At 54.2% G+C, this 57,671-nt stretch carries 52 protein-coding genes, 1 tRNA gene and 1 other annotated feature (2 of these 54 only partly in view); of the genes, 29 read left to right on the top strand and 24 right to left on the bottom strand.

Features of this window, described 5'->3' with window-relative positions; genetic code table 11:
- The 6 genes from ABVR31_RS07570 to ABVR31_RS07545 form a co-directional block, all read right to left on the bottom strand.
- Positions 1-219 carry the 5' portion of a GNAT family N-acetyltransferase gene (locus tag ABVR31_RS07570; protein WP_372772299.1) on the bottom strand. It extends 621 nt beyond the left edge of the window, so 219 of the gene's 840 nt are visible here — the first part of the coding sequence; its start codon is at positions 217-219; its stop codon lies beyond the left edge, outside the window.
- Between the two features lie 93 nt (positions 220-312).
- A complete protein-coding gene (gene cbl / locus ABVR31_RS07565; RefSeq protein WP_021509789.1) occupies positions 313-1,272 on the bottom strand; it encodes an HTH-type transcriptional regulator Cbl in 960 nt (319 codons plus the stop codon).
- A gap of 272 nt (positions 1,273-1,544) precedes the next feature.
- A complete protein-coding gene (nac, locus tag ABVR31_RS07560) occupies positions 1,545-2,462 on the bottom strand; it encodes a nitrogen assimilation transcriptional regulator NAC (protein ID WP_058757341.1) in 918 nt (305 codons plus the stop codon).
- A gap of 457 nt (positions 2,463-2,919) precedes the next feature.
- Positions 2,920-3,951: an ABC transporter permease gene (locus ABVR31_RS07555; RefSeq protein WP_141495258.1), complete on the bottom strand. Its 1,032-nt coding sequence runs from the start codon at positions 3,949-3,951 to the stop codon at positions 2,920-2,922.
- Positions 3,952-3,965: 14 nt separating this feature from the next.
- Positions 3,966-5,450, bottom strand: a complete 1,485-nt coding sequence (locus ABVR31_RS07550) for a sugar ABC transporter ATP-binding protein (RefSeq protein ID WP_021509786.1) — start codon at positions 5,448-5,450, stop codon at positions 3,966-3,968.
- Between the two features lie 32 nt (positions 5,451-5,482).
- Entirely contained in the window at positions 5,483-6,406 is a 924-nt protein-coding gene (locus ABVR31_RS07545) for a sugar ABC transporter substrate-binding protein (RefSeq protein WP_058757339.1), read from the bottom strand.
- A 507-nt stretch (positions 6,407-6,913) separates the two neighbouring features.
- Between ABVR31_RS07545 and ABVR31_RS07540 the strand changes: the two genes are divergently transcribed.
- Positions 6,914-6,989 (top strand) — tRNA-Asn (locus tag ABVR31_RS07540).
- A gap of 148 nt (positions 6,990-7,137) precedes the next feature.
- On the opposite strand, the gene ABVR31_RS07535 is transcribed toward ABVR31_RS07540, so the two are convergent.
- Positions 7,138-8,028: an SDR family oxidoreductase gene (locus tag ABVR31_RS07535; RefSeq protein ID WP_372772296.1), complete on the bottom strand. Its 891-nt coding sequence runs from the start codon at positions 8,026-8,028 to the stop codon at positions 7,138-7,140.
- A gap of 99 nt (positions 8,029-8,127) precedes the next feature.
- On the opposite strand from ABVR31_RS07535, the gene ABVR31_RS07530 reads away from it, so the two are divergent.
- Positions 8,128-9,063, top strand: coding sequence for an AraC family transcriptional regulator (locus tag ABVR31_RS07530; protein ID WP_288445238.1), 936 nt, complete (start codon positions 8,128-8,130; stop codon positions 9,061-9,063).
- 21 nt (positions 9,064-9,084) lie between these two features.
- On the opposite strand, the gene ABVR31_RS07525 is transcribed toward ABVR31_RS07530, so the two are convergent.
- The 4 genes from ABVR31_RS07525 to ABVR31_RS07510 all read right to left on the bottom strand — a co-directional run bounded on the left by ABVR31_RS07525 (position 9,085) and on the right by ABVR31_RS07510 (position 12,614).
- Positions 9,085-9,846 carry an SDR family oxidoreductase gene (locus ABVR31_RS07525; protein ID WP_159378481.1) on the bottom strand — a complete coding sequence of 254 codons (762 nt, stop codon included), beginning with the start codon at positions 9,844-9,846 and terminating at the stop codon, positions 9,085-9,087.
- A gap of 170 nt (positions 9,847-10,016) precedes the next feature.
- The gene (locus ABVR31_RS07520; RefSeq protein ID WP_058771108.1) at positions 10,017-10,670 is read right to left on the bottom strand and encodes a methionine ABC transporter permease; all 654 of its coding nucleotides are present in this window, start codon (positions 10,668-10,670) and stop codon (positions 10,017-10,019) included.
- Positions 10,651-11,775 (bottom strand): methionine ABC transporter ATP-binding protein, encoded by a 1,125-nt coding sequence (locus ABVR31_RS07515; protein ID WP_288421894.1) that lies wholly within the window; start codon positions 11,773-11,775, stop codon positions 10,651-10,653. The genes ABVR31_RS07520 and ABVR31_RS07515 overlap by 20 nt, the downstream gene beginning before the upstream one ends.
- A gap of 11 nt (positions 11,776-11,786) precedes the next feature.
- A complete protein-coding gene (locus ABVR31_RS07510; protein WP_088518052.1) occupies positions 11,787-12,614 on the bottom strand; it encodes a MetQ/NlpA family ABC transporter substrate-binding protein in 828 nt (275 codons plus the stop codon).
- 212 nt (positions 12,615-12,826) lie between these two features.
- Between ABVR31_RS07510 and ABVR31_RS07505 the strand changes: the two genes are divergently transcribed.
- From ABVR31_RS07505 to ABVR31_RS07495, 3 genes are all read left to right on the top strand, one after another.
- Positions 12,827-13,468, top strand: a complete 642-nt coding sequence (locus tag ABVR31_RS07505; protein WP_021509768.1) for a TetR family transcriptional regulator — start codon at positions 12,827-12,829, stop codon at positions 13,466-13,468.
- Between the two features lie 78 nt (positions 13,469-13,546).
- Entirely contained in the window at positions 13,547-14,929 is a 1,383-nt protein-coding gene (locus ABVR31_RS07500; protein ID WP_141495247.1) for a D-arabinono-1,4-lactone oxidase, read from the top strand.
- Positions 14,930-14,951: 22 nt separating this feature from the next.
- Positions 14,952-15,779 carry a glycosyltransferase family 8 protein gene (locus tag ABVR31_RS07495; RefSeq protein WP_372772292.1) on the top strand — a complete coding sequence of 276 codons (828 nt, stop codon included), beginning with the start codon at positions 14,952-14,954 and terminating at the stop codon, positions 15,777-15,779.
- A 554-nt stretch (positions 15,780-16,333) separates the two neighbouring features.
- Here ABVR31_RS07495 and ABVR31_RS07490 read toward each other — a convergent pair.
- A complete protein-coding gene (locus tag ABVR31_RS07490) occupies positions 16,334-17,356 on the bottom strand; it encodes an LLM class flavin-dependent oxidoreductase (RefSeq protein WP_021509376.1) in 1,023 nt (340 codons plus the stop codon).
- Between the two features lie 217 nt (positions 17,357-17,573).
- On the opposite strand from ABVR31_RS07490, the gene ABVR31_RS07485 reads away from it, so the two are divergent.
- On the top strand, positions 17,574-18,641 hold the full coding sequence (locus ABVR31_RS07485; protein ID WP_141495594.1) for a fatty acid desaturase: 1,068 nt from the start codon (positions 17,574-17,576) through the stop codon (positions 18,639-18,641).
- On the top strand, positions 18,538-19,323 hold the full coding sequence (locus ABVR31_RS07480; RefSeq protein WP_058757328.1) for a phosphate/phosphite/phosphonate ABC transporter substrate-binding protein: 786 nt from the start codon (positions 18,538-18,540) through the stop codon (positions 19,321-19,323). The genes ABVR31_RS07485 and ABVR31_RS07480 overlap by 104 nt, the downstream gene beginning before the upstream one ends.
- Before the next feature lie 39 nt (positions 19,324-19,362).
- Here the strand turns inward: ABVR31_RS07480 and fusA are convergent, their stop codons facing one another.
- On the bottom strand, positions 19,363-21,462 hold the full coding sequence (fusA, locus tag ABVR31_RS07475) for an elongation factor G (protein ID WP_058771101.1): 2,100 nt from the start codon (positions 21,460-21,462) through the stop codon (positions 19,363-19,365).
- Between the two features lie 211 nt (positions 21,463-21,673).
- Here fusA and ABVR31_RS07470 point away from each other — a divergent pair, with 211 nt between their 5' ends.
- Entirely contained in the window at positions 21,674-22,585 is a 912-nt protein-coding gene (locus ABVR31_RS07470) for a ketopantoate reductase family protein (RefSeq protein WP_215800855.1), read from the top strand.
- Positions 22,586-22,800: 215 nt separating this feature from the next.
- On the opposite strand, the gene ABVR31_RS07465 is transcribed toward ABVR31_RS07470, so the two are convergent.
- Positions 22,801-23,571, bottom strand: a complete 771-nt coding sequence (locus ABVR31_RS07465; RefSeq protein ID WP_058757325.1) for a YdcF family protein — start codon at positions 23,569-23,571, stop codon at positions 22,801-22,803.
- 99 nt (positions 23,572-23,670) lie between these two features.
- On the opposite strand from ABVR31_RS07465, the gene ABVR31_RS07460 reads away from it, so the two are divergent.
- Positions 23,671-24,738, top strand: coding sequence for a LacI family DNA-binding transcriptional regulator (locus tag ABVR31_RS07460; RefSeq protein ID WP_372772289.1), 1,068 nt, complete (start codon positions 23,671-23,673; stop codon positions 24,736-24,738).
- A 43-nt stretch (positions 24,739-24,781) separates the two neighbouring features.
- Here ABVR31_RS07460 and tmaR read toward each other — a convergent pair whose 3' ends face one another.
- The 3 genes from tmaR to dacD form a co-directional block, all read right to left on the bottom strand.
- On the bottom strand, positions 24,782-25,102 hold the full coding sequence (gene tmaR / locus ABVR31_RS07455; RefSeq protein ID WP_021509369.1) for a PTS system regulator TmaR: 321 nt from the start codon (positions 25,100-25,102) through the stop codon (positions 24,782-24,784).
- A 171-nt stretch (positions 25,103-25,273) separates the two neighbouring features.
- Entirely contained in the window at positions 25,274-26,332 is a 1,059-nt protein-coding gene (locus tag ABVR31_RS07450; protein WP_021509368.1) for an FUSC family protein, read from the bottom strand.
- A 162-nt stretch (positions 26,333-26,494) separates the two neighbouring features.
- The gene (gene dacD / locus ABVR31_RS07445) at positions 26,495-27,661 is read right to left on the bottom strand and encodes a serine-type D-Ala-D-Ala carboxypeptidase DacD (protein ID WP_031280074.1); all 1,167 of its coding nucleotides are present in this window, start codon (positions 27,659-27,661) and stop codon (positions 26,495-26,497) included.
- 202 nt (positions 27,662-27,863) lie between these two features.
- Between dacD and sbcB the strand changes: the two genes are divergently transcribed.
- Entirely contained in the window at positions 27,864-29,285 is a 1,422-nt protein-coding gene (gene sbcB / locus ABVR31_RS07440; protein ID WP_058757323.1) for an exodeoxyribonuclease I, read from the top strand.
- 206 nt (positions 29,286-29,491) lie between these two features.
- On the opposite strand, the gene ABVR31_RS07435 is transcribed toward sbcB, so the two are convergent.
- Both ABVR31_RS07435 and ABVR31_RS07430 read right to left on the bottom strand, forming a co-directional pair.
- The gene (locus ABVR31_RS07435; RefSeq protein WP_058757322.1) at positions 29,492-30,850 is read right to left on the bottom strand and encodes an APC family permease; all 1,359 of its coding nucleotides are present in this window, start codon (positions 30,848-30,850) and stop codon (positions 29,492-29,494) included.
- 366 nt (positions 30,851-31,216) lie between these two features.
- Positions 31,217-32,632 (bottom strand): glutamine synthetase family protein, encoded by a 1,416-nt coding sequence (locus ABVR31_RS07430; RefSeq protein WP_021509364.1) that lies wholly within the window; start codon positions 32,630-32,632, stop codon positions 31,217-31,219.
- Between the two features lie 211 nt (positions 32,633-32,843).
- Here ABVR31_RS07430 and puuD point away from each other — a divergent pair, with 211 nt between their 5' ends.
- Genes puuD through ABVR31_RS07415 form a run of 3 tightly spaced genes read left to right on the top strand, consistent with a single transcriptional unit; the run spans position 32,844 to position 35,464 of the window.
- Positions 32,844-33,608, top strand: coding sequence for a gamma-glutamyl-gamma-aminobutyrate hydrolase (puuD, locus tag ABVR31_RS07425; RefSeq protein ID WP_372772285.1), 765 nt, complete (start codon positions 32,844-32,846; stop codon positions 33,606-33,608).
- Positions 33,605-34,162: an HTH-type transcriptional regulator PuuR gene (gene puuR, locus ABVR31_RS07420; RefSeq protein WP_031280073.1), complete on the top strand. Its 558-nt coding sequence runs from the start codon at positions 33,605-33,607 to the stop codon at positions 34,160-34,162. The genes puuD and puuR overlap by 4 nt, the downstream gene beginning before the upstream one ends.
- Before the next feature lie 21 nt (positions 34,163-34,183).
- Complete coding sequence (locus ABVR31_RS07415) at positions 34,184-35,464, top strand: NAD(P)/FAD-dependent oxidoreductase (RefSeq protein WP_372772283.1); 1,281 nt, start codon at positions 34,184-34,186, stop codon at positions 35,462-35,464.
- Between the two features lie 253 nt (positions 35,465-35,717).
- Here ABVR31_RS07415 and ABVR31_RS07410 read toward each other — a convergent pair whose 3' ends face one another.
- The gene (locus tag ABVR31_RS07410) at positions 35,718-36,545 is read right to left on the bottom strand and encodes an SDR family oxidoreductase (protein WP_372772281.1); all 828 of its coding nucleotides are present in this window, start codon (positions 36,543-36,545) and stop codon (positions 35,718-35,720) included.
- A 181-nt stretch (positions 36,546-36,726) separates the two neighbouring features.
- On the opposite strand from ABVR31_RS07410, the gene hisL reads away from it, so the two are divergent.
- From hisL to ABVR31_RS07330, 16 genes are all read left to right on the top strand, one after another.
- Positions 36,727-36,774 carry a his operon leader peptide gene (gene hisL, locus ABVR31_RS07405; RefSeq protein WP_100396937.1) on the top strand — a complete coding sequence of 16 codons (48 nt, stop codon included), beginning with the start codon at positions 36,727-36,729 and terminating at the stop codon, positions 36,772-36,774.
- Positions 36,750-36,871: a sequence feature (His leader region), on the top strand. Its footprint overlaps the gene before it by 25 nt.
- Positions 36,872-36,925: 54 nt before the next feature.
- Entirely contained in the window at positions 36,926-37,825 is a 900-nt protein-coding gene (gene hisG / locus ABVR31_RS07400) for an ATP phosphoribosyltransferase (RefSeq protein WP_031280070.1), read from the top strand.
- 3 nt (positions 37,826-37,828) lie between these two features.
- A complete protein-coding gene (gene hisD / locus ABVR31_RS07395; RefSeq protein ID WP_058757315.1) occupies positions 37,829-39,136 on the top strand; it encodes a histidinol dehydrogenase in 1,308 nt (435 codons plus the stop codon).
- Positions 39,133-40,209: a histidinol-phosphate transaminase gene (gene hisC, locus ABVR31_RS07390; protein WP_336698256.1), complete on the top strand. Its 1,077-nt coding sequence runs from the start codon at positions 39,133-39,135 to the stop codon at positions 40,207-40,209. The genes hisD and hisC overlap by 4 nt, the downstream gene beginning before the upstream one ends.
- Positions 40,206-41,273, top strand: coding sequence for a bifunctional histidinol-phosphatase/imidazoleglycerol-phosphate dehydratase HisB (gene hisB, locus ABVR31_RS07385; RefSeq protein WP_372772279.1), 1,068 nt, complete (start codon positions 40,206-40,208; stop codon positions 41,271-41,273). Before hisC ends, hisB begins: the two co-directional genes overlap by 4 nt.
- Positions 41,273-41,863, top strand: coding sequence for an imidazole glycerol phosphate synthase subunit HisH (hisH, locus tag ABVR31_RS07380; RefSeq protein WP_010617671.1), 591 nt, complete (start codon positions 41,273-41,275; stop codon positions 41,861-41,863). The genes hisB and hisH overlap by 1 nt, the downstream gene beginning before the upstream one ends.
- Positions 41,863-42,600 carry a 1-(5-phosphoribosyl)-5-[(5-phosphoribosylamino)methylideneamino]imidazole-4-carboxamide isomerase gene (gene hisA, locus ABVR31_RS07375; protein WP_372772276.1) on the top strand — a complete coding sequence of 246 codons (738 nt, stop codon included), beginning with the start codon at positions 41,863-41,865 and terminating at the stop codon, positions 42,598-42,600. The genes hisH and hisA overlap by 1 nt, the downstream gene beginning before the upstream one ends.
- Positions 42,582-43,358, top strand: coding sequence for an imidazole glycerol phosphate synthase subunit HisF (hisF, locus tag ABVR31_RS07370; protein WP_021509351.1), 777 nt, complete (start codon positions 42,582-42,584; stop codon positions 43,356-43,358). The genes hisA and hisF overlap by 19 nt, the downstream gene beginning before the upstream one ends.
- Positions 43,352-43,963: a bifunctional phosphoribosyl-AMP cyclohydrolase/phosphoribosyl-ATP diphosphatase HisIE gene (gene hisIE, locus ABVR31_RS07365; RefSeq protein ID WP_021509350.1), complete on the top strand. Its 612-nt coding sequence runs from the start codon at positions 43,352-43,354 to the stop codon at positions 43,961-43,963. Before hisF ends, hisIE begins: the two co-directional genes overlap by 7 nt.
- 105 nt (positions 43,964-44,068) lie before the next feature.
- A complete protein-coding gene (locus ABVR31_RS07360) occupies positions 44,069-44,545 on the top strand; it encodes a YbaK/prolyl-tRNA synthetase associated domain-containing protein (protein WP_072209928.1) in 477 nt (158 codons plus the stop codon).
- A 66-nt stretch (positions 44,546-44,611) separates the two neighbouring features.
- Complete coding sequence (locus tag ABVR31_RS07355; protein ID WP_150058648.1) at positions 44,612-45,409, top strand: ABC transporter substrate-binding protein; 798 nt, start codon at positions 44,612-44,614, stop codon at positions 45,407-45,409.
- 112 nt (positions 45,410-45,521) lie between these two features.
- Entirely contained in the window at positions 45,522-46,637 is a 1,116-nt protein-coding gene (locus ABVR31_RS07350; protein ID WP_372772273.1) for a succinylglutamate desuccinylase/aspartoacylase family protein, read from the top strand.
- 193 nt (positions 46,638-46,830) lie between these two features.
- On the top strand, positions 46,831-47,793 hold the full coding sequence (locus tag ABVR31_RS07345) for a glycosyltransferase family 2 protein (RefSeq protein WP_058782017.1): 963 nt from the start codon (positions 46,831-46,833) through the stop codon (positions 47,791-47,793).
- Positions 47,790-48,668 (top strand): hypothetical protein, encoded by an 879-nt coding sequence (locus ABVR31_RS07340; protein ID WP_372772271.1) that lies wholly within the window; start codon positions 47,790-47,792, stop codon positions 48,666-48,668. The genes ABVR31_RS07345 and ABVR31_RS07340 overlap by 4 nt, the downstream gene beginning before the upstream one ends.
- Positions 48,661-51,459, top strand: a complete 2,799-nt coding sequence (locus ABVR31_RS07335) for a hypothetical protein (protein ID WP_372772269.1) — start codon at positions 48,661-48,663, stop codon at positions 51,457-51,459. The genes ABVR31_RS07340 and ABVR31_RS07335 overlap by 8 nt, the downstream gene beginning before the upstream one ends.
- A 178-nt stretch (positions 51,460-51,637) precedes the next feature.
- Positions 51,638-52,708 carry an acyltransferase family protein gene (locus ABVR31_RS07330; RefSeq protein ID WP_372772267.1) on the top strand — a complete coding sequence of 357 codons (1,071 nt, stop codon included), beginning with the start codon at positions 51,638-51,640 and terminating at the stop codon, positions 52,706-52,708.
- An 81-nt stretch (positions 52,709-52,789) separates the two neighbouring features.
- On the opposite strand, the gene gndA is transcribed toward ABVR31_RS07330, so the two are convergent.
- From gndA to ABVR31_RS07310, 4 genes are all read right to left on the bottom strand, one after another.
- Positions 52,790-54,199, bottom strand: a complete 1,410-nt coding sequence (gndA, locus tag ABVR31_RS07325) for an NADP-dependent phosphogluconate dehydrogenase (RefSeq protein WP_372772265.1) — start codon at positions 54,197-54,199, stop codon at positions 52,790-52,792.
- Between the two features lie 138 nt (positions 54,200-54,337).
- Complete coding sequence (locus ABVR31_RS07320) at positions 54,338-55,450, bottom strand: glycosyltransferase (RefSeq protein ID WP_058782011.1); 1,113 nt, start codon at positions 55,448-55,450, stop codon at positions 54,338-54,340.
- Positions 55,447-56,589, bottom strand: a complete 1,143-nt coding sequence (locus ABVR31_RS07315; protein WP_372772263.1) for a glycosyltransferase family 4 protein — start codon at positions 56,587-56,589, stop codon at positions 55,447-55,449. The genes ABVR31_RS07320 and ABVR31_RS07315 overlap by 4 nt, the downstream gene beginning before the upstream one ends.
- Before the next feature lie 42 nt (positions 56,590-56,631).
- Positions 56,632-57,671, bottom strand: the 3' portion of a protein-coding gene (locus ABVR31_RS07310) for a glycosyltransferase (RefSeq protein WP_372772261.1). It continues 676 nt past the right edge of the window; only the last 1,040 of its 1,716 coding nucleotides appear in the window; the start codon falls outside the window, past its right edge; it ends in the stop codon at positions 56,632-56,634.

The following is a 57,671-nucleotide window of genomic DNA, read 5'->3' as shown; positions in this document are numbered from 1 at the left end:
TTCGCTCACAATCACCAGACCAATAGTGGCGGCATCCGGTCCCCAGCGCCAGCCAATCGCCCCGCCGAGATAGTCGCCCTGCGCCTCAACCACCACGCCTTCACCCAGGGCAATCAGCTGCTGCCAGTCTTCACGGCGGTGCGCCCAGCCCAGTTGCTGAGTCAGGCGATAACCCGCTTCGGCGTCCGCGAGGGTCATGGCGCGCAATATCGAATTCATTCTGTTCTCCCTGAGAAACATTCTGCCCGCCAGCTTGCCACGTCCGTTTGGGGAAGCAAATAAAAAAGGCCCGCACCGGGCCAGAGAGGAAACTCAGATTTGGAAATCGATGGCGGGTTCGTCGTCGGTTTCGTAAGAGAGCGCCTGCCGTTTGATCTCTTCCAGTGACAGGTTAGCGTTACACAGTTCAAGGAACTGCCAGACGTAGTTGCGCTGGAGCTGGCCGCGCTTCAGTCCGAGCCACACGGTGTTGGCATCAAACAGATGGTGAGCATCGATCTTCACCAGGTCTTCGCCATCGTAAATATCGCACGCCTGATCGGCGAGGATACCGACGCCCAGCCCGAGTTCGACATAGGTTTTCACCACGTCAGAATCCTGCGCGCTGAGCACGATATCCGGGCGGAGGCCAGCAGCCTGGAAGGCGCGGTCCACGCGCGAGCGACCGGTAATCCCCTGACGATAGGTGATCAGCGGATGGCGGCTGAGGCTGGCGAGCGTGACCGGCTGATTCGCCAGCAGCTCGTGATCGTGCGGCACCAGCAGCGAGTGGTGCCAGCTGAACCACGGGAATGCCGCCAGGCTGGTGTTATTCACCAGCTGCTCCGAGGCGATGCCGACATCGGCCTCACCGGCCAGCAGCATGGCGACGATCTCCTGCGGTGAACCCTGATTGAGTTCCAGCCGCACGTTGGGATAGAGCTGGCGAAACGCTTTGATGACGCGCGGCAGGCTATAGCGCGCCTGGGTGTGCGTGGTGGCGATGGTCAGCACGCCGCTGGTTTCATTGGTAAACACATCCGCCAGCCGGCGCACTTTGCCGGCCTCATCGAGGATGCGTTCAGCAATGGTCAGCAGCGCTTTGCCCGGTTCGGTCATGCCTAACAGCCGCTTGCCACGACGAATGAAGATTTCCACGCCCAGTTCATCTTCCAGATCGCGAATATGCCGGCTCACCCCCGATTGTGAGGTAAACAACGTATTGGCGACTTCTGTCAGGTTGAATTCGCAACGGGCCGCTTCGCGTATAATTTTAAGTTGCTGGAAATTCACACCCTTTTCTCCTGTTTCCTGCCCCTGTTTCGTCCATGTTATGAAGTTGGTGAGATTGCAACAAATAATAAAAAACGGTGTGTTATGCGCAATAGTAATAAGCGTGAGGTTGGGGATGGGTGCGCTTTGCCGCCCTCACCCCGGCCCTCTCCCATAGGGAGAGGGAGCGGATCGCGCGAGATTGAGATGGCGTACCGGGATGGATGGCTGCGCCAGACGGTTCCCTCTCCCGCGGGCGGGAGAGGGTTAGGGTGAGGGAAAAAACCTCTCTATCAACCCACTAACATCAGCTCGCGCTCTTCCACCATCGGCTTATTCAGCAGCGACAGCAGGATATTTTTGACCGCCTGCGCCGATGGCGACAGCGGCAGGCGCGCTGAGACGTTCAGCGACAGCGGCAGATTAAGCGACGGACTGTTAATGCGTGCCATCCACGCATGCGTTGAACTCACCAGCGCGCGTGCCGCCGATTCCGGCAGTACGGTAACGCCCATGCCGCTCGACACCGCCGCGGTTAAGGTTGAGATCGACTCAATTTCACCGATGATTTTCGCGCTCAGACGACGCAGCGAGAACGCTTCGTCCACGCGTTTGCGCACGGCGCTGTAGTCACGCGGCAGGAACAGGTTCATCTGCGCCACGTCAGCCAGATCCACCGTAGCACCCGGACAGGCCGTCGCCCCTACCAGATACAGCTCCTCTTTCATCAGCGGAATGCTGTTGATACCGGCAGTCGGCGCGCGATCGTACAGCACGGCCATATCCAGCTGGCCATTCATCACTTTCTCATTGAGTGAAGTGCCGCTGTTCTCATGCAGATAGACCAGCACATCAGGATATTGCTCGCGCACCGTTTGCAGCAGCGGCATGGTGAGCGAAGAGGCCGCCGTGCCCGGCGCGAGGCCAATCGATACCTGACCATTGAGCGCCTGGCCAGCGTTGATCACCGCTGTCTGCGCCTGTTCGCACTGGCGCAGGATGGTGCGTGCGTGAGCATAAAGAATTTTACCGGCTTCGGTTGGCGTTACGCCGCGCTTGGTGCGGATCAGCAACTGCTGGTCGAGTTCGTTCTCCAGCGTCGCCACCTGTTGGCTGAGTGCAGGTTGTGCGATATGCAGGACTTCTGCTGCCTGCGTCAGGCTGCCGATATCGACGATTTTTACAAAGTATTTCAGTCGTCTTAAGTTCATATTGCCTCCGTCACGGATCCCCGAATGCCCAAATGATGAGTTCTCAGCCTGCTGGCTTGTGACAAAGAAATTGCAATATGCAGGCCAGGTTTGATCTTTACCCGGCGGGCACTGACCAGAATTTTCCTAACGAACGGGAAAATAAGCGTTTCTGATTACCCCGAATGGGTTAATAAGTGCCGCACATGACCCATAACGTTTATCCGCTGGCGATGACGCACCCTGATGGTGCAACATTTGCGAGGCAGATGTGCAAAAAAGTGATGACTCCGCGTGCTGCAGTGGTGCAAAACGGGCAGAAAATGTACGGATTGCGGGGGCAGAAAGGAGAATAAAGAGAAATTGCGCGGTGGCTATCAGTGGGAAAACTTATTGTGTCTGACGATGCCGGCAGCCCGGCAGCGTGCAATTACCGCCTTAACCCTGCTCCTCTCCCGGAAGAGAGGAGCAGAACGGGTTAGCGTTTTTTGCGGTTGCGGTGCATATCAATTGAAACCGCCGCGACGATGATCATCCCTTTGATGATGTCCTGCACGTAAGCATCGACGCCAACAAAGGTAAAGCCACTTTTGATTAAACCGAGGATCACTGCGCCGATCAGCGTGCCGGTAATCCGCCCGACGCCGCCCATCAGGCTGCTGCCACCGATAACTGCGGCGGCGATGGCGTCGAGTTCATACGCCATGCCCATGCTCGACTGGCCGCTGCTGACGCGCGCCGCCAGCACCACTCCCGCCAGACCCGAGAGCGCCCCGGCGATGGTATACACGATGATCAGGTATTTATTAACGTTGATGCCCGACACTTTGGCGGAGGTCATGTTGCCGCCAATCGCATAGACATATTTGCCGTAGCGGGTGTGTTTGAGTGCGATGTGGAACAGGAAGGCGACCACCAGGAAGATAATCACCGGCATCGCGCCCTGACCGATGGAGGTGAAACCGTCCGACAGGAAGCTGATCGGGTTGCCCTGGGTATAATATTGTGCCAGACCGCGCGCCGACACCATCATACCGAGCGTGGCGATAAATGGCGGAATGCCGGTTTTGGTGATGAGCACGCCGTTGACCACGCCGCACAGCAGGCCGACGCCGATGCCGGCGACGATTGGGATGGCGGCAGGCAGATTGACCAGCGACGGATACATCGGCGACAGGCTGTCAGACGTCTGCGCCAGGCTGGCGGCAACCACCGCCGTCAGGGCGATAACCGAACCGGACGACAGGTCGATACCGGTAGTAATAATGACCTGGGTGACGCCGACGGCGATGATACCGATGATCGCCACCTGCAGCACAATCAGCACTAAACGGTTGGTGTTGAGCAGAAATGACTGGTCACGCACGTACCAGCCGGCTATTTCAAAGATCAGCGCAATGCCTAACATCACGACAAAGATGCCGGTGTCTTTCGGCATTTTATGGCGCAGATTGCCGAAGAAAGAACTCTGTTCGGTGGCCTGCGGGGCCGTTATTTTTACGTTACTCATAGGGGTCTCGTGCCTCACTCGGATGCCAACGACAAAATGGTTTCCTGGTCGGCCTCTTCTTTATCGAGGATGCCGGTTATACGTCCGCCGTGCATCACCATCACCCGGTCGCTCATGCCGAGAATCTCCGGCAGCTCAGAGGACACCATGATGATGGCCACGCCACGGTTAGCCAGTTCACTGATCAGGCGGTAGATTTCGGCTTTGGCGCCAACATCAATGCCGCGGGTTGGTTCATCGAGGATCAGAATCTTCGGTTGCGCCAGCAGCCAGCGCGCAATCAGCACCTTCTGCTGGTTACCGCCGCTGAGGTTATTGATGATCTGATCCATGGTCGGCGTTTTAATATTGAGTTTGCGGATCTGCTCCATGCAGTCCTGCGCCATCTTCATGTGGCTAACGAAACCGCTTTTGCCGATGTAATCGGGCATGTTGACGATGCTCATGTTCTCCAGCACCGACAACACCAGAAACAGCCCGGACTTTTTGCGGTCTTCGGTGAGAAACGCCATGCCCTTCTCAATCGCCGTTGACGGCGAATCGATTTTCACCGGCACACCATCAATCAGCACTTCACCGCTGTCGAAGCTTTCCATGCCGAACAGGCTCTCCATCACCTCGCTGCGTCCGGCACCCACCAGCCCGGCCACGCCGAGGATCTCGCCTTTGCGCACGCTGAAGCTGACATCGGTAAAGCGGTCTTTGCAGGTCAGATTGCGCACCGTCAGCACTTCTTCCCCGATGGCACTGTTGAATTTAGGGAACAGCTGCGTCAGTTCGCGTCCCACCATCTGGGTGATCAGCGACTGACGGGTAAAGGCGGTGGTGCTGTTGCTGCCGACCCAGGTGCCGTCGCGGAAGATGCTGATCTCATCGGTGATGGCAAAAATTTCATCCATTTTATGGCTGATATAGATGATGGCTTTGCCCTGGGCACGCAGGTCGCGGATGATGGTGAACAGATGCGCCACTTCAGTTTCCGTCAGCGCCGAGGTCGGTTCATCCATAATCACGATGTCGGAGTTCCACGACACCGCTTTGGCAATTTCCACCATCTGCTGGGACGCAATGCTGAGCTCGCCGACCAGCCGATCGGCTTTCAGACGGATATTAAGTTTGTTAAGCAGTTCCTGCGTCTGCTGGTTGAGCTTGCCGTGATCGACAAAGCCGTATTTCATCGGTTCACGACCGAGCCAGATATTCTCCGCCACGGTCATGTAAGGCACCAGATTCAGCTCCTGGTGAATCATGGAAATGCCGGAACGCAGCGCGTCCATGGTGTCCTGAAACTGCACCGGCTCCCCTTTAATGCGGATGGTGCCCTTATCGGGACGATACATCCCGATAAGGCATTTCATTAAAGTGGATTTGCCCGCGCCATTTTCACCCATCAGGGCATGTACCGACCCCGGCTTAATACGCAGTGAGACATTGTCGAGTGCCTTCACTCCGGGGAAGAACTTGCTGATGCCTTCGGCTTCAAGCGCAAAAGCGGTCATACATCACCTCCGTACGGCTTAAGGGGGAGCGATTATTTCTGGTTACGGTTTTCGAACTGCGCCATGTTGTCTTTGGTGATCAGCTGGTAAGGGATGTTGATGATTTTTTCCACTTTTTCGCCGTTCGCCAGTTTCACCGCAGTCTGTACGGCACCTTCGCCCTGACCTTTCGCATCCTGGAATACGGTGGCAACCATTTTGCCATTCTTCAGCATTTGCAGCGCATCAGGCGTACCGTCCACGCCGGCAATCAGGATGTGGTTCGGGTTTTTACCCAGCGCCTGCAGCGCACCAATCGCCATTTCATCGTTGTTTGAGGCAATGGCCTGGATATCGTCACCGGCGGTCATCCAGTTGCTCACCACGTCTACCGCATCGTTACGCGTAAACTTGGCGGTTTGCTTCTGTACTACCTTAATGCCCGGATATTTGGCGACCACCGCTTCGACGCCTTTAGTACGGTCACGGGTTGATTCGTTCGCCAGGTCGCCCATCAGGATCGCCACGTTGCCTTTGCCGTTCATCGCTTTGGCCAGTGCTTCCATCTGCAGACGGCCCGCCAGTTCAGAGTCGGAGCCGACGTACGCCATCTTGTCGGTCAGCTGACCCGCCGGTTTGCGGTTGACGAATACCAGTGGAATACCGGCTTTGGTCGCGGCATCCATGATCGGCTTCACCGCGTTAGTATCGACCGGGTTAACGACGATGGCGTCGACGCCCTGGCCGATGAAGTTTTGTACCTGCTGCAGCTGCTGAGAGACGTCGCCTTTGGCATCTTCCACCTGGCCTTTCACGTTGTCTTTTTGCATCTCTTTTTGCATGGCTGTGCGAAGGATGGTGAGGAAGTTGTCATCAAACAGCGCCATAGAAACGCCCACCTGGATATCTTTTGCCATCACAGCGGCAGGTAACATGCAAGCTAACAGGGAAGTCACTAACGCTTTTTTGAATTTCATAGGTAACCCTTCTTATTTGTTAACGTGCTCAGGTTGGCTGAGTCCGCGAATGAAAAATATCTTTTACATTCACTCAACGTCGCTGGCGTTTTTTTTCTGTTCGTAGAGGTAAGGCTTCTGGTCTGACGCTATCGGTACCGTGCTGCTCCTTTTTTCAACATCTTCCTTATCAATATGTTACTTTCGAAAGAAGCGTTGAGCGGACAAAACTCGTTTCGGGCGTGATGATAAGCAGTTCATTTGTTTCATCATCTCTTCTTTTGAAATTTTCATCATAAAAGCACTGAAACGATTGTTTTAAAATCGGCAAATAACAAAACTTTGACACGCATCTAACATCTCAAAGGAAATGCGTTTAAAGTGAGATCTTGCTGGCAGTTTGAAATCTGCCCATTCAAGGCAGAAAAGCAGCAATCCGCTGCTTTTACGCGCACTTAAACCAGAAGTGTGCGATCGGGCTTTGACAACGGGGATCGGCATCGCTAATATTCGCCTCGTTCCAACGATTCCTCTGTAGTTCAGTCGGTAGAACGGCGGACTGTTAATCCGTATGTCACTGGTTCGAGTCCAGTCAGAGGAGCCAGATTCAAAGAAGCCCGCTCAGGGAAACCTGAGCGGGCTTCTTGTTGTGGTGAGTTTGCTGGGCGATGGAGGGTGTCACGCGCCGTAACGCGCCGCAGCGACGGCCGTGCCCTGCGCATAACTAAGGAGGCTGCTGTGCCGCTATGGTGTTACGCTAATCTGAAGTAGCGTTCCAGATCCTGCAGTAAACCCGGATGCGAAGGTTGCCAGCCGGTACGCTGCCGGGTTGATTCTGCTGATGCACGCATATCCATGGTAACGAACAGCGCCAGCCAGCCAAAGTGGGCACTGGCTTCTTCGCGGGTCAGTTGCACGACAGGAACACCCAGGCCCGCTCCGATGTCTTCGGCTATGTTGCGCAATGAAATACCCTGTTCCGCAACGGCATGGTAACGCTGGCCAGGCAGCGCTTTCTCAAGCACTATCCGATAAAGTGAGGCAACATCAGCAACATGCGCCGCAGCCCATTGATTGTTTCCCTCTTCCACATAGGCTGAAACGCCTTTTTCTCGCGCCAGCTGGATTAACGCTGAGACGAACCCCTGTTTTACCTCGTTGTGCACTTGAGGCAACCGGATGATGGAAACATTGACGCCACTGTCTGCGACCTGGGCTGCCGCTATTTCGGTCGATTTGCGCGGATTTTGCGTCGACGGGTCGTAAAAATCCTCGCTGGCAAGCTGACCCGGTGCGGAACTGCCCATGGCCGCAACTGAAGTGATAAGTAATGGTCGCGTCGAATCCAGTAACCCCTTACCTAAGGCTGCAATTGCCTGCATTTCCTGCATTGCCGTGTCCTGCGGGTGAGCAAAAGCGTGGTCATAAGCGCAGTGGATCACCGCGTCAGCGGCGCGGGCACCCACGGTCAGACTCAGAAGATTCTTCAGTTCGCCCCGGTGCGCGTCCGCGCCAATACGATTGAGACGCTGGACAGTCTGCTCCGAACGAGCCAGTCCGGTGACATGATGACCCGCCTGAATCAGCTCAGCGGCGATCGCCATACCGATAAACCCGCTTGCACCTGTTATGAACACATTCATTACAATCCCCTTATCGATGGTCTGGGACAAAAACGTCCCGGTGATAAGCAGATTAAAATATGAATAATGGTACGGTCTCTGCTATAACGAGGTAATTTTATGCAGATCGTACGGAATTTTATGGATCCCCTTTCCGAAGTGCTTACTCTGCTCAGATTGCAGGGGGCTATCTCAGGCGGTTTTCCAGTGGAAGCACAGACCGCGCTGGTGTTTGCGCCTCATCAGGGCATCAAATGCTACTGTGTTGTGGAAGGTTGCTGCTGGGTAGCGGTTGATGGAAACCAGCAGCCTCTGTTACTGGAAACCGGCGACTGTGTATTTCTCACCTCTGGCAAATCCTTTAGTCTGGCCACCCATCCCACAGCGAAAAGACAGCCTTTTGTACCGCCCGACAGCGAAACGGGCGCGCTGACGCAGGTCACGCCCGATCAGGGTGCTTTTATTCTCGGCGGTCGATATACCTTCGATAGCGCACTGGCAGATATCCTGCTGCAGGCTCTGCCCGCGATCATTCCCGTCAGGCAGGGCACGGGAACCAACATTATGCGCAGTGCGATGGAATGCCTGAGAGAGGAGATACAAACTTCGCAGCCAGGCGGCGTTTTACTCTCGCAGCAACTGGTGCAGATTATGCTGGTGCAGGCGCTCAGGGTATTTCTTCAGCAGGAAGGTGAAGAGCGTATTGGCTGGCTATTTGCCCTTTGCGATCCTCAACTCAAAGCCGCACTTAATTTAATGCATGCCGATCCCGCGTTCCCGTGGACGTTGCAGGAACTGGCCCATCGGACGGGGATGTCGCGTACGGTATTCGCGAAAAAATTTAAATCCCGGGTGGGGATGACGCCGATGCGATACCTGTCGAGATGGCGAATGCTGCTGGCAGGGGAGCGCCTGAGAAGCTCGCGCGAACCTATTTCGCAGATTTCATTTTCTGCCGGATATGATACAGAAAGCGCATTTGGACGCGCGTTTAAAAAAGAGTGGGGATGCTCTCCGCGAGAGCATCGTCAACAGCAACAAAACGCCACGTTGTGAGTAAATATTGCACTATCAGGCTTAATTATTTTGCCCCGCGAGGCGATCGTTAAACGCCTGATAAAAGGCAGTATAATCTCCGCGAGCGGCAAAGCGCTGAGGCTTAACCCTTTCTACCAGCACCTCGGCAGTGTCCGGCTGTTCCTGCAATATTTGCAGCGTTTCCTGCATATACTCAGCCAGTGGCATCGCTGCCGGATTCGTTGCGTGCTGCCTGCCCATCAATTCAGTTTGTACCAGCGGTGGAACCAGTTCCGTTACCTGAATAGCGGTATCACGCAATTGATAGCGCAGACTCTGCGTCCAGGAGTGAATTGCCGCTTTGGTGGCACAATACGCAGGGGTAAGCGACAGGGGCACAAAAGCGAGACCGGAAGAAACGGTCAGAATAGCGGCGCGGGGTTGCGCCAGAAAATGTTCAATTAGCGCAGCCGTTAAGCGAATCGGCCCTAATAAATTGGTGGTGATTTCTGCTTCAGCCACAGTGACGTCACCCCTTTTCAGATCTTCCCTGCGCATAATGCCGGCGTTATGGATCACCACGTTCAGTGCCGGCCAGCGCTGAATGACAGTTTGCGCACCGCTGAGAATTGAATCATGACTATCCATATCCATTACGATGGCGTGCATGCCAGGATTGGCTGCGATAGTTTCATCCAGTACCTCTTTTCGCCTGCCAGCAATAATAACCTGATTACCTGCAGCCAAAAGCGCTTCAGCCATAGCACGTCCTATGCCTGAACCGCCGCCGGTGATCAAAATGGTGTTACCGGTTAATTCCATAAAACTCTCCTTAACGTGCAATTAACGATCCGAATGGATATTTGCGATGCGATAAGGAGAGTATATTCAGGTTGCCGATCGGCTACTCTTCAGAAGGTACGTAATACTATGCTGAGAATACCTGTCTGACATGGAAATGTGTCCCGCGCAGAGGAACGGAAAGATTCCGTTTACCGCCTGTCAATGCGCTGCACCAGCCGATCGCCGAGCCACTGGATACCGCACACCAGCACGATCAGTACGGCGATCACTGCCACCATCACCGCCGTGTCAAAACGCTGATAACCGTAGCGAATTGCCAGGTCGCCCAGACCGCCCGCCCCGATGGCACCCGCCATTGCCGAGGCGCCGATCAGCGCCACCAGCGTGACGACAAAACCGGAAAGAATGCCCGGCAGCGCTTCAGGAATCAGCACCTCCCAGACAATACGTAATTTGCTGGCGCCCATGGCACGCACCGCATCAATCAACCCGCGATCGACATCGCGCAGTGAAACTTCCGCTACCCGGGCAAAATAGGGCGTGGCGGTGATCGATAACGGCACAATTGCGGCCCAGGTGCCCAGAGAGGTGCCGACCAGCAGACGGGTAAAGGGAATCAGCGCCACCAGCAGAATAATGAACGGCAGCGAGCGAAAGCCATTGATCACCACGCCCAGCAGGCGGTTGATGCTCCGGTTTTCAGCAATGCCGCCGGGACTGGTGGTCACCAGAATCAGTCCCAGCGGTAATCCGGCCAGCAGCGAAAACAGGCCGGCCACCGCCGTCATCAGCAGCGTTTCACCCAACGCGTTGAGCAGTAAATCAATCATCACTGGCGACATAACCGACCAACTCCACCTGTGCCTGCTGCGCACGCAGCCAGCTGAGAACCTGATACTCATCGGCAGCGTTGGCGGCCGGGAGCGCAATAAAGAAACGCACTACCGCGTAGTGCTGAATGTGGTCGATGCCCCCCTGCAGCAGGCGAAATTTACCGGGCAGAGCGCTGGCAAACTGCGTCAGCAAATCCCCCTGCGCCGCCACGCCAGCAAAGTGAACGCTATAGATCGCCTCACCTTCACGCTGTTCGCTGAGCCGCGCTGCGAGATTCTCCGGCAGCTGCGGCAGCAGCCCGCGCAGCAGCGTGCGCGTCAGCGCGGATTGCGGATGGGCGAACACCTGCCACACCGGGCCCTGCTCGACAATCTCCCCGGCGTCGATGACGGCCACGCGATGCGCCACGGATTTGATCACCTCCATCTCATGCGTGATCAGCAGAATGGTGATACCAAGCTGCTGATTGAGCGATTTCAGCAGCGCGAGAATCGAACGGGTGGTTTCCGGATCGAGCGCCGACGTGGCTTCGTCACACAGCAGCAGCGCCGGGCTGGCGGCCAGCGCACGGGCAATGCCGACGCGCTGTTTTTGTCCACCGGAGAGCGCCGCCGGATAGTGTCCGGCCTTGTCGCTCAACCCCACCAGCGCCAGCAGTTCCGCTACGCGCTGGTTGCGCTGCGCCTTTTCCATGCCGGCTATTTTCAGCGGCAGCGCCACATTCTGTGCCACGGTTTTTGCCGACAGCAGATTGAAGTGCTGAAACACCATGCCGACGCGACTGCGCACCGCCTGCAGCTGCTGTTCCGACAGACCGGTAATACGCCGCCCTTCAATCTCGATTACGCCTTCGTCGGGCTGCTCCAGCCCGTTGAGACAGCGAATCAGCGTCGATTTTCCGGCGCCGCTGCGCCCAATCAGGCCAAGGATTTCGCCTTTTTGCACCGTCAGTGAGACATTGCGCAGCGCCTGTGTCTGGCCGAAACGGCGCGACACGCCCTGCAAACGCACCACGTTGCTGTGCTGCGCCACGCGATCGCGTACTGTTGCCTCTTCGATCACGCCGCGCGCCACGGCGGTCAGGGGCACGGTGGCCTCGGAAAATAGCGTCATGGATGGGTTCCTTACCAGGCGGTTTCGCCCGTGCCTTTATAGACCTTGTCAAACACCGTTTTGACGGCATCGTTCTGGTACGATGCCACCAGGGTTTTCACCCACGGGGCGCTGGCGTTCTCTTTTTTCACCGCGATAAAGTTGTTGTACGGGTTGTCTTTCACCGGCTCCTGCGCGATACGATCCGCCGCGGTCAGACCGCTTTTCAGCGCCCAGTCGGTATTGACCACTGCCGCATCGAGATCCGGCACCGAGCGACCAATGATGCCGGAATCCAGCTCTTTGATTTTCAGGTGATGGGGATTGTCAGTGATGTCGGCCGTGGTCGCGGCAATGCCGACGCCCGGTTTGAGTTTGATCAGCCCCTGTTGCTGCAGCAGCACCAGACCGCGTGCCTCGTTCGACGGATCGTTAGGCACGCCGATTACCGCTCCGTCTTTCAGAGCGGCGGCGCTTTTCACTTTCTTCGAATAGAGACCGATCGGCCAGACGGCGGTATCGCCGACGCGCACGATATCGTAATGATTGACCTTGATTTGATTATTCAGGAACGGCTGATGCTGGAAGGCATTGGCATCCACTTCACCATTCTGTAACGCTTCGTTGGGCTGATTATAATCATTGAAAATCACGGTTTTCACCGTCAGCCCTTTCGCGGCGGCCTGCTTTATTACTTCACGCCAGACGTCTTCGTCCTCGCCGCTCATGATACCGACCTTCACCGCGGTTTTATCCGCCGCCTGCGCCACTGAAAACGGCGCGACCACGCTGCCGGCAACCAGTAACGCGCCGACGGTTAACAACAATTTATTTTTGGCTGATACAAAGCGTGTGTGCATAAATTATTTCCTGAGTGTTATTATTACGCGAGTCAAAATAAGCTGCCGTGATCGACAGATACGCGCAGTATACGCAGTTGCTTATTCCAGCATTATGATTTATCCGGGAATGCTATTCCTGAAATGAATAAAGCCATGCCGCCGCTCATCGCGCCAAAAGGCCCCGGGCGGCTGTGCTACCATGCCTGTTTGATTGACCGTTATTGAGCGCTATGTCGGATACCACACCCAAACGTAAAAATGACCCGGAAGGGTTGAAAAAACGCATCCTCGCGGGTGCGCTGCAAACCTTCGCCGAATACGGTATGCAGGGCGCGCGAATGGAGCAGATTGCTGAACTGGCACAGACCACCAAGCGCATGGTGGTGTATCACTTCATCAACAAAGAGAAGCTGTATATTGAGGTGCTGGAGCAGGTGTATCAGGCGATCCGCCAGCATGAAACCGGCCTGAATCTTACTACGCTGGAACCGGAAGAGGCGATGATCAAACTGGTGGAAGCCAGTTTTGACTATCACGTCACGCATCCCGATTTTATGCGCCTGGTGTGTACAGAAAACCTGCTGCGCGGGCGTTACATCATGCAGTCGGAGCGCATCAAAGCGATGAACAAAAGTACCCTCGATTTGCTGGATGACATCCTGTCCCGCGGCCAGCGTCAGGGCATCTTTATTGACGGCCTGGATACCGTGGACGTACACCGCCTGCTCAGCAGTATTTGTGTACATCACGTCTCCAACCGCTACACCTTCCACACGCTGTTTACCCCCCACGACAGTGAAGAGGACAGTATTCGCCGCAACCGTCAGCTGGCGGTGACGGCCACGCTGCGCTATATCCGCAAAGCCCCGTAATCTGCGGGTTCGCTGTGATGGTCTACGCTTGATCAAATAAACGGGACCGTGACAGACCTCAGATTAAGGAACGCTGTAGTGAAGAAAGATGCTCTCCTCTATCCGTTACGCAACACGCAAAATACCGATGACACGCCTGCGCTCTGGAACTGGGCGCAAAATTCGGTAGTTGGCCAGCGCCAGCAGTTGCATCAGCCGCGCAGTGAAGCTGAGTTGCAACAGCTGTTGCGTGACTCGCACGGCAAAGTGCGCGTGCTCGGCAGCCGTTTGTCGCCCGGTCGCATGCTGTGCGTACAGCCGCAGGACGTACTGCTGGATCTCAGTGCGCTGCGCGGCATCCTCGCTCAGGATGAAGAGAGCGTAACGTTTGCCGCGGGCACGCCGCTACAGCAGGTGTATGACAGCCTGACAAAGATGGATCGCATGCTCGCCTCTTCGCCCGGCGTGATAGCGGTGCAGACGCTGGCCGGCGCGCTGGCAACCGGCACCCACGGTCAGGGCCTGGCACAGAGTTCGCTGGCGGACGAAGCGCTGCATATCCGCATGGTGCTGGCCGATGGCAGCGTGCGCGAGTTTCAACGCGACGACGCCGATTTCCCGGCGGCGATGGTGTCACTTGGCGCGCTCGGCATCGTCACCGCCATTACCTTGCGCACTCAGCCATTTCGCCTGTTTACCTGCCATAAATTCGCGGCGTCTGCCGATTCACTGGAGCAGGATTTGCTGACGTGGAATGAGCAGCACGAACTCAGCAAAGCCTGGTGGTTTGTCGATGACAACCTGATGCATGTCTGGAACGCCGATGTCGCCAGTGCCGAGGACAGCCAGGCGTGGTACGACCATCAGCGCGAAGTGATTGAGCACGGCGATCAGGCCGACAGCAGCCTCAACGACACCATTGATCAGACGCTCGAACACATGCATCGCGACACGCAGATTCACGGTAAAGGCGGCAAACAGTTCCGTACCGTCACCCGCTTCCGTGATTTCACCGACATCAGCGGCGATATCTACCAGCTGTTTTGTCGTGGCATTGCCGTACCGCAGATCAACGTTGAGATTGGCGTGCCGCTGGCCAAAACGCCGGAAATTATCAGCAAGATCAAAGCCTGGTACGCGCAGAATCGTCCGCACATGCACTATCCCATCATCCTGCGCTGTACCGGCGCTTCACAGGCGTGGATGAGCCCGGCGCATCAGCAGCCGACCTGCTTTTTTGGCTTCGTGGTGTATTACGCGGATGACGGCTCGCTGTCGCAGGACGGACTGCATTTCCTCACCGAAGTGGAAAAACTGCTGGCGGCGGAAGGCGGACGTCCGCACTGGGGTAAATATTACGATCCGCAGCGCTATCAGTGGCGCGCCATCTATCCGCAGTGGGATGCGTTTCGTGCGGTGCGTGAACAGCTGGATCCGACGCACCGCTTTAGCAATGACTATGTCACGGCTTTGTTTGATTGATTGAGTTTGATGGGGAGAATTTATGTACGCCTGGGTAACGCTGTTAACGCAGCCGGAATATTATGTCGGGGTGAAAGCGCTGCATCGCTCACTCAAACGCAGCGAAACGCGCTGGCCGCTGATTGTGATGGTCACCGATGCCATCGACCTGAGCATGCGCGAAGCATTACAGGCGCTGGGCTGCGTGATCCATCCGGTCCAGCCGCTGATGCCGGACGCCGCGCTGGAGCAGCATTATGCCTCGGCACAGTTTGGTGAAGTGTGGAGCAAGCTGCGCGCCTGGGAGCTGACCGGCTGCGAGCGCGTGGTGTTTCTTGATGCCGATATGCTGGTGCTGCGCAACATGGATGAGCTGTTTACGCTTGACCTCGGCAAGCATGCGCTGGCGGCCTGTCACGCCTGCCGCTGCAACCCGAACCAAATCGCCAGCTATCCAGACAGCTGGCAGCCGGAGCATTGCCATTATACCTGGCAGGCGCGCGGTGAAACGCCTCCCGCCGGTCTTGATAACTATCTCAACGGCGGCTTTCTGGTGCTGCAGCCGGATCAGGCGGTATTCGACTGGCTGCAGCAGAAAGTGGCTGAGATTGACGACCTGCGCCGCTATCCGTTCTCCGAACAGGATTTGCTCAATGAAGTGTTTGCCGGGCGCTGGCTGCCGCTGCCGTACATCTACAACGCGCTGAAAACCCTGCCGTTCCAGCATGCCGGCTTATGGCATGACGACGAGGTGAAGAATCTGCACTACATTCTCGCCAAACCGTGGAAGCGCGATCTGAACCAGCCAGAGGCGCAGCGCGACCGTTATTATGCGCTGGATAAGCTGTGGTGGGAGCTGGGCGCGGATTAATGGCTGGTAGCGGCGCGATTTATCGCGCAATGGTTGGTCGCCATAAATGGCGACCCTACAGAATCTAAAAAGGGGTCAAAGCCTTTGCTGAATTTCCCAGGGTGCGCATTTATGCGCACCTGGTAACGGCGCGATTTATCGCGCAATGGGTTGGTCGCCATAAATGGCGACCCTACAGGGTTGAATACGGGTTACAAGGTCTGGGTGCGTTCGTGAAGGACGCGTTGTCGCCATCAATGGCAACCCTGCAAAATCTAATACGCGTCAAAAGACCTTGCCGCATTTCCCAGGGTGTGAATTTATGCACACCTGGTAGCGGCGCGATTTATCGCGCAATGGTTGGTCGCCATCAATGGCGACCCTACAGGGTTTAATGCGGGTTACAAGGTCTGGGTGCGTTCGTGAAGGACGCGTTGTCGCCATCAATGGCAACCCTGCAAAATCTAATACGCGTCAAAAGACCTTGCCGCATTTCCCAGGTTGCGCATTTATGCGCACCTGGTAGCGGCGCGATTTATCGCGCAATAATTGTGCGCTTCCCTGCGCACTGTCGCTTAACGCCAGCCGAGCTCTGGCGCGACGTGGGTCAGAATGCTGTCGATCACGTGCGCACAATAATCCACGCCAAGCTGATTAGGGATGGTCAGTAACAGGGTATCGGCTTCCGCAATCGCTTCATCCTGTGCCAGCTGTTTGATCAGCTGCTCCGGCTCTGCGGCATAGCTACGCCCAAAGATGGCGCGGGTTTTCTCATCGAGGAAGCCGACGGAATCCTGCTCCTGTCCGCCGCGACCAAAGTAAGCGCGGTCGGTGTCGTTCATCAGGGCAAAAATACTGCGGCTGACCGACACGCGCGGCGCACGCTGATGCCCTGCCGCCTGCCAGGCTTCTTTATAGGCGCGAATCTGCTTCGCCTGCTGCACATGGAACGGTTCGCCGGTCTCGTCATCCTTGAGCGTCGAGCTCTGCAAATTCATCCCCAGCTGGGCCGCCCAGATCGATGTGGCATTCGAGCCGGAGCCCCACCAGATACGCTCGCGCAGGCCTTCGGAATACGGCTCGAGGCGCAGCAGTCCCGGTGGATTCGGGAACATCGGCTGCGGATTGGGTTTAGCAAACCCTTCGCCGCGCAGCACTTCCAGCAGCTCTTCGGTGTGACGACGTCCCATATCCGCATCGGTTTCCCCTTCGCGCGGATTGAAGCCAAAGTAGCGGTAGCCTTCAATCACCTGCTCCGGCGAGCCACGGCTCAGGCCGAGCTGCAAACGGCCGTTGGCGATCAGGTCCGCTGCCCCGGCGTCTTCCGCCATATACAGCGGATTTTCGTAACGCATGTCGATCACACCGGTACCAATCTCGATGCGGCTGGTTTTGGCACCGACCGCCGCCAGCAGCGGAAACGGTGAACTCAGCTGGCGGGCAAAGTGGTGTACGCGGAAATAGGCACCGTCGGCACCCAGTTCTTCGGCGGCGACGGCCAGGTCAATCGACTGCAGCAGCACATCCTGCGCCGAACGGGTGGCCGAGTGTGGTGACGGGGTCCAGTGACCGAAAGATAAAAAACCAATTTTTTTCATGCTAAATGCTCCTCGCGGGCCAGAACGGCGCCGGCGTCATCAATCAGAATTCGATGAGGTAAGGTTACGCCTGTGCGAAGAGGACTGATAGCCAATAGTTTTCGCGCGCTTCTTCAACTTTTTTGCATAACAAAGCAATTTTCCGTCTTTGTGTTTATCACGCGTATCGCGCATCGTGAGCGCATCTTTTCCCGTCTCGCTGACTGAATTCATGAACATGGTCAAAGGAACCTCCGCCTACCTCAGTACCCAACAGCGCGAAGTGGTGCACCAGCTGGCGCGCAGCTGGCTATGGCGCAGCGAATTGCCGACCTGGCTGTTAATCATTACCGTTTATAGCGGCTGGTTCGCCAGCGTGCTGTACTGGCAAACGCTGGGCCTGCCCCTCGCCACGCTGCTGCTGATCCTGTTCACCACCTGGTATTTGTCGCTGCAGCATGAACTGATTCATGGCCATCCGACGCGCCTGCCGCGCCTTAATCAGCTGTTTGGCACGCTGCCGCTGGCGGTGTGGTATCCGTATGGTCTCTACCGGGATTCGCACCTGGCGCATCACCGCAACCACACCCTGACCGATCCGCATGATGATCCGGAAACCTATTATCTGTCGCCGGCGCACTGGGCACGGCTCAAACCCTGGCAACAGCGCGTTATCCATCTGCGTAATACCTTTCCGGGTCGTCTGCTGCTGGGACCGCTGCTGGATATCCTCGCCACGCTGCGCGCGCTGACGCAAAGCGTGGTGCAGCGCGACGTGCCGGCGATGATGATGTGGCTGGTGCACCTGCTACTGCTGGCCGGACTGTTTTACTGGATCAGCCTGCGCGGCTTTTCCCCGTTGTGGCTGGTGCTGGCGGTGAGCTATCCGGCGCTGATGCTGACCAAGGTGCGCTCATTTTACGAACATCGTGCCGATGAGGCGCCACTGGCGCGCTCGGTGAATAACGAAGCGGCCTGGCCGTGGCGCCTGCTGTTCCTGAATCTCAACTATCATTCTGTACATCACGATCTGCCCGGTTTACCCTGGTACGGTCTGCGCAAAGTCTATTTGCTCTACCGCGACGGCTACTATCAGCGTAATCAGGGTTTTCGCGTTGCCGGTTACGGCGAATGGATGAAGCGCTTCTGGCGTCAGCCGATCGACGTTAACGCCCACCCGGGACACCACAAGGACGCACAGAATGCACATCATCTCTTTACCGATGTACGACATCGACCACCCGAGCACGCTGGCCATGACCTCAGTGCTGACGCGGCTGCTGGCGAAGCGCGGCGTGCAGGCTGAGGTACAGTGGCACGACGACCTGCTGCCACACTGGCGTGATGACAATCTACTGCTGAGTCAGACCTGCGGCTATCCGCTGGTCGCGCTATTGCCTGACGTGCAACTGGTGGGCACGTTTCAGTCCAATGCGCCTGGCTGCCATGACCTGCGCTATCGCAGCTGGCTGGTGGCGCGGCAGGAAGATGAGAACCTGAGCCTCGCCGATTTCCGCGGCCGTCGCGCAGTGTGCAACAGCAATGACTCACACTCCGGATACAATTCGCTGCGCTACGTGGTCGCGCCGCTGGCCCAGGACGGCAAATTCTTCGCCACTACCCGGTTCAGCGGCAGCCACCGCCAGTCGCTGGCCGCGCTGCGCGCCGGACAGGCCGACCTCGCCGCGATTGATTGCATCACCTGGGCGCTGCTGCGCAAATACCGGCCGCAGGAGCTGCAGGGCTTAGCCATCATCGGCGAAACCCCGCTGTGTGCCGCGCTGCCGCTGATAACCTCAGCGAAAACCGACAGTCTGCTGCTGGAAAAGCTGCGCAGCACGCTGTTTGAGCTGGCCAATGTGGAGGACTACAAGGATGTGATGAAGGCCAACCTGCTGGCGGGCTTTTCTGTGCCGCAGCGCGACTGGTTTGACGAGGTTAAACGCTGGGAAGATGACGCCGCCGCGCTGGGCGTGACGGCGCTGTAAATAAAGCACTAACCGGCGGCATCCCTGCCGCCAGCGGGCTTACTGAGCGCGAGCAGCGATAATCGCCTCTGCGACGTTACGCGGTGCTTCGGCGTAGTGGGCAAACTCCATGCTGTACGTGGCGCGGCCCTGCGACATTGAGCGTAGCGTGGTGGCGTAGCCAAACATCTCGGCCAGCGGCACTTCAGCACGGATAATGCGCGCGCCGAAACGCTCGTCCATGCCCTGCAGCGTGCCGCGCCGGGATGACAAATCGCCCATCACGCCGCCGGCGTACTCTTCCGGCGTCTCCACTTCCACCTGCATCACCGGTTCAAGTATCACCGGATCGGCCTGCTTCGCTGCCGCTTTGAAGCCAAAGATCGCCGCCATGCGGAACGCCATCTCGGACGAGTCAACGTCGTGATAAGAGCCAAACGTCAGCGTAGCTTTGATGTCGACCACCGGATAACCGGCCAGCACGCCGCTGTTCAGCGCTTCGCGAATGCCCTTCTCCACCGAAGGAATGAATTCGCGCGGTACCACGCCGCCTTTGGTCGCGTCTTCAAAGGCGAAACCGCTTCCGGCCGCCTGCGGCTCGAGCGTCAGCACCACGTGACCATACTGGCCCTTACCGCCCGACTGACGTACAAATTTCCCTTCTACCTCGCGCACCGTTTTGCGGATGGTCTCACGGTAAGTTACCTGCGGCCGGCCAATATTGGCTTCCACGCCAAACTCGCGTTTCAGACGGTCGACGATGATTTCCAGATGCAGTTCGCCCATGCCGGAAATGATGGTCTGACCGGACTCCTCATCGGTGTGCAGCCGGAACGACGGATCCTCTGCCGCCAGCCGCTGCAGCGCCAGCCCCATTTTTTCCTGATCGCCTTTGGTCTTTGGCTCTATCGACAGCGAAATCACCGGATCGGGAAATTCCATGCGCTCCAGCGTGATTACCGCATCAGGATCGCACAGCGTTTCGCCGGTGGTGACCTCTTTCAGCCCGACGCAGGCGGCAATATCGCCGGCGCGGATCTCATCAATTTCGATGCGATCGTTAGCCTGCATCTGCACGATGCGGCCAATGCGCTCTTTACGCCCTTTCACCGCGTTCCACACGCTGTCACCCTTGCGCAGTACGCCAGAATAGACGCGCACAAAGGTCAGCTGACCGACGTAAGGATCGCTCATCAGCTTGAACGCCAGCGCCGAGAAAGGTTCCTCATCGTCAGCATGGCGTTCGTCGTGTTCGCCGCGCTCGTTGATGCCGGCGACCGGTGGCACGTCGAGCGGTGAAGGCATCAGTTCGATGACCGCATCGAGCATGCGCTGCACCCCTTTGTTTTTAAACGCGCTGCCGCACAGCATCGGCTGGATTTCGCCCGCCAGCGTGCGCTGCCGCAGCCCGGCAATCACCTCGTCTTCACTGAGATCGCCCTGCTCCAGATAGCGATCCATCAGCGTTTCGCTGGCTTCTGCCGCTGCTGCCACCATGTTTTCCCGCCACTCCGCCGCCTGCGCCTGCAGCGCGTCCGGAATCGGCGCATAGCTAAAGCTCATGCCCTGGCTGGCGTCGTCCCAGTAGATGGCGCGCATTTTGTTGAGATCGATGACCCCGCTGAACTGCTCTTCAGCGCCGATGGGAATGACAATCGGCACCGGATGCGCCTGCAGGCGATCTTTCATCATCTGCACCACGCGGAAAAAGTCCGCGCCCTGGCGGTCCATCTTGTTGACGAACGCAATGCGCGGTACGTGGTATTTATTCGCCTGCCGCCAGACGGTTTCTGACTGCGGCTGAACGCCACCGACCGCGTCGTACACCATCACGGCACCATCCAGCACGCGCATTGAGCGCTCCACTTCAATGGTGAAGTCAACGTGTCCGGGAGTATCAATGATGTTGATACGGTGCGGCGTGAAGCTGCCGTCCATGCCCGGCCAGTAGCAGCTGACCGCCGCCGAGGTGATGGTAATGCCGCGCTCCTGCTCCTGCGCCATCCAGTCGGTGGTTGCCGCGCCATCGTGCACTTCACCCAGCTTGTGGCTCATTCCGGTGTAAAACAGGATGCGCTCAGTGGTGGTGGTTTTACCGGCATCGATGTGCGCGGAGATGCCGATGTTGCGATAACGTTCGATGGGGAGGGGTCGGGGCATGATGCGTCCTTAGTCTGTTGACGAAAAAAACCGGCAGGCACCATTGCCCGCCGCTGTGCCCCAGCATAAACCCATTGTACGAATGAATACGAACAGTTTGAGCTTTTTTTGCTCATCGCTGAGATTGTCACGGTTTTCCGCATTTGCGGTGTGGCGCAGTGACGCGCAGCGCTTTAAGGTAAGGCTTTCATGCTTAACGGGAAAACAGTCCATGCGTATTCTGATTGTGGGAGCCGGTGCCACCGGCGGGTACTTTGGCGCGCGCCTGGCGCAGGCCGGCCGTGATGTGACCTTTCTGGTGCGCGAGCGCCGCCAGCAGCAGCTGCAACAGACCGGACTGATGCTGCAAACGCCGGAAGGCAGCACGGTGCTGCAGCCGCAGCTGGCGCTGGCCTCGACGCTGACCGGTGATTACGATCTGATTATCCTGACGGTGAAAAGCTTTGCGCTGGAACAGGCGATGGAAGACATCGCCCCGGCGGTTGGGGCGCAGACGCTGATCATGCCGATCCTCAATGGTATGCGTCACATTGATACGCTGCGCGCACGTTTCGGTGACAAGGTGATTGGCGGGCTGTGTAAGATTCACGCCACGCTGGGCGAGCACGGCGAAGTGATGCAGCTGTCGCCGCTGCACGTGCTTTACTACGGCGCGCTGGACGGCAACAACGATGCCCGTCTGGCGCGCGTGGATGCCGCGCTGCGTGATGCGCAGTTTGATAGCGTATTCGCCGATAACATTATCAGTGAGCTGTGGGAGAAGTGGCTGCTGCTGAGCACGCTGGGTGCCGTGTGCTGTGTGGCGCGCGGCAATACGCAGCACATCCTGCGTTCAGCCGGTGGTGAAGCGCTGTTACAGGGCATTTTCGCCGAGGTGCTGGCGGTGATCACCGCCGATGGCTACCAACAGCGTCCGGCCGTGACGGCGAAGATTTATGAGACGCTGAACAATCCTGATGCGGCGATGACCTCATCCATGTACCGCGATTTAACCCAGGGCTATGATATCGAAGCCGATCAGATCATCGGTGATTTGCTGGTGCGCGGCGCACGCCATGCGGTGGCGACGCCGCTGCTGAACGCGGTGTATGTGAATTTGCAGGTGTATTTGCAGACGCGGTGATCGGTCCGGTGCGTGGCGTGCCAGGTGCGCATGAATGCGCCCCCTGTTATTTGTGCGACATGTCATTGCGGCACCAGCCAGTCGCACAAACCGTAGCGGCGCGATTTATCGCGCAATGTGCATTTCCGCACCGCGGCCGGTTGCGCAATAAATTGCGCCGCTACGGATAGTGCAAATTATTATTTTACTCAATCACATATGCTTTAGGTGACGGCTTAACCCAACCGCGACTGCACGCCGGGCAGCTGCATCAGGCGCTGCCAGGCTGCTTCGACCGCGTCGGGTACATCAACGTGACCGAAGAACCCCTTGCCGTTCGGGCCGTAGCCGCTGGCGTCGTCACGCAGGCGCTGCACCTCGCCCATCAGCAGCGACAGGAAACGCTCCACTGACCACAACCCCTGCGGCGGCGCGCCAACGATGCGCAGCATGCCCGCATCCATCATCACCTGCGGCACAAACACCGGCCAGCTGATGAATTCCGGCGCATGCTCACGATCGCGCCACTGCCAGCGGAAGGTCTCCCAGCTGCGGCGCTGCATCAACGGATCCTGCACCAGCAGTACGCGCTGCGGCTGCCACTGCTGCTCATCCAGCAGGCGCTGGCTCAGGGCGGCATTTTCGCCACAGTTGCGCGAGGCGGTTTCCAGCAGCAGCTGATCGTCAGGCAGCTCCGCGAACACGCGCGCCATCTCGCCCAGCAGCTGCGCTTCGCCCTTGCCGGCGGTGTCGATCTGGCGATAGAGCGGATGGCTGGCAATCATCGCGGCCAGTAGCGCGGTTGAGTGACCGATGCCGCCGCTGATCAGCAAGGGCAGCTGATATTTCTTCGCCAGCGCAATTACCGCTTCGACGTTCGGCAGCACCGCATGTCCGGCAAGTATGGCTAAATCGACCTCCAGCGTACCGTCCTTTGGCAGCTGATCGAGCGCCAGCCAGGCGGCAATGGTGTTGATATCCTGAATTTGATGGTCATTGAGCTGCATCACTTTCTCCTTGCGTTATCACTGGCAGTGTAACGCCTTAATACCGCGACGGCAGGGAAAAATTTGCTACACTCGCCGCATTCTCATCAGGAGGGATCAATGACAGCGCGTTCCGTAACGCTTGACGATGTCGCCCGGCTGGCTGGCGTCTCCTATCAAACGGTTTCCCGGGTGCTGAACCATTCGGCGCAGGTGTCACCCCGCACCCGTGCGCGGGTGGAAGCCGCGATGCAGCAGCTCAGCTACGTGCCAAACCGGGTCGCGCAGCAGCTGGCCGGCAAGGCCACGCGCACGCTCGGTCTGGCGACCAGCGATCTGGCGCTAATGGCGCCAGCGCAGATTGCTTCGGCGATTCAGCAGCGCGCGGCGGCGCAGGGCTATCATCTGGTGATCGCCATGGCCAATGCCACCAGCCACGCACAGGACACGGTACATGAACTGCTGGCGCAGCGCGTCGATGCTCTGCTGATCAACCTGCCGCTGGATGCCGCGCAGGCGGCGCAGATTCAGCAGCAGTGCGGCAGCAAACCGACGCTGTTTCTGGATGTGGAGCGCAGCGCGGCCGTGGCGCAGTGTCAGTACCGGAGCACCAGCGGTGCGCAGCAGGCGGTGGATCATCTGGTGGCGCTCGGCCACCGGCAGATTGGCGTGCTGAACGGGCCTGCCAGCTCCGCGTCAGCGCGGGCGCGATTTAGCGCCTGGCAACAGGCGCTGGCGCGTCATCAGCTGGTGCCGGACTGCGTACTGAGCGGCGACTGGAGCGCAGCGTCCGGCTATCAGGCGCTACTGACACTGCTGCCCGACCAGCTGCCGCAGGCGCTGCTGGTGGCTAACGATCAAATGGCGCTGGGCGCGATGCGCGCGCTGCATCAGCATGGCGTACGAATTCCGGCGGAGATGTCGATCATCGGTTACGACGATACGGCGGAGAGCGCGTGGTATCAGCCACCGCTGACCACGGTGCGCCAGGATTTACAGCAGTTAGGCACGGTGAGCGTCGATCGTCTGCTGGCGCAGCTGGAGGGAGAGATGCCGGACAGTCAGCCGCTGGAGACCGAACTGGTCCTGCGCGCCACCACGGCGCCGCCGTTGCAGCAGCAGGTGGATGTGGCGGAGATTGCGCAGCAGTTACAGCAGCTGGCGCGGGCATTAAAAAGGTCGCCGTAAAGGGCGACCCTGGAACAAAACGCGGCTATCGAGCCCGTGAAGCTTACTGCCCTTTTGGTTCGCCCATCGCTTTGAGCTTTTTCGACAGCTCGCGACGCTCTTTCGACAGATCGGCGTTTTTGATGATGTACTCGTCCACGCGATCTTCATAATCCACGCGCATGCTGGCGATGATTTCCTGAATCGCTTCCACGCTCATACCAGGTTTGATGTACTCGCTCAGGTTGTCCAGCAGCAACACACGTTTCTGGTTATCACGGATTTTCTTTTCGTTGTCCGTAATTTCGCGCTGCAGTTTGTTTTTACGACGAAACATACGCACAAACTCCAGTACGTCCTGAAATGATTGCTTGGCATTTTCCATGTTGGCACCTTTCTTGTGGCCTGCCGCGGCAGGCAAAATAGTCATAAACCGGGAAGACATTTAGCTTAGCGGCTTATAAGCCGGGTTCGCAATTTTCACCGCTAAATTCGGACTGGCACTTATCTTAGCGCAAAGAAAGGGCAATTCGCACTAAGTCATTGCCTGAGAAAACTATTTGCGCAGCGCCAGACGCACCAGGTCTGTCATGCGCTCCAGCTGGCGCGCCTGCTCCAGACTCAGCCAGACGTAACCGTAAATCGCGGTAGTCTCCAGCCGCGCGCTGCCGTTGGCGATCAGCGCTTCCAGTTCCTGGGTAATGGCTTCCAGCTCGTGGCTGTTGGCAATCACCTGTTCGGTCTCGCCTTTCACCATCAGCGCCGCCAGCGCGTTCAGGGTGTTCTCGGTCATCTGCTGCGTGCGGCGTAGCGTCGGCGCGTTAAGTAAAATCAGATGGCTTTCGCGCGATGCCCACCAGGCTTCAATCTGCATCTGCATGGTGTTAACCATATTACGGTTAATGGTCTGAATGGCTTCAAACACCGATTTAGGGATGCGCGTCTCTTTGCTCGCCGGCTCCAGCAGCGCGCGCATTTTGATCACGCTGGTGAGCAGCTTCTGGAAGCGCGGATTGAGGCGCGGCTTCTCCACCAGATTGGCAGAAAAGCCAGCGTGATGAATCTTCGCCATGTTGATAAAGGCGTCCGACAGCTGAATGCGCCAGTGAGTATAGGCGCGCTGCGCCCAGATGGCACTGAACAGCAAGGCCATCAGTGAGCCGAGAATCACATCGCCGCCGCGCCACAGCGCCACGGTGAAATCGCCGGCCGGCGCGCCGACCACCACGCCGAGCGTGATGCCGATCAGCAGTGCCATATACGGGTGTTTGCCCAGCGTCAGATAGCCGCAGACGATCATCACGATAAAGCACCACACCAGCATCAGCGGCAGTGACAGCAGCTCCAGCTTCAGCGCGATCAGCCCTGATATCAGCCCGGCAAAGGTACCGCTGATACGCTGCACCACGCGCGGCAAAACATTGCCCCAGGTGGAGATCGGTCCCATCACCACCACCAGCGTAATCAGCGGCCAGGTGCCTTCCGGAATATCGGTCAGACGGACAAACAGAAAGCACAGCACAAAGGCGATAGCGATGCGTACGCCGTGCACGGCGCGGTAGTGGCGGTAAAACCAGAACTCAATCGGAGAGATGGGCTTGTCAGCGCGTAACATGGTGGTCCGGATGCGATAAAAATTTGCGCGCTATGTTACCCTGGCACAGCACGAACATTGAGGGGCTGGCGCAACTTTTTGCGCAATAATACAACTGCGCTACATCTTGTTTTCTCAGTGCACACAAGGATGTAACGCAGCGGTTGCTTATTGCCCGACGGCTTACAGTTTCTGTTTCACGTAATCGCTGATGCGCGTGATGATGCCTGCTTCATCGACCGACTGCAGCGCGTACAGCGGATAGCTGGCCAGCTGCTTGTCTTTATCCAGCACCTGAATTTCGCCCACCTGCTCGCCGGCTTTCAGTGGCGCTTCGAGGTCTTTACGATTGATCACGTACTTCGCCATTACGTTCGACACTTCGCTGCGCGGCAGTGACAGGTAGATATCTTCGGTGGTACCGACGTCCACTTTGTGCGGGTTGCCGTACCAGACGTTTTCGCTGCCGATCTTTTTCCCGGCGTGGAACAGCTGCACGGTGTCGAAGTTGTTCTGTCCCCACACCAGCAGTTTACGCGCCTGCTCTTCACGTCCCTTTGAACTTTTCCCGCCCATGATCACCGCAATCAGACGATGGCGACCGACAATGTTCGAGGCGACGATATTGAACCCGGCGCTCTCGGTGTGGCCGGTTTTCATGCCGTCGACGTGCAGATTCTGATCCCACAGCAGGCCGTTACGGTTGTTCTGGGTAATGCCGTTGAAGCTGAGGGTTTTCTCGCTGTACATGGCGTAGAAATCCTGCTCACCGTTGATGATGGCGCGCGACAGCACCGCCAGATCGCGCGCGGTGGTGTGCTGCCCCGGCGCATCGAGACCGTGCACGGTTTCGAAGTGGGTGTGCGTCAGGCCGAGTTTCTGCACGTAGCTGTTCATCATGTTGACGAAGCTCTCCTGGCTGCCGGCCACATAGTCGGCCAGCGCCACGCAGGCGTCGTTGCCGGAATCGATGATCACGCCGCGCATCAGGTCGCGCACGGTGACTTTATCGCCCGGCTTAAGAAACATCAGCGACGAGCCTTTAAACACCGGATTGCCGGCGGCCCACGCGTCTTTACCCACCGTGACCACATCGTCGCGGGTGATTTTCTTCTGATCGACCGCGCGGTCGACGACATAACCAGTCATCAGTTTGGTCAGGCTGGCCGGGTTGCGCTCCGCGTCCGGGTTGCCCGCGGTGAGGATCTGCCCGGTGGTGGCGTCCATCAGCACCCAGGACGCGGCATCAATGGCCGGCGGCGTCAGGGGAAACGGCATGCTGTCATCCGCGTGCGCCAGCGATGCCCAAACAATCATTCCAGATACAGTTACCAACAGACGCCTTTTCAACACTTCTTCCTCAACATCAAATAAATGAATTTACCGCCGCACGTTTTACGGCAAATAGCGCTTTGATATCTGAATAAATTGAAAAAAAGTATGAACCGCGGACAAATGCTGCGCGCCCGCTCGCAGCGATGGCGATCGAGGTTGTGCTGTACCGGGCTGACGACTATTCTGTGCGTTGATTTTCCATAGCCAGGATAACGCCGTGCCCGCCTCTGAGTTCACTTTTCTGTTCCACGATTATGAAACCTTCGGCAAAAGCCCGTCGCTGGATCGTCCGGCGCAATTTGCAGGCCTGCGCACCGACAAAGCCTTTAACGCCGTGGGCGAACCGCAGGTATTTTACTGCCAGCTCGCGGACGATTACCTGCCGCAGCCAGAAGCGGTAATGATCACCGGTATCACGCCGCAGGTGGCCAACGCGCGCGGCGTGCCGGAAGTGGAGTTTGCTCAGCGCATTCACGCGCTGTTCAGCGAACCGCAGACCTGTGTGATCGGTTACAACAACGTGCGCTTCGATGACGAAGTGACGCGCAATATCTTCTACCGCAACTTTATCGACCCGTATGGCTGGAGCTGGCAGAACGGCAATTCGCGCTGGGATCTGCTCGACGTGATGCGCGCCTGTTATGCGCTGCGCCCGGAAGGCATCGTCTGGCCGGAGAACGACGACGGTTTCCCGAGCTTTAAGCTGGAGCATCTCACCCAGGCTAACGGCGTGGCACACGAACAGGCGCACGATGCCATGTCCGATGTGTACGCCACGCTGGCGATGGCAAAGCTGGTGCAGGAGAAGCAGCCGAAGCTGTTTGAGTTTCTGTTTACCCATCGCAACAAGCAGAAACTGATGACGCTGATTGATATTCCGCAGATGAAGCCGCTGGTGCACGTTTCCGGCATGTTCGGCGCAGCGCGCGGTAATACCAGCTGGATTGTGCCGCTGGCATGGCATCCGGATAACAAAAACGCGCTGATCGTGGCCGATCTGGCCGGCGACATGACGCCGCTGCTGACACTGTCGCCGGATGAGTTGCGCGAGCGGCTGTATACGCGACACAGCGATCTGGGCGATTTGCCGGCGGTGCCGATCAAGCTGGTGCACATCAATAAGTGCCCGGTTCTGGCCCCGGCCAATACATTGCGCCCGGAAGATGCCGAACGACTGGGTATCGATCGTCAGCACTGTCTGGCGAATCTGGCCCTGCTGCGCCAGCATGCCGAAGTGCGGGAAAATGTGGTGACGCTGTTTGCCGAAGCGGAGCCGTTCACGCCGTCGGAGGATGTTGATGCGCAGCTGTATGACGGCTTCTTCAGCGACGCCGATCGCGCCGGCATGAACATCCTGCGTCAGACGCCGCCGCAGAACCTGCCGGCGCTCGATTTGACCTTTGAGGATAAGCGTATCGCGAAGCTGCTGTTCCGCTATCGCGCCCGCAACTTCCCTGGCACGCTGGATGATAAAGAGCAGCAGCGCTGGCTGCAGCACCGCCGCGAGCAGCTTAATGCGGAGCGGGTGCAGGCGTTTTTGCTGGAGCTGGAGTCGCTGGCCAGTTTACATGAGGGCGATGCAGAGAAGATGGCGCAGCTGAAAGCGCTGTATTTGTATGCGCAGGAGCTGGTTTCGTAGCAGGGTTTCGTGCGGGCTGATGCCCTCACCCCGGCCCTCTCCCAGGGGAGAGGGAGAGGTATAGTGCGGGCTGATGCCCTCACCCCGGTGCTCTCCTGCGGGGAGAGGAGTAGTGCGTTTTGGTGCAGCTACCAGGCTGATACCTGACACACGCTCGGGCGGTTCCCTCTCCCGCGGGCGGGAGAGGGTTAGGGTGAGGGAAAGCCTTACACCTCTTCGCTAAACTGCGGTACCGGATTGCGGAACGTGCGGGTCACAAACGCCAGGTAAACAATACCAATCGCCGCCCACACCAGGCCGAGCACCATCGAGGTCTCTTCCAGGTTGATCCACAGCGCACCCACCGTCAGCGCACCCATGATGGGCAGCACCAGATAGTTGAGGTGGTCTTTCAGCGTCTTATTACGCTTCTCACGAATCCAGAACTGGGCAATCACCGACAGGTTCACAAAGGTGAACGCCACCAGCGCACCGAAGTTAATCAGCGCCGTTGCGGTGACCAGGTCGAAGTTGATCGCCAGCAGCGCTACCGCACCAACCAGCAGCACGTTCAGCGACGGCGTGCGGAATTTCGGATGCACGAAGCCAAAGAAACGCTGCGGGAACACACCGTCACGGCCCATCACGTACATCAGACGCGAAACGCCGGCGTGTGCCGCCATGCCGCTGGCCAGCACCGTCACCACCGAGAAAATCAGAATGCCGATCTGCAGCGCTTTACCCGCCACGAACAGCATGATTTCCGGCTGTGAAGAGTCCGGATTCTGGAAACGCGAGATATCCGGGAAGTACAGCTGCAGGAAGTACGAGACGCCAATAAAGATCACCCCACCAATCAGCGCGGTCAGGAAAATCGCGCGTGGAATGGTGCGCTCGGCATCTTTGGTCTCTTCCGACAGCGAACTGATACCGTCAAAGCCAAGGAACGAGAAGCACAGAATGGTCGCACCGGTAATCATCGGCACCACCTGCGCATTTTCAGACCAGAACGGCTTCGTACTGGTCAGCGTACCGGCGCCAATACCGTGTGCCACACCATACACCACCATACCGGTGATCACCGCCATCACCACTACCTGCAGCACCACAATGACGCTGTTGAAGTTGGCCACGGTTTTGATCCCACGCAGGTTGGAGATGGTCATAAACGCCACCAGCAGCACCACGAAAATCCACGACGGAATGCCCGGCACCAGCGACTCAAAGTAGCTTTTCGCCAGCAGGATGTTGATCATCGGCATGAACAGATAGTCCAGCAGTGATGACCAGCCCACCATAAAGCCGACGTGCGGACTGATAGCCTTCTGAGCATAGGTGTAAGCGGAGCCCGCAGATGGGAAGCGGCGTACCAGCTTGCCGTAGCTCACGGCAGTAAACAGTATCGCGATCAGCGCGAAAGCATAAGCGGTGGCGACGTGACCGTCGGTGAGGCCTGACACGATGCCGAAGGTATCAAACAGGGTCATTGGCTGCATATACGCCAGGCCCATCATGACGACCGGGATCAGAGTCAGAGATTTTTTCAGATGTGCACGCTGTGGTGCGGCAGAGGTATTAAGCGACATTGTTCAGGCCCCCTACAGCAACAACTGAGTTCAGTTGTACCACAGGGATACTGCGCAATGTGCTGCAGTGAGAAGTGATATTAGTGTTTGCGATTGTCGCCGCGCCATAATCATCACGGAAGCGAGAACCAGCCTGCGCTGGTGCAATTGTAAACAGTCCCATCTTTGTTCCTCAAATCTCACGCACAAGCGTGTTTCAGTGTCTATCTATCCGGATGCGTGTCCGGCCTCGTTCATGTAGTGAAAGCACCATGCAAAAAAATAACCGACGTAATAAGCGTCGGTTATGTTTTGTCTTTTGCAGGGCGCGTATTTTGCCCCAACTTAGGCCATCGACACAAGATGTTGGATCAATTCTTCTGTCGGTCAGGCGTTCTTTAACATCCAGTCAATTTCCGTGGCGGTGATCAGCCGTTCAAACTCGCGCAGCTCATACTGTTTGCAGCTGTGCCACACGCCGCTGAAACGCTCGCCGAGCAGCTTTTGCAGCGGATAGCTGTTTTCAAACTCGTACAGCGCATCGCTCTGGCGAATCGGCAGTTCCAGCCCTTCCGCCTCGTGGCCATTGCCCTTCACCGGATGCGGTAAGGGTAGCTGATTATCCAGACCGTGCAAGATACCGGCAATAATTGCTGACACCACCAGATACGGATTGGCATCGGCACCCGCCACACGGTACTCGACGCGATGGTTTTCTACATCGCCGCAAGGAATGCGCAGCGCCACCGTGCGATTATTGTGTCCCCATGACGCCTGCAGCGGCACAAACGCCTCCGGCAGGAAGCGACGAAACGCGTTGACGTTGGGTGCCAGCAGCGCCATTGATGCCGGCATCAGATCGATCATGCCAGCCAGCGCCCGCTTCAGCAGCGGCGAATCGCTGCCATCATCCAGCGCAAAGGCGTTGTGGTCGGCGGCATCCAGCATACTGATGTGTACGTGCATGCCGCTGCCCGCATACTCCTCATACGGCTTGGCCATAAACGTGGCGGTCATGCCGTGGTTTTCTGCCACCTGACGCACCAGCCGCTTCAGCAGAATGGCGTCGTCGCAGGCTTTGAGGATATCGCGCGTATGGTGCAGGTTGATTTCGAACTGGCCCGGCGAGGCTTCCGCCAGCGCGCCGTCGGCGGGGATATTCTGCAGTTTCGCCAGCGCGTCGATGTCGCGCAGTACGTCGGCGAAATGGTCGAGATTATCCAGCGAATACACCTGACTCTGCATGTTGCGCTCTTCGCTACCCGGCGCACACGGCGGCTGAATATAGCCTTCGGCATCGCGCTTTTTGTCCACCAGATAGAACTCCAGCTCTACCGCTACCACCGGAAACAGACCGCGATTGCGCAGCTGTTGCCACAGCCGGTTCAGCACGTTTCGGGGTTCAACGTCAAAGGGAGTGCCATCTTGGTCGCACATGGTCAGCAGCAGCTGGGCGATGCGTTGCGGGTCAGAGGCGGAAGGAATTAAGGTCCCGGGGACCGGTATGCAGAGGTTATCAGGTTCGCCGAGCGCCTGTCCGAGGCCGGCTTCCTCGACGGTGTTGCCGAGAATGTCCATGGCGAAAACCGAGGCCGGAAAATAACACCCTTTTTCCAGCTTGGCTAACGCGGAGACGGGAATGCGTTTACCGCGAAATACCCCGTTGAGATCGTTTAACAGAATATCGACATACTGCGTTTCCGGATGGCGTTCCAGCCAGGTTTTCACCTCCAGCTGGAACGCGCTGGTTCGTTTTTCTTCACTGTGTCGCGTGAAGTCTTCTACTTCCACGAGGTTCGTCATCTTCCCACCCGCCCTATACCGTTTAAGATGGTTTGCACATGCTCAAAATAACAGCCACACCTCTAACATAGCTCTAACGCAAATGGTGTGCAAATGTAACAATTCTGTTTGAAGAACAACCAGACGGTTGCTAGATTGACAATATATTGCACACTTTTTCTACTTAGCGCGCAAAACCGGCGAAAATATTGAACAGCAGCGTGGTGACGTAATGGGCATTATTTTTGACAAGACTTTGATTGGCGTAGTGATGTGCCAGAACCCCATCGGCAACCACGTTGGGCAGACCGTGCATAACAAATACCTCGACGCCGTGGTGCTCGCCGGTGGCGTGCCGCTGCCTTTACCGCATCAGCTGATGCACGCGCCGCAGCTATTAGAAAACAGTATGACGCTGCTGGACGGCATTTTGCTCACCGGCAGTCCAAGCAATATTGAACCCTGGCATTACGGTGAAGAGGGTCATGAGGCGCATGCCGATCCATCGCGTGACCGCTTATCCTTTGCGCTTATCACCCACGCCAGCGGGAAAAAAATGCCGATGCTGGGCATCTGCCGCGGTTTGCAGGAGCTGGTGGTCGCCAACGGCGGCGCGCTGCATCGCCAACTGCGTCAGACGCACCTGTTTCAGGAGCACCGCGAAGATGACAGCCAGCCGCTGGAGCAGCAGTACGCGCCGGCGCATCTGGTGCAGCCCGAACCCGACGGCCTGCTGAGCCAGCTGCTGGGCAGCGCTGCCGCGTTCGCGGTCAATTCGCTGCACAGCCAGGGCATCCGCGAGCCTGGCCCGCAGTTACGCATTGAAGCCCGCGCACCGGATGGCCTGATCGAAGCCGTCAGCCTGCGCCAGCATCCGTTTGCGCTGGCGGTGCAATGGCATCCGGAGTGGCAATCCGCTCGCGATCCGGTCTCGCGCCGTTTATTCGAGGCCTTTATCCACGCCGCAGCACGTTATCACAAGGAAAAGCAGCCATGAATGATGCCACTCTGGCGCCCGGACGACGCTTATCGCAAATCCGGCAGGAGTTGGGATTGTCTCAGCGTCGCGTCGCTGAGTTGTCAGGTTTAACACACAGCGCCATCAGTACCATTGAGCAGGATAAAGTCAGCCCGGCAGTCAGCACGTTACAAAAGCTACTCAAAGTGTATGGGCTGTCGCTGTCGGAGTTTTTCTCGGAGCCGAAAGTGAATGCCACGCCGCGCATCATCGTACGGCCGGATGATTGCGTTGAGATCGGCAGCCTCGGTGTTTCTTTACAGCTGATTGATAACGGTGCAGCGAAGCGCGCGCTGGCGATGCTGCTGGAGCGCTACGAGCCGGGGGCCAGTACCGGTGAAAAGCTGCGCCATCCGGGGGAAGAGACCGGCACGGTGCTGGAGGGGGAAATCACCCTGGTGGTGAACGGTCAGAGTTATCACCTTAACCGCGGCGAAAGCTACGTGATTGACACCGGTTTGCCGCACAGTTTTACCAATACGTCAGATCAGCCGTGTCGCATTGTCAGCGCGCATACGCCCGCCAATTTCTGAGTTCACGCGCTACAGGAGGTTATGATGCACCACGTGCAAAGTTATTACGCTGCGACCGCCAATGCGCACGCGCCGTGGCCGCAGCTGCATGAGAGCATTCAGTGTGACGTCTGCATCATCGGCGGTGGGTTTACCGGGCTCTCTTCCGCGTTGTTTCTCACCGAAGCCGGTTACGATGTGGTGGTGCTGGAAGCGGCCCGCGTCGGCTTCGGCGCCAGCGGCCGCAACGGCGGCCAGGTGGTGAATTCTTACAGCCGCGATGTCGATGTGATTGAGCAGCGCTACGGCAAACAGACTGCGCAGATGCTGGGCAGCATGATGTTCGAAGGGGCGGAGATTATCCGAGACCGCATCGATCGTTACGCCATCGCCTGCGACTATCGTCCCGGCGGCATTTTCGCAGCCCTCAATCAGCGCCAGATGGGGCATCTGCGCAGCCAGCAGGCCAGCTGGGCGCGTTACGGCAACAGCGATCTGGAGCTGCTGGACGAGCGCGGTATCCGCCGTGAAGTGGCCACCGACCGTTACGTCGGCGGCCTGCTGGACCGGCGCGGCGGCCATCTGCACCCGCTCAATCTGGCGTTGGGTGAAGCCGAAGCGATTCGCCGGCACGGCGGCCGTATATATGAGCAGTCGGCGGCGCTGGCAGTGACCTACGGCGCACCCAATCGGGTCAAAACCGCGCAGGGTGAAGTCAGTGCCACCTTTGTGATTTTTGCCGGCAACGCCTATCTGCCTTCGCAACTGGAACCACGGCTGGGGCGCAAAAGCATGCCGTGCGGCTCGCAGATCGTCACCACCGAGCCGCTGAGCCGCGATCAGGCGCTGGGGCTGATGCCAAATAACCACTGTGTGGAAGATTGTAACTATCTGCTGGATTACTTCCGCCTGACCGCCGACAACCGCCTGCTGTACGGCGGCGGCGTGGTGTATGGGGCGCGCGAACCGGAAGACATCGAGGCGTTGATCCGGCCCAAGCTGCTGCGTACCTTTCCGCAGTTGCGCGACGTGAAGATCAGCCATCGCTGGAGCGGTAACTTCCTGCTCACGCTGTCGCGCATGCCGCAGTTTGGTCAGCTGGAGAAGAATGTGTTCTTTATGCAGGGCGATAGCGGACATGGCGTGACCTGTACGCACCTCTCCGGCAAGCTGATTGCCGAAGTGCTGCGCGGCCATGCAGAGCGGTTTGATGCTTTTGCGAAGCTGCCGCACCTGCCGTTTCCCGGCGGAAGACGCTTTAAGGTGCCACTGACGGCGATCGGCGCGGCCTGGTATGCGTTAAGGGATCGGCTGGGGGTTTAGGTGGGTGCGGTTTGCTGCCCTCACCCCGGCCCTCTCCCATGGGGAGAGGGAGAAGGATGGTGCGTTCATCTGCAGGGAGAGGGAGAAGGACGGTGCGTTCATCTGTATGGAGAAGGAGAATGGCCGTGAGATCATCTGTATGAGGGTGATGCTGCCGTTTGTCAAAGTGACGAAACCAGCGAAATAAACGCTGGGGCGGTTCCCTCTCACGCGGGCGGGAGAGGGTTAGGGTGAGGGCAACCCCGCACCGCCCCTACTCCAGCGGCATCTTCATCGGGTCATCGTAGCTGTACTCAAACCCCAGCTCGTGACAAATCTTCGAACCGTCAATCACCTTGCCGCTGGCGCGCACCGGCTCGGCAACAAACGTCGGTGGCACCAGGCCTAACTGCTTCGACACGCTCGGGTAAAAGCTGTCGCGTGACGGGTGTTTCGGAGCGCACAGGTTGTAAACGTGCCCGCCTTTTGGCGTTTGCAGCAGCAGCACAATCGCGTCGACCACATCATCAAGATGCACCAGGTTCACCGCGTGCGCGCCGTTTTCCAGGTTGGTTTTACCGGCGAGGAAACGCCCCGGATGACGATTCGGGCCGACCAGTCCGGCGAGACGCACGATATCCACGCTGGTGCCCGGCAGGTCATGCAGCCAGTTTTCCAGCTCCACCAGCGTTTTGCCCGCTACCGTCTCCGGCTGCAGCGCACTGCTCTCTTTTCTCACGCCGTCGCCGCTGCCGTACACCGAGGTAGAGCTGGTAAAGATGATGCGCGGCACTCTATTCGCCAGCGCGGTGTCGACCACGCTCTGCACCGCCTGCATGTAATCTTCGCCGCCCTGCACGGTGCGGCTGGCAGGCAGCGTCACCACCAGCGCATCCACCGCCATCAGTGCGGCCAAATCATCTGCTTCACACTCCAGCTCCGGTGACAGCACCAGCTGAAACGCATCAATACCACAGCGGCGCGCCGCATCGACGCCATCCGGTGAGGTTTTGCTGCCGGTCACCTGCCAGCCGCGCGCTGACAGCGCCATCGCCAGCGGCATTCCCAGCCATCCCAGACCTACAATCGCCACCTTTTTCATATCGACTCCTGCTCTCCCGCGCTAAGACACCCCATCTTAGTGCCAGCGCGCCAGCCAGACCAGCGCAAACTGTTGCCGAAGGTTGCGAAAACTGACGTTAAAAAAAGGGTTGCCAAGCGCCGCCATCTTCGTTAGGTTAATTAGCACGCAAATGAATACTCATTCAGCAACGGAATTTTTTATGACACGCGTTCAGTTCAACCACCATCATCACCATCACCCTGACTAGTCTTTCAGGCGATGTGTGCTGGAAGACGTTTAGGATCTTCCAGTGGTGCGAGCGCAAAGAGAGCCCCCGGAAGATCATCTTCCGGGGGTTTTTTTATGGGCGAACGCAACCCAAGACGCTTCAGACAGGATTGAATAAGAGGACAGGAACCATGTTAGATAACACCCGTTTACGCATAGCTATGCAGAAATCCGGCCGTTTGAGTGATGAATCACGCGAATTGCTGGCACGCTGCGGTATTAAAATTAACCTTCAGCAGCAGCGTCTGATTGCGTTTGCGGAGAACATGCCGATCGACATCCTGCGCGTGCGCGATGACGATATCCCTGGCCTGGTGATGGATGGCGTAGTCGACCTCGGTATCGTTGGCGAAAACGTGCTGGAAGAGGAGCTGCTGACGCGCCGCGCGCAAGGCGAAGACCCGCGTTACTTTACGCTGCGCCGCCTCGATTTCGGCGGTTGCCGCCTGTCACTGGCAATGCCAGTCGATGCCGAGTACACCGGTCCGCAATGCCTGAATAATGCCCGTATCGCCACCTCTTACCCGCACCTGCTGAAGAAATACCTTGATAAACAAGGCATCGCGTTTAAATCCTGCCTGCTGAACGGCTCTGTTGAAGTGGCACCGCGCGCCGGTCTGGCCGATGCCATTTGCGACCTGGTGTCCACCGGCGCCACGCTGGAAGCTAACGGCCTGCGTGAAGTTGAAGTGATCTACCGCTCTAAAGCGGTGCTGATTCAGCGCGATGGCGAACTGCCAGCGGCGAAACAGCAGCTGGTGGACACGCTGATGACGCGTATTCAGGGCGTGATTAAAGCGCGTGAATCCAAATACATCATGCTGCACGCGCCGAGCGAGCGGCTGGAAGAAGTCATCGCCCTGCTGCCGGGTGCCGAGCGCCCTACCGTGCTGCCGCTGGCCGGTGAAGTGAGCCGCGTGGCGATGCACATGGTGAGCAGCGAAACGCTGTTCTGGGAAACCATGGAAAAACTGAAGGCGCTGGGCGCCAGTTCGATCCTCGTGCTGCCAATTGAAAAAATGCTGGAGTAACCGATGAGCGCAATCATGCAACCTATCGACTGGCAGGCGTGCAGTGCCGAACAGCAGCAGGCACTGCTGCAGCGTCCGGCAATCTCGGCATCGGCCAGCATCAGCGCCACCGTGCAGGACGTGCTGGTGCAGGTGAAACAGCAGGGCGACGCGGCACTGCGGGCGTTTAGCGCGCGCTTCGACAAAGCCCAGGTGGAGAATCTGCGCGTGTCCGCCGCTGAGATGCAGGCGGCCGGCGAGCGGCTGAGCGACAATTTAAAGCAGGCGATGGCAGACGCCATGGCGAATATCGAAACCTTCCACAACGCGCAGATTCTGCCGCCGGTGGACGTGGAAACCCAGCCGGGCGTGCGCTGCCAGCAGATCACCCGTCCGGTGAAGTCGGTCGGCCTGTATATTCCTGGCGGCTCGGCGCCGCTGTTCTCTACCGTGCTGATGCTGGCAACGCCGGCGCGCATTGCCGGCTGCGGCCGTGTGGTACTGTGCTCGCCGCCGCCGATTGCCGATGAAATTCTCTACGCGGCGCAGCTGTGCGGCGTGCAGGAAGTGTTTCAGGTCGGCGGCGCGCAGGCGATTGCCGCACTCGCCTTCGGCACAGAAAGCGTGCCGAAAGTGGACAAGATTTTTGGCCCGGGCAACGCGTACGTGACCGAAGCAAAACGCCAGGTCAGCCAGCGTCTCGACGGCGCAGCGATCGACATGCCTGCCGGTCCGTCTGAAGTGCTGGTGATTGCCGACGAAGGCGCGACGCCGGCGTTTGTCGCCTCAGATTTGCTGTCGCAGGCCGAACACGGTCCGGATTCCCAGGTAATCCTGCTGACGCCTTCACTGCAGCTGGCAGAAGGCGTGGCGCTGGCGGTTGAACAACAGCTGGCGCAGCTGCCGCGTGCCGCCACGGCCCGTCAGGCGCTGGAGAGCAGCCGCCTGATTGTGGCGCAGGATCTGGCGCAGTGCGTGGAAATCTCCAATCAGTACGGCCCGGAGCACCTGATTATTCAGACGCGCCAGCCGCGCGCGCTGGTTGAGGAGATCACCAGCGCCGGTTCGGTGTTCCTCGGCGACTGGTCGCCGGAATCCGCCGGTGATTATGCCTCCGGCACTAACCACGTGCTGCCGACCTATGGCTACACCGCGACCTGCTCCAGCCTTGGGCTGGCCGATTTCCAGAAACGCATGACGGTACAGGAGCTGACGCCGCAGGGCTTCCTCAACCTCGCCGCCACCATTGAAACCCTCGCCGCCGCGGAACAGCTGGACGCGCACAAAAATGCCGTGACCCTGCGCGTCGCCGCCCTGAAGGAGCAAGCATGAGCAACAACGTTGAAGATTTAGCCCGCGCCAACGTGCGCGCGCTGACGCCCTATCAGTCTGCTCGTCGCCTCGGTGGCAACGGTGATGTATGGCTGAATGCGAACGAATTTCCGCTGCCGGTGCCGTTTGAGCTGTCGCAGCAGACGCTGAACCGCTATCCGGAGTGCCAGCCCAAATTAGTCATTTCGCGCTACGCCGCCTATGCCGGCGTCCAGCCGGAGCAGGTGCTGGTGAGCCGCGGGGCGGATGAAGGGATTGAGCTGCTGATGCGCGCCTTCTGCGAACCGGGCAAGGACGCCATTCTGTTCTGCCCGCCGACCTACGGCATGTACAGCGTCAGCGCCGAAACCATCGGTATTGAGTACCGCACCGTGCCGGCACTGGATAACTGGCAGCTCAATCTGCCCGCCATTGCGGACCAGCTGGACGGCGTGAAAGTGGTGTACATGTGCAGCCCGAACAACCCGACCGGCAATCTGATTGATCAGGATGACATCCGCCAGCTGCTGGCGATGACCGCCGGCAAAGCGCTGGTGGTGGCCGACGAAGCCTATATTGAGTTCTGCCCGCAAGCAACGCTGGCCGGCTGGCTGCAGGAGTTCCCGCATCTGGTGATTCTGCGCACGTTGTCGAAAGCCTTTGCGCTGGCTGGCCTGCGCTGCGGCTTTACGCTGGCCAACAAGCCGGTGATCGATCTGTTGCTGAAGGTGATTGCACCTTACCCGCTGGCGACGCCGGTGGCCGACGTGGCGGCGCAGGCGCTGAGCGAGCAAGGCATCGTGCTGATGCGTCAGCACGCGCAGCAGCTTAACGACAACCGCGCCTGGCTGTGCGAACAGCTGCCGCAGCTGAGCGTAGTGCAGCAGGTCTTCCCGAGCGAAACCAACTATATTCTGGCGCGCTTCACCGACTCGCCAAAAGTGTTTAAAACGCTGTGGGATCAGGGCATTATTCTGCGCGACCAAAACAAAAACCCTGGCCTGGCGGGATGTCTGCGCATCTCCATTGGCACCCGTGAAGAGTGCGAGCGCCTGATCGCCGCGCTGCAAGCCTTATCTGTGGAGCAAGCATGAGTCAGAAGATCCTTTTTATCGACCGCGATGGCACCCTCATCTCTGAGCCGCCGACGGATTTTCAGGTGGACCGTATGGAGAAGCTGGCGTTTGAGAAGAGCGCCATCCCGGCCCTGCTGGCGCTGCAGGAGGCGGGTTATCAGCTGGTGATGATCACCAACCAGGACGGCCTGGGCACTGAGCGCTTCCCACAGGCCGATTTTGACGGCCCGCACAACCTGATGATGCAGATCCTGCGCTCACAGGGCGTGAACTTCAGCGACATCCTGATCTGCCCGCATCTGCCGGAAGAGAACTGCGACTGCCGCAAGCCAAAGACCAAAATGGTCGAAGCCTGGCTGGCCGACGGCGCGCTGGATACCGCCAACAGCTATGTGATTGGCGACCGTCTGACCGACATCCAGCTGGCGCAGAACATGGGCATTCAGGGCCTGCGCTACGGTGCGGAAGGCGAAGACTGGGACGCGATTCAGGCGCGCCTGACCAAACGCGACCGTCACGCGCTGGTGAACCGCAACACCAAAGAGACGCAGATTAAAGTGGAAGTGTGGCTGGATCGCGAAGGCGGCAGCAAAATTAACACCGGCGTCGGCTTCTTTGATCACATGCTGGATCAGATCGCCGTGCACGGCGGCTTCCGCATGAACATCGAGGTGAAAGGCGACCTGTATATCGACGATCACCACACGGTAGAAGACACCGGCCTGGCGCTGGGCGAAGCGCTGCTGAAGGCGCTGGGCGACAAGCGCGGCATCGGCCGCTTCGGCTTCGTGCTGCCAATGGATGAGTGCCTGGCGCGCTGCGCGCTGGATATCTCCGGCCGTCCGCACCTCGAATACAAAGCCGAGTTCAGCTATCAGCGCGTTGGCGACCTGAGCACCGAAATGGTCGAGCACTTCTTCCGCTCGCTGTCGTACGCCATGATGAGCACGCTGCACCTGAAAACCAAAGGCCGCAATGATCATCACCGCGTGGAAAGCCTGTTCAAAGCCTTTGGCCGCACGCTGCGTCAGGCGATTCGCGTTGAGGGCAACACCCTGCCGAGCTCGAAAGGAGTGCTGTAATGAACGTGGTGATTCTTGATACCGGCTGCGCCAACCTCTCTTCGGTTAAGTGGGCGATTGAGCGTCTTGGCTACACGCCCGCGGTGAGCCGCGATCCGGACGTGGTACTACGCGCCGACAAACTGTTTCTGCCCGGCGTCGGTACTGCGCGGGCGGCGATGGACCAGCTGCAGGAGCGCGAGCTGATCGAGCTGGTGAAAGCCTGCACCCAGCCGGTGCTCGGCATCTGTCTCGGCATGCAGCTGCTCGGACGCGGCAGCGATGAGAACGGCGGCGTCAGCACGCTCGGCATCGTTGATGAGCCGGTATCGCTGATGGATACCCAGGGTTTACCGCTGCCGCATATGGGCTGGAACCAGATCACCGCGCAGGCCGGCAATCACCTGTTCCGCAACATTCCGGACGGCAGCTACTTCTACTTTGTGCACAGCTACGCCATGCCGGTGAATGCCGCCACTATCGCCCAGTGCGACTATGGCCTGCCGTTTACCGCCGCCCTGCAGAAAGATAACTTCTTCGGCGTGCAGTTCCACCCGGAGCGCTCGGGTAAAGCCGGCGCGCAGCTGCTGAAAAACTTCCTGGAGATGTGATGATTATCCCCGCATTAGATTTGATCGACGGCAAAGTGGTGCGCCTGCATCAGGGCGACTACGGCCAGCAACGCGATTACGGCAACGATCCCCTGCCGCGCCTGCAGGATTATGAACGCCAGGGCGCGGAAGTGTTACATCTGGTGGACTTGACCGGGGCGAAAGATCCGGCAAAGCGCCAGATCCCGCTGCTGACCACGCTTTTATGCGGCGTCAGCGTGCCGGTACAGGTTGGCGGCGGTATTCGTCATCGTGACGATGTGGCCGCCCTGCTGGCAGCCGGCGCCACGCGCGTGGTGGTTGGCTCCACCGCAGTCAAGCAGCCGGAAGCAGTGAAAAGCTGGTTCAGCGAATTCGGTGCCGACGCCATTGTGCTGGCGCTTGACGTGCGCATTGACGCCAGCAATCGCAAAGAAGTGGCGATCAGCGGCTGGCAGGAAGCGGCAGGCGTGACGCTGGAAGAGGTGATTGGCTGGTATCAGCCGGTGGGCCTGAAACATGTGCTGTGCACCGATATTTCGCGCGACGGCACGCTGAGCGGCTCTAACGTGGCGCTGTATCAGGAAGTATCCCAGGCGTTTCCGGACATCGCGTTCCAGTCTTCCGGCGGCATCGGTTTACTGGACGATATCGCGGCTCTGCGCGGCAGCGGTGCACAGGGGGTGATTGTCGGTCGCGCCCTGCTGGAAGATAAATTTACGGTAGCGGAGGCAATTGCATGCTGGCAAAACGGATAATCCCCTGTCTGGACGTGCGTGACGGGCAAGTAGTGAAAGGCGTGCAGTTCCGCAACCACGAAATCATTGGCGACATCGTCCCGCTGGCGCAGCGCTATGCCCAGGAAGGCGCTGACGAACTAGTGTTTTACGATATCACCGCCTCTTCCGACGGCCGCGTGGTGGATAAAAGCTGGGTATCGCGCGTGGCGGAAGTGATCGATATTCCGTTCTGCGTCGCCGGGGGCATTAAAACCCCGGAAGATGCGGCGCGCATTCTGCAGTTTGGCGCAGATAAGATCTCCATCAACTCGCCCGCGCTGGCCGATCCGACGCTGATTACCCGGCTGGCGGACCGCTTCGGCGTGCAGTGTATCGTAGTGGGCATTGATACCTGGTTTGATGAAGCCAGCGGCAAGTATCACGTCAATCAGTATACCGGCGACGAAGCGCGCACCCGCGTTACCCAGTGGGAAACGCTGGACTGGGTAGAGGAAGTGCAGAAGCTGGGCGCTGGCGAGATCGTACTGAATATGATGAACCAGGACGGCGTGCGTAACGGCTACGACCTGGTGCAGCTGAAGAAGGTGCGTGACGTGTGTAAGGTGCCGCTGATCGCCTCCGGCGGCGCAGGAACCATGGCGCACTTCCTCGAAGCATTCGAGCAGGCAAACGTCGACGGCGCGCTGGCGGCTTCGGTGTTTCACAAACAAATTATCAATATCGGCGAGTTGAAAAACTTCCTGATCGACAACGGTGTGGAGATTCGCGCGTGTTAACTGCAGAACAACTGGCCAGACTGGACTGGGCCAAAACCGCGGGCATGATGCCCGTCATCGTCCAGCACAACGTCTCCGGCGAAGTGCTGATGCACGGTTATATGAACGAGGACGCGCTGCACAAGACGCTGGCCGACGGCAACGTCACCTTCTTCTCCCGCACCAAAAACCGTTTATGGACCAAAGGCGAAACGTCGGGCCACTTCCTCAAAGTGGTCAGCATCACGCCGGATTGCGATAACGACACGCTGCTGGTGCTGGCCAATCCGATTGGCCCCACCTGCCATCTCGGTACCTCAAGCTGCTTTTCGCCTGCCGCACCGGACTGGACTTTCCTGTATCAGCTGGAGCAGCTGCTGGCCTCGCGTAAAAGCGCCGATCCGGCCAGCTCCTATACGGCGAAGCTGTACGCCAGCGGCACCAAGCGCATTGCACAGAAGGTGGGAGAAGAAGGTGTTGAGACCGCGCTGGCCGCTACCGTCAATGACCGCCACGAACTGACTAACGAAGCCTCCGACCTGCTGTACCATCTGCTGGTGCTGCTGCAGGATCAGGAGCTGGACCTCAGCACCATCATCAACAACCTGCGCGCACGCCATAAGTAACGCTTGTGCGCCATGCTGCTCAAAACGGGCTTTCTGGCTCGATTTTGAGCAGCATACTTCGCAAAAGAGTGCGATCAATTGCGCTTCATCAGAATGGAAACCTCCATGACCACGCATGAAAAACTGCTCGCCCTGCTCGATCAGCACAACGCCCGTTACCGACTCATGGAGCATGAAGCGACCGGTAAATGTGAAGCCGTGGCCGCGATTCGTGGCACGGAAGTGGGACAAGGCGCCAAAGCGCTGGTGTGTCACGTCAAGGGCAACGGCATCAAACAGCATGTGCTGGCGGTGCTACCGGCCGACCAGCAGGCCGACCTGAGTAAAGTGGCAGCCGCCGTGGGTGGCCGTCGCGCATCGCTGGCCTCGCCGGCTGAAGTGGATGCGCTGACCGGCTGCGTGTTTGGCGCGATTCCACCGTTTAGCTTTCATGCGGATTTACAGCTGGTGGTGGACCCGCTGCTGTTCGAGCGCTACGACGAAATTGCCTTTAACGCCGGGCTGCTGGAGAAGTCGGTGGTACTGCAGGTGGAGGATTACCGCGCACTGCATAATGGTAACGTGATGAAAATAATACTCTAATTGCCATACACCACGCTGAGCGGTACTCTCGATGACTTATCATCACGACAAAAGAAGACCGCAACTATGGCAAGTTCCCGTTTTACCGCCCGTCTGCGCCAGACGCTGGCACTGGCTGTGCTGGCAGGCTGCGCGTTCGGCGCTCAGGCAAAAATCGATCAGGTGCGTTTCGCCGTTGATCCTACCTATCCCCCTTTTGAATCCAAAACGCCGCAGGGCAAGCTGGTCGGGTTTGACATCGACCTCGGCAATGCGCTGTGCACGCAGATGCAGGCCAAATGCGTGTGGGTCGAGAGCCAGTTCGACGGCATGATCCCGGCGCTGAAGGCGCGTAAGTTTGACGCCATTCTGTCGGATATGGGTATCACCGAAGAGCGTCTGAAGCAGATCGACTTCACCGTGCCGCTGTATGACACCCACACCCAGCTGATTGCGCGTAAAGGCTCCGGCCTGCTGCCCACTGCGGAATCGCTGAAAGGCAAAACCGTGGGCGTGGAACAGGGCACCGTGCAGGAGCGCTACGCGCTGGCAAAATGGCAGCCGCACGGCGTGAACGTGGTGCCATATGGCGATCAGGCACAGGTCGAGAGCGACCTGATTTCCGGACGCCTTGACGTGGTGTTCACCGATGCCGCACAGGCCGCAAACGGCTTCCTGAAACATCCGCAGGGCAAAGATTTCGAGCTGGCTGGCCCGATTGTGCAGGATCCGATTATCGGCCCTGGCACCGCCATCGGCCTGCGCAAAGGCGACACCGAATTAAAAACCGCGCTGGACAACGCCTTCGCTGAGATCAAAAAGAACGGTACCTTTGATACCTTGCAGAAGAAGTATTTTGCGACGGATATCTCTATTAAGCCGTGATCGATGGGGCGGCGCATTTGCCGCCCTTTTTCCAGCAGAACTATAATTCCCTTCATCAATTTCATGCGGCGCGGCCACGAGCGTGCCCCAGACATAGGACATCGACTGCGTTATGCAACAACAACATCATCCTTTGTTAAGCGCGACGCTGGGCACCCAGCGGGAAATTGTCAGCTTCCACTTCGGCACCGACTCACAGCAGCGGGTGTATATTCAGGCGGCGCTGCATGGCGATGAGCTGCCGGGCATGGCGGTGGCGTGGTATCTCAAGCAGAAGCTGCTGGCGCTGGAGTCGGCGGGCAAGCTAAAAGCCAAAGTCACTTTGGTGCCGGTCGCGAATCCACTCGCACTGGGTCAGCACTGGCATGGCACTCACCTCGGACGTTTTCATACTCTTTCTGGTCAGGATTTTAACCGTCGCTTTCCGGCGCTGGGCAATACGCTGGCGGCAGAACTGGCGGGATCGCTGACACAGAGTGAATATGAAAACAAACGACTGATTCGCGACGCCATCGATCGTCACTACCGCGACCGCATCGCCAAAACCGAACTGGAGGCCCAGCGCTTCACCCTGATGCGCATGGCCAGCCAGGCAGACCTGATGATTGACCTGCACTGCGACTGGGATGCCTTGCCGCATCTTTACACCACACCGCACGCCTGGCCGGAAATTGAGCCACTGGCGCGCTGGCTTGGCAGTGAAGTGCAGCTACTGGCGCAGATCTCCGGCGGAGAGCCGTTTGATGAGGCCTGCTGCGAACCCTGGCTGACGCTGGCTGAGCGTTTTGGCAAAGACTACCCGATGCCGCGTGGCCTGCTGCCGGTGACGCTGGAACTGCGCGGCGTAGCCGATGTGTCGCCGGAACAGGCGGAGAAAGATGCGGATGCGATTATCAATGCGCTGATTGAAGGGGGATATATTGCCGGAGAAACCGGAGACTCCCCTGCCCTGATCCACGCGCCAACGCAACTGGCGGGCTGTGAGTACATCCACGCGCCACACTCCGGACTGCTGCTGAACCGCAGAAAATTAGGCGAGTGGGTTAAAGCGGGCGAAGTGGTGGCGGAGATTGTCGACCCGATCAATGACTACGTAACACCGCTGGTGGCTGAGTTTGGCGGCGTGCTGTATGCACGAAACCTGACCAAGTTTGTCACGGCCGGGATGCTGGTGGTGAGGCTGGCGGGGGAAAATGCGGGGAGGCGTGGGGATTTGTTAGTAGTATGAAAGTTAATTGCCTTCACCAAAACCATAACACGTTGAAACAATCACCATTGACATCAATATTAAAGGTATTTCTAAAGGATTTTAAAAAAAGAGAAATCTCACTGTCAACTCCTAAATCTGCATATAAAAGAAGGTTGACACACATTGCATATCAGCATTATAAAGAGCGTTTTGCTAAACATTGGACATTCCATTGAAACTCATAATTCAAATACCTTGCTATAATGAAGCCGAAACTCTTGCGTTAGCATTAGCTGAGTTGCCAAGAGAAGTTCAGGGATTCGAAAAAACAGAATGGTTGATTATCGACGATGGGAGTAAAGATAAGACCGTAGAAGTTGCAAAGGCATGTGGCGTGGATCATATAATTCAACATACTCATAATCAAGGCCTTGCTAAGGCTTTCATGACCGGGCTTGACGCATGTCTTAAAGCAGGTGCAGATGTAATTATAAATACCGATGCAGATAACCAGTATAATGCGGCAGATATACCTAATTTGGTCAAACCAATACTTTCTGGCAATGCTGAATTCGTTATTGGTGAACGCCCTATACAAGCTATTGAACATTTTTCACCTATTAAGAAATTTTTACAAAAGCTGGGAAGTTCTGTTGTTCGCATGGCTAGTAAAACTAACATACCTGACGCGCCAAGCGGATTTCGTGCGATAACACGCAATGTAGCTCAACGTTTAGTAGTATTTAGTGCCTATACCTATACTTTGGAAACCATAATTCAAGCAGGGCAGCAAAACATAGCGATAATCTCTGTACCGGTAGGTGTGAACGAGGATCTACGCCCATCAAGGTTAGTAAAAAGCATAACCTCTTATGTGAAAAGGAGCATTGCTACAATTTTCAGGATTTTTATAATATATCGTCCATTCCGATTTTTCGGCATTATGGGGACCATATTGTTTAGCACAGGTTTCATTATCGGTGCAAGGTTTCTATATTTCTACTTTACTGGAAACGGTAGTGGTCATATTCAATCGTTAATACTTGCTGCCGTCCTGCTAGGCATGGGTTTTCAAACAATACTTATTGCCTTTATAGCGGACCTCTTAGCAGCGAATAGAAAATTACTGGAAGACATTCGATACAAAACAAATATCCAATTCTATAATACTAAAGATGAAGATAGCGATAAATGATATCTTTTATCAAAAGACACCTTAATAAAATAGGAAGCTTGTTAGCACTATGCGGACTTTTATTTTTAGGAATAAAACTTCATAATTATAGTCTAAATCTAACTTTTGGTCAGATACCACTCGAAAAATGGTTTTTGTTTGCTTTGCTGACGCTAACATATGGAGTTCTTTGCTTACTCAATGCATTTTCATGGAAATACAATCTTGGATACTGTAAAGTAACAATAACAACGCTCGATAGCATTTCAATTTACGGCGTATCACAACTTGCTAAATACTTACCCGGAAATGTATTCCAGTTTGCTGGTCGCCAGGCAATTGGCATGGCTAATAACATAGATGCAAAGGCTTTAGTCAAATCTACTTTTTGGGAATTAGTAATACTCTGTCTAGGTGGGGCTATTCTTTCTACGTTAATGATTACGATTAAAGCGCCATTTTTAAATCCTATGTTATCTATTGGCGCATCAATAATTATTATTGGACTATATCTGACATTGTTGAAATACTTCACCAATAGAGAAATGGTTAAGTCTGCAATTATAAATTTAACATTCACATTTTTATCAGGATTATCTTTTTTACTTCTCCTCAAAGTTCTTAATTTCTCAACGGGAAATTTACATAATCATGAGATCATTGGGGCATATATTTTAGCATGGCTAATTGGTTTGATTACTCCGGGGGCTCCAGCAGGAGTTGGAATAAGAGAAGTAATCCTACTTTACCTTTTTAAAAATTCCATAAATGATCAAGATTTGCTATTGACCATATTACTGGGGAGAATGATGACAGTTTCAGGAGACTTTATCTTCTATCTTATAGCGTTAACTTGCGGATTTTTAAAAAGAGGTAGGGCACTAAATAATGTTTAAATACAAAAAAAAATTTAGCTATTTCACTTATTCAATTCTCATTTTTATTTGCATAACTTTCTATTATGGCGCCATTCCTTTTCTATCAATTCCCACTTTAGGCCAAGCAGTTTGGACAAGTGGCTTTGCTAAATCGCTATCCCACAATGCATCCATATTCGATTTCTTCGCTCGCGATATAGGTTATCCACACCCTGCGGCGATTGCTTTTGGTTTAAGTGGGGCTTGGATACAGTCGCTATTAATTCGCATTGGTGTCGGGACATCTGACGCATATGCTATGATGAATATCTTCTGGTTAGCTATAGCATATGTAGGGTGCATCAAATTGGCGCATAATTTTAATGTTCCAAAATTTACCCGACCATTACTTGTTGCAGTGTGGTTTTCAATGCCGATAATTACCCAACATCTCGGCTATAGTATGTTAGCGCTTGGAATTGCACTATTACCTACTTATATCTACGCAGTGATGCGTCTGAACGAAGCCGAATTAAAAATTTCAAAAAAATTAATTAGCTCGTTGGCTTTCTACCTACTGTTAGCAATCATTTCTGTGTTTATGGATGGCTATACATTTGTAATGTTCGCATGCGCTTCTAGTTTGATAATATTAATTTCTTTAGTAAAATTCAGATCTGAATGGCAGTTGTATGCATTAAAAATGTTTCTACATTTATGCTGTTTTTTAACAGCATACTTACTTTACGTAAGCTTCATAGGTAAAAGCAACTTTACACCTTCAAGCGAAGATTATTTCAGAAGTTGGGGCCTAGATCTTAGTTTTATATTAATACCTACGACGGGGAAAAACTGGATTCTAGACTTAGTAGGTTACTCAACGGGGCGCTCAGAAAAGTTATTTTTTGGTGATTCATCCGTTTGGATTACTACCTTCAGCTTACCATTGATACTTACCGGAGTGTATTCATTTTTTAAAATTAAATCAGAAAATAAATATGCTCCACCTCTCATATTAATTACATTTCTTTCATTGTACATGGCAATGGGTCCTTCAATTAAATTTGATAGCACCCGAATTAACAGCCGCGATGAGCTAGCTGTAGCCAGCACTGAAATGCCTGAATCGAGTGCTATTATGGCTACAGGTAATTCAATTTTAAGTAAATTACCTGGATTTAATGCTATGAGAGCAACATATCGCTGGCTTGCATTAAGCTTGGCTTGTATCTGGGTTGTTTTTGTCATTTACGCTGGTAATAACCAAAAAAATGAAAAGTTAATTTTTTTCTTATGTTTAACTTTGATTGCATTAAACCTTCCAAATCTTGATGATAATTTCAGCGCAAAAAAGTCGTATAAAGCAATGGTAGATAACCTTGATAACGAGTTTATTTCAAAAATTATCGATAAGACTTCTGATGGCGAAAGAGTTGTCTTCCTGCCTATTGGGAATGATTTCCTGATTAATTATGTAGCACCAATGGCAAACATTAAATCTTTTAATATTGGTGGAGATAAAAACCTTGAAGAAGCTAAGCACCATTGGCCATTGGAAATTAGAAATTTCAACGCCCTGTCTGATAAAGGTCGTGTAAACTCCATAGAAAACATGCTACTTAAAGGGGAAGTTGATGCTGTTATTATTCCTTATGTTGATATGTTATGGAGTGCACACGTCTGGCCATGTAAAGCGATGCCACATGATAACAACAACTCTAATGACAGTAATAACTTAAATATTGATGATTATCCTACAGACTCTCAGTGCCCTAATTATTACCGACGTTTCTACTCACCTTTAATTAAATTAGCAACAGAGCGTACTAAACTTTCTGTTTCAGGTGATGATTTATTTACAATAATTAGAGTTAGCAATTTCTATCGAGATGACTCAGTAAGAAAACAATATTTATCAAACCATATCAATAAGTATGAATACCCATTAGCTTTAAATCATGACCATCCAGAAGTAACTTTCTTAATGGATGGAATATGGCATAATCTTGAGAGTGATCAGGTATGGACCGGCAAGAAATTCGGCTTAACTTTACCGGTACCAGATAAATGTAATCGTGAAAGCTGTGAAGTAGCATTGAGTATGAAAGCTTTCTCAGCATCTGAAAACAATCCATATGTATTGGAAATTAATACTCAAACAGCGAAAGGATTATTAACTAAGACTGTGACAATAGTAGACAAAGAGATTAATGAAATTTTGATCCCTTTATCAGCTAAAAATACTCAACATATTGCCTTCGATGTACCCCAAGCTACATCACCTCATAAATTAGGTGTAAGTGGTGATGATCGCACATTAGGTATGGCTGTAAGTAAAGTAAGTCTCGTGGATGATGAGTCACGTCGAAGCGACATAAATAAAATTGAAAAGTCTCTCGCACCATTAACCTATCCTATTCAAGTAACATCCAATAACCCTGATATAAACGCTATTTTATCTGGCAAATGGCATAATTTAGAAAATGATCATGTATGGTCAGGAAAGAATTTTTCATTACTGTTACCAGAAATAAAAAACTGTACCAAGCAAGTATGTAACCTTATCATTACATACAGTATGTTCAATGCAAGCACTGAAAAACCAGCTAATTTAACTATGCGTTATACTGATTGGTCAGGTAAAATTATAACAAGAAACATCACTGTGAGAGACTCTGGGATTCAAAAATTACTGATATCCCCCATGAACGCTAAGTTCATTAAAATAGATTTCCATGCTACCTCAGCCAAATCGCCATCGGAAATTGGTCTAAGCAATGATTCAAGAATCTTAGGTATGGCATTGAAAGAAATAAATACGTCCAACTAAGTTTAAGGGGTTTGGTATGAAATGAATGCTTTCCGGTTAAGTAAAGCATTCATTTAATGCAGGAAAGCAACAAGTAAAATTAAGATTTTCAGTCTGAGTGTAATAAAAACACCATTAAATACATACACTAAAACTGATAAAAAAAAGCCCTTAGTTTTTTAATTAAAGGTCATAACAATTGAACAAAGTAATCACCATACATTATTTACGAGGAATTGCCTCCTTACTTGTTGTTGCATATCATAACAAAACCAGTGGCTATGAAGTTTTGGGGAATCATAATATTTTCGAATACCTATTCAAGGGGGGCGCATTTGGGGTAGACCTATTTTTTATCATAAGTGGTTTCATTATTGCTTTTTCTACACAAGAAAATAAGGAACATAATCTTCTTAATTTTACGATAAAGCGTATCTTTAGAATATATCCAATATTTCTAGTCGCGATAACATTATATATCCTTGTTCATCCCGCATACACCTTTTATGAGATATTACGCTCATACATCTTCATAAATCGTGATTATGATAAAGCAGCTCCTTATTTTGGTTACAATGTTCTTTTTCCAGCATGGTCTTTGAGTTACGAGGTGTATTTCTATATAGTTTTTTGTATGGCGATGTCGATATCCCACCAGAAAAGGATTTTAATAACATCTGCAGTACTTATCATTCCAGCACTAATACTGCAGTTATATTATAATAATGGCATTAGTTTCAATGGCAGCATGCGACTGCAAAATTCTGATTTTGCCTTTTTGAATTTCTTTGCGTCCCCAATGTTATATGAGTTTATAGTTGGAATGATGTTTTTTTATTTAGTAAGACTCTTCGATAATGTTAAACACTATAAATATATTTGTTTTTTATTGTTTTTTTCTTTTCTTTTTTGTTACTTAACTACGTTCAATTATACAGTGGGATTAAGTGGTTTTGGCACTTGGTCAATATTACTAATTGCTGCTGGGCTCATGTTAGAAAGAAACCATGTGATTGGAAAAAATAAAATTCTTAGTTTTTTTGGCGATATTTCTTATTCCCTTTATCTCGTACATGCAATAGTCATGCAGGTATTGATTAAATATCATGTTTATGTTCCATTTTATAATAAAAATTCACTAAGTAAATTTCTCGTTATCATGATAAGTTCTATCTTATTTGCATGGGTATTACATGAGATTGTTGAAAAACCGATGTTAAGAGCGGGGAGAACAGCATTAATAAATATTATAAAATTCAGAAAAAAATAATTTCTAAGAATTTATGAAAATAAAAAAGGCTTAATGCTATGCATTAAGCCTTTTATCGCACTAAAGTATATCTACTTTAAGTTATTCCAACCACTCGGTATGGAATACACCGTCTTTATCAATACGCTTATAAGTGTGCGCACCAAAGTAGTCGCGCTGCGCCTGAATCAGGTTGGCAGGCAGCACTTCTGAGCGATAGCTATCGTAGTATGCAATTGCCGCTGAGAAGGTTGGCGTTGGAATACCGTTCTGGATGGCATAAGAGACAACATCACGCAGCGCCTGCTGATATTCATCAGCGATGTTTTTGAAGTAGGGATCCAGCAACAGGTTAGCGATGTTAGCATCGGTCGCATAAGCATCAGTAATTTTCTGCAGGAACTGTGCACGGATGATGCAACCAGCACGGAAGATCTTCGCGATTTCACCGTAATGCAGATCCCAGTTGTTCTCTTCTGAAGCCGCACGCAGCTGAGAGAAGCCCTGAGCATAAGAAACGATCTTACCCAGATACAGTGCTCTGCGCACTTTCTCAATGAACTCAGCTTTGTCACCGGTGAAGGCTTGCGCCTGAGGGCCGCTCAGCACTTTAGAAGCTGCAACACGCTGTGACTTGAGTGAAGAGAGGTAACGAGCAAATACTGACTCAGTGATCAGAGAAAGTGGCTCGCCAAGGTCCAGGGAGCTCTGGCTGGTCCATTTACCGGTACCTTTGTTGGCTGCCTCATCCAGAATCACATCAACCAGGTATTTACCGTCTTCATCTTTCTTGGTGAAGATATCTTTGGTGATGTCGATCAGGTAGCTGCTAAGCTCACCGTTGTTCCAGTCAGTGAAGGTTTTAGCCAGCTCTTCGTTGTTCAGACCCAGCGCACCTTTCAGTAACGCATAAGCTTCTGCGATCAGCTGCATATCGCCATACTCGATACCGTTGTGCACCATCTTAACGTAGTGGCCAGCACCGTCAGGACCGATGTAAGTAACGCAGGCTTCACCGTCTTCTGCACGTGCAGCAATTTTATCCAGAATTGGCGCTACCAGTTCATACGCTTCTTTCTGACCGCCAGGCATGATTGATGGGCCTTTCAATGCGCCCTCTTCCCCGCCGGAGACACCGGTACCGATGAAGTTGAAGCCCTGATCAGACAGTTCTTTATTACGACGGATCGTGTCTTTATAGAAGGTGTTACCACCATCAATCAGGATGTCGCCCTTGTCCAGGTGCGGTGTCAGAGATGCGATAGTTTTGTCAGTGGCTTCACCAGCCTGAACCATCAGCAGGATACGGCGTGGTTTCTCCAACGATTCAACAAACTCTTCCACAGTGTAAAAAGGTGCGAGCTTCTTGCCCTGGCTTTCCGCGATGACTTCATCAGTCTTTTCACGAGAACGGTTGAAGATAGAAACAGTGTAACCACGGCTTTCAATATTCAACGCCAGATTACGTCCCATAACTGCCATACCAACCACACCGATTTGTTGCTTGGACATTATCTACTCCTGTCTAAAGGTCTCATCGCCAGACTTACTCAGCTGACGAACAAAGGTGGAGAATATGTTAACTCACTAATATCATCTTCAGGTAGTGATTGATGCTAAAATTATTAATCAAGAAAACAAAATAAAAACCTATTTAATCATAGAGTTATACAAATCTTGATAGGCTGAGACCATTTTAACTCCAGTAAAATGTTCCCGGTAACGCTGATAGGCTCTTTCTCCGTAAATCTTCGCCAGATCCGAGTTTGCCCATAATGTGTCCAACGCAATAGCCAACGCATTGGGATCCGAGGGTGGAATAACGATGCCAGTTTCATGGTGAATGTTTATCCACGATGTTCCTGTGCCTATCTCGCTTGAGATGAGAGGTTTGCTAAACATAGCCCCCTCTAGCAAAGAGATCCCAAATGCTTCTGACCTCAAGTGTGACGGGAATACCATCGCATAACAAAGATGTAATAATGCTATTTTGTCAATGTCATTTAGTGCACCCAAAAAAATGATATTTTTGAGACCGTACTCTTTCACTTGTAATTTTAATTCATTTTCGATAGGCCCTGACCCGACAATAACAATCGGGAAATCTTTTTTCTTATTGGCCTCTACTAAAATATGTAAACCTTTGTAATAACGTAAAGTTCCGACAAAAAGGAAAAAACGTTCAGGTAGCCTTTCCCGCCATGAATTCAACACCGCAGCATTTGGTAATTTATATCTCTCTTGATCGATTCCAATAGGGATTACCTGAACTTTCTCTAAATATTTATTTAGTGTTGGACTAGTTTTTACATAATTTGGTGAAGTAGCAACTATCTTCCCCACAGATGACATAAACTTATGCATTAATGGGGTATAGATTTTTAACAAATTCTTCTGACGCACGATATCAGAATGATAACTTAAAACCGTAGGCTTATTTATTTTACAGATGAAATGTAAAGCATCCATAAATGGCCATGGAAAATGGTAGTGAATAATATCAGCTTCACTTGCAAGCTTTTTAAACAACGATAGCGCTTTAATAGAAAATGGACTAGATGCAATGGAAAAATCAGCATGAATTCTAATTGTTTTATGGGAGCCAATGGTTGCGTTAAGATTTTCTTCTCCAGGGGTTAATGATAGAACAGTGGTCTCAATATCACTATTTATAGTTCCTTCAGCAAGCTGGAATATGACTTGTTCGATACCACCAAATGTATCTGGATAGTAAGTTTTGTAAAAATGAAGAACTTTTATCATAAATGAATTAATTCTTTATATACATCCATCGTTTGCTGGGCACATTTTTCCCAGCTAAATCGTCTGGCATGAATGATTCCACGCTCAATAGCGTGCCTTCTATGTTCATCTGAACATAATGCAATTTCGAGTTGATTTCTTATCCCCTCAACATCTTCTGCGTCATGAAATAATGAATTCTCTCCAGCTACTTCAGGCAATGAGGAGTTGTTTGAACATACTACTGGAATGCCAGACTGAAGTGCTTCTAAGACGGGCAAGCCAAATCCTTCATAATTACTAGGAAAACAAAATACTTTAGCTGCGCTATAAAGCAGTGGGATATCCGCACCAGGAATATATCCTAAGTATATTAACCAGCCTTCACGTTGAGCCTTTTCAATTCTTAAAAGAATTTGCTCGTTTCTCCATCCTTTAAATCCACTAATGACCAGTGGATAGGAGACTCTGAGTGCAGAGGGCATTGATTCATATGCATCGATAAGAGAGACTAAATTTTTTCGCGGTTCAATAGTACCGATAAAGAGTGAGTAACCTTGGTACTTTAGGTTGTATTTATTCAACACTGGTAATGTTTGCAACTCATCTCTGGGGAAGAACTTTTCTGAAGCAGCTAAATATGTAGTTTTTATTTTATCACTTGGATAATCGAAATATTCACTCAAGTCTTTTTTAATGTATTCCGAAACTGTGATGATATAATCACTACGAGCAAGTCCTTTTAAAATTTCTTGCTGAGTGTATTTGCATCTTTTAGGCTCAAAAAAATCTGGATACTTAAACGGACTCAGATCATGAAATGTACAGACTTTCTTAGCTGTATGTTCTGGCAAGAAAAAATTTGGTCCATGATAGATATAGTCACTATAACGTGACAATATTCTTCGCTTTATTTTTGGCGAAAAAGCTTGATATATTTTAATTGCTGCAGAATTATTTTTTAGAATATTTTTTATGCCGTGAGATAGTGTTAAGCTTGAGTTTTCATTAGGTATATTCTGAGCGATTTTTGTACCATCAAAATAGAGAAAATCTTCTATTTCATTTAGCTTTTCCAAAGCTTTTGCTAGTTCGTATGTATAACGACCAATTCCAGTTAAAGGATATTTGATTGGTTCGACAGAGAGAATAACCTTCATAGATTCCTCAAAAGAGCCATATCACTATGGCTCATTCTATAATTAACACCAATCTTTGATTGCTCTATTTCTAATCAACCCGTTACAAATGTTATCAAGTCGCATGCTTACAGTTCGGTAATCATGCTGGTTGCGCCAACTCTTTGCAGAATTCATAATCGCTTCCCATTGTGGGGTTTCGCCTTCAATTTCTTTAAGCCTTGTAATGATGTCCTCTGCAATGTGTTCTGCAGTAAACCCCTTAAATTTGAAAACAGCATCACCAAGGTCATCAAAGATAGGAATAGGCGTGACCATAACAGGTTTACCCGTGGCCATCCCATAACGTACTGCCCCGCTTGCAGATTCGCCTGTGTTTTGATAGGCAAACAGAAGAAGGTCAGCATCTGTCAATAATTTTAAACTTTCATCATCAGATAAGAAGCCATTATGGAATTCAACGAGATCATTCATATTGTTATCATTAACGTATTGTTTTAACTCATGAATTAGATCTCGTGACTCCCTAACAGGAAACTCAGCATTTACTAATTTCAATTTAACAGTAACGTTTTGATCTTTTAATACTTTTACTGCTTGTACAATTTCACTTAAACCTTTATGGGGTAAGCAGAAACCATAAGTAGCAATGACATGCATATTTTTATTTGTATTATGCTGGAGCGATAAAGCCTTGTTGCTTAAAACACCATGCGGGAAAAGCGTAACATTTTCTTCTAAACCAAAAGACTTCAAACGATTCATGTCAGCAAAGGAATGCACTAACAGACGGTCACAAGATTTTAAGGCATCAAGCATATGTATTAATTTAAAATTCTGTTCAGGTTGCTTATCAGGATCAACTGTTGAATGCAGTGTCATCACAACAACAATATTTCTTTGTTTCAATGCATAAATTAATTCTGACAAATCAGCATGATTGAAGAACCCATAGTTGAATTGAATTATAATGGTATTCAGTCTAGCTTGCTCTATATGCTTGATGATGACATCAAAGTTATTTTTCTCTTTACCAATACTCCAGCTACGAATACTAAAGTCATTTTTAATGTCGAGGATCTCTTGCCCAATGGGTGAAAAAA

The sequence above is a fragment of the Pantoea sp. WEP genome, from assembly GCF_041678305.1.
GTDB lineage: Bacteria > Pseudomonadota > Gammaproteobacteria > Enterobacterales > Enterobacteriaceae > Pantoea > Pantoea dispersa.
Note: the sequence above shows the minus strand (reverse complement) of the source record. Positions and strands in the feature narration are given on the sequence as shown.

Coding starts and splice junctions, on each gene's coding strand:
- ABVR31_RS07525 (WP_159378481.1), bottom strand. CDS start 9,846: ATGGAATTAACCGGTAACACCATTTTGATCACCGGCGGCGGTTCAGGC.
- ABVR31_RS07505 (WP_021509768.1), top strand. CDS start 12,827: ATGTCGGATACCACACCCAAACGTAAAAATGACCCGGAAGGGTTGAAA.
- puuR (WP_031280073.1), top strand. CDS start 33,605: ATGAATGATGCCACTCTGGCGCCCGGACGACGCTTATCGCAAATCCGG.
- hisC (WP_336698256.1), top strand. CDS start 39,133: ATGAGCAACAACGTTGAAGATTTAGCCCGCGCCAACGTGCGCGCGCTG.
- ABVR31_RS07340 (WP_372772271.1), top strand. CDS start 47,790: ATGATATCTTTTATCAAAAGACACCTTAATAAAATAGGAAGCTTGTTA.
- ABVR31_RS07350 (WP_372772273.1), top strand. CDS start 45,522: ATGCAACAACAACATCATCCTTTGTTAAGCGCGACGCTGGGCACCCAG.
- ABVR31_RS07315 (WP_372772263.1), bottom strand. CDS start 56,589: ATGAAGGTTATTCTCTCTGTCGAACCAATCAAATATCCTTTAACTGGA.
- ABVR31_RS07415 (WP_372772283.1), top strand. CDS start 34,184: ATGATGCACCACGTGCAAAGTTATTACGCTGCGACCGCCAATGCGCAC.
- ABVR31_RS07450 (WP_021509368.1), bottom strand. CDS start 26,332: ATGTTACGCGCTGACAAGCCCATCTCTCCGATTGAGTTCTGGTTTTAC.
- ABVR31_RS07485 (WP_141495594.1), top strand. CDS start 17,574: ATGGTCAAAGGAACCTCCGCCTACCTCAGTACCCAACAGCGCGAAGTG.
- ABVR31_RS07550 (WP_021509786.1), bottom strand. CDS start 5,450: ATGACCGCTTTTGCGCTTGAAGCCGAAGGCATCAGCAAGTTCTTCCCC.
- ABVR31_RS07335 (WP_372772269.1), top strand. CDS start 48,661: ATGTTTAAATACAAAAAAAAATTTAGCTATTTCACTTATTCAATTCTC.
- ABVR31_RS07430 (WP_021509364.1), bottom strand. CDS start 32,632: ATGACGAACCTCGTGGAAGTAGAAGACTTCACGCGACACAGTGAAGAA.
- hisF (WP_021509351.1), top strand. CDS start 42,582: ATGCTGGCAAAACGGATAATCCCCTGTCTGGACGTGCGTGACGGGCAA.
- ABVR31_RS07535 (WP_372772296.1), bottom strand. CDS start 8,028: ATGAATGTGTTCATAACAGGTGCAAGCGGGTTTATCGGTATGGCGATC.
- hisD (WP_058757315.1), top strand. CDS start 37,829: ATGAGCGCAATCATGCAACCTATCGACTGGCAGGCGTGCAGTGCCGAA.
- ABVR31_RS07360 (WP_072209928.1), top strand. CDS start 44,069: ATGACCACGCATGAAAAACTGCTCGCCCTGCTCGATCAGCACAACGCC.
- hisH (WP_010617671.1), top strand. CDS start 41,273: ATGAACGTGGTGATTCTTGATACCGGCTGCGCCAACCTCTCTTCGGTT.
- ABVR31_RS07460 (WP_372772289.1), top strand. CDS start 23,671: ATGACAGCGCGTTCCGTAACGCTTGACGATGTCGCCCGGCTGGCTGGC.
- gndA (WP_372772265.1), bottom strand. CDS start 54,199: ATGTCCAAGCAACAAATCGGTGTGGTTGGTATGGCAGTTATGGGACGT.
- ABVR31_RS07480 (WP_058757328.1), top strand. CDS start 18,538: ATGCACATCATCTCTTTACCGATGTACGACATCGACCACCCGAGCACG.
- hisG (WP_031280070.1), top strand. CDS start 36,926: ATGTTAGATAACACCCGTTTACGCATAGCTATGCAGAAATCCGGCCGT.
- ABVR31_RS07355 (WP_150058648.1), top strand. CDS start 44,612: ATGGCAAGTTCCCGTTTTACCGCCCGTCTGCGCCAGACGCTGGCACTG.
- ABVR31_RS07555 (WP_141495258.1), bottom strand. CDS start 3,951: ATGAGTAACGTAAAAATAACGGCCCCGCAGGCCACCGAACAGAGTTCT.
- ABVR31_RS07515 (WP_288421894.1), bottom strand. CDS start 11,775: ATGACGCTATTTTCCGAGGCCACCGTGCCCCTGACCGCCGTGGCGCGC.
- hisB (WP_372772279.1), top strand. CDS start 40,206: ATGAGTCAGAAGATCCTTTTTATCGACCGCGATGGCACCCTCATCTCT.
- ABVR31_RS07470 (WP_215800855.1), top strand. CDS start 21,674: ATGCGTATTCTGATTGTGGGAGCCGGTGCCACCGGCGGGTACTTTGGC.
- ABVR31_RS07530 (WP_288445238.1), top strand. CDS start 8,128: ATGCAGATCGTACGGAATTTTATGGATCCCCTTTCCGAAGTGCTTACT.
- ABVR31_RS07490 (WP_021509376.1), bottom strand. CDS start 17,356: ATGAAAAAAATTGGTTTTTTATCTTTCGGTCACTGGACCCCGTCACCA.
- nac (WP_058757341.1), bottom strand. CDS start 2,462: ATGAACTTAAGACGACTGAAATACTTTGTAAAAATCGTCGATATCGGC.
- tmaR (WP_021509369.1), bottom strand. CDS start 25,102: ATGGAAAATGCCAAGCAATCATTTCAGGACGTACTGGAGTTTGTGCGT.
- fusA (WP_058771101.1), bottom strand. CDS start 21,462: ATGCCCCGACCCCTCCCCATCGAACGTTATCGCAACATCGGCATCTCC.
- ABVR31_RS07410 (WP_372772281.1), bottom strand. CDS start 36,545: ATGAAAAAGGTGGCGATTGTAGGTCTGGGATGGCTGGGAATGCCGCTG.
- ABVR31_RS07545 (WP_058757339.1), bottom strand. CDS start 6,406: ATGAAATTCAAAAAAGCGTTAGTGACTTCCCTGTTAGCTTGCATGTTA.
- hisA (WP_372772276.1), top strand. CDS start 41,863: ATGATTATCCCCGCATTAGATTTGATCGACGGCAAAGTGGTGCGCCTG.
- ABVR31_RS07510 (WP_088518052.1), bottom strand. CDS start 12,614: ATGCACACACGCTTTGTATCAGCCAAAAATAAATTGTTGTTAACCGTC.
- ABVR31_RS07435 (WP_058757322.1), bottom strand. CDS start 30,850: ATGTCGCTTAATACCTCTGCCGCACCACAGCGTGCACATCTGAAAAAA.
- puuD (WP_372772285.1), top strand. CDS start 32,844: ATGGGCATTATTTTTGACAAGACTTTGATTGGCGTAGTGATGTGCCAG.
- ABVR31_RS07465 (WP_058757325.1), bottom strand. CDS start 23,571: ATGCAGCTCAATGACCATCAAATTCAGGATATCAACACCATTGCCGCC.
- ABVR31_RS07320 (WP_058782011.1), bottom strand. CDS start 55,450: ATGATAAAAGTTCTTCATTTTTACAAAACTTACTATCCAGATACATTT.
- ABVR31_RS07495 (WP_372772292.1), top strand. CDS start 14,952: ATGTACGCCTGGGTAACGCTGTTAACGCAGCCGGAATATTATGTCGGG.
- ABVR31_RS07520 (WP_058771108.1), bottom strand. CDS start 10,670: ATGTCGCCAGTGATGATTGATTTACTGCTCAACGCGTTGGGTGAAACG.